Origin of the sequence: Streptomyces sp. NPDC088354, assembly GCF_044753585.1 — a bacterium.
Lineage (GTDB): Bacteria > Actinomycetota > Actinomycetes > Streptomycetales > Streptomycetaceae > Actinacidiphila.
The window spans coordinates 1-57,671 of sequence record NZ_JBIVNJ010000041.1 but is presented as its reverse complement, the minus strand read 5'-3'; the positions used below and the strand labels follow the sequence as shown (position 1 = coordinate 57,671).

The 57,671-nt window shown below is 68.0% G+C and carries 43 protein-coding genes and 1 pseudogene (1 of these 44 running past the window's edge); 28 read left to right on the top strand and 16 right to left on the bottom strand.

From position 1 onward, the window contains the following. Positions 1–945, bottom strand: the start of a protein-coding gene (locus tag ACIP98_RS35655; RefSeq protein WP_401980220.1) for a SpoIIE family protein phosphatase. 1,500 nt of this gene lie to the left of the window's left edge; 945 of the gene's 2,445 nt are visible here — the first part of the coding sequence; its start codon is at positions 943–945; its stop codon lies off the left edge, out of view. A 911-nt stretch (positions 946–1,856) separates the two neighbouring features. Here ACIP98_RS35655 and ACIP98_RS35650 point away from each other — a divergent pair. From ACIP98_RS35650 to ACIP98_RS35620, 7 genes are all read left to right on the top strand, one after another. Further along, a complete protein-coding gene (locus ACIP98_RS35650) occupies positions 1,857–3,467 on the top strand; it encodes a glycosyltransferase family 2 protein (RefSeq protein ID WP_319661773.1) in 1,611 nt (536 codons plus the stop codon). Then, a complete protein-coding gene (locus ACIP98_RS35645; RefSeq protein ID WP_401980217.1) occupies positions 3,464–4,471 on the top strand; it encodes a glycoside hydrolase family 26 protein in 1,008 nt (335 codons plus the stop codon). The genes ACIP98_RS35650 and ACIP98_RS35645 overlap by 4 nt, the downstream gene beginning before the upstream one ends. After that, on the top strand, positions 4,468–6,189 hold the full coding sequence (locus tag ACIP98_RS35640; RefSeq protein ID WP_401980214.1) for a glycosyltransferase family 39 protein: 1,722 nt from the start codon (positions 4,468–4,470) through the stop codon (positions 6,187–6,189). Before ACIP98_RS35645 ends, ACIP98_RS35640 begins: the two co-directional genes overlap by 4 nt. After that, the gene (locus ACIP98_RS35635) at positions 6,186–7,736 is read left to right on the top strand and encodes a glycosyltransferase family 39 protein (protein ID WP_401980211.1); all 1,551 of its coding nucleotides are present in this window, start codon (positions 6,186–6,188) and stop codon (positions 7,734–7,736) included. Before ACIP98_RS35640 ends, ACIP98_RS35635 begins: the two co-directional genes overlap by 4 nt. A 171-nt stretch (positions 7,737–7,907) precedes the next feature. Then, positions 7,908–8,690 carry a polyprenol monophosphomannose synthase gene (locus tag ACIP98_RS35630; RefSeq protein ID WP_319661777.1) on the top strand — a complete coding sequence of 261 codons (783 nt, stop codon included), beginning with the start codon at positions 7,908–7,910 and terminating at the stop codon, positions 8,688–8,690. Positions 8,691–8,752: 62 nt separating this feature from the next. Beyond that, positions 8,753–9,304: a GtrA family protein gene (locus ACIP98_RS35625; RefSeq protein WP_401980209.1), complete on the top strand. Its 552-nt coding sequence runs from the start codon at positions 8,753–8,755 to the stop codon at positions 9,302–9,304. A 73-nt stretch (positions 9,305–9,377) separates the two neighbouring features. Beyond that, positions 9,378–10,469, top strand: a complete 1,092-nt coding sequence (locus ACIP98_RS35620) for a sugar phosphate nucleotidyltransferase (protein ID WP_401980206.1) — start codon at positions 9,378–9,380, stop codon at positions 10,467–10,469. A 362-nt stretch (positions 10,470–10,831) separates the two neighbouring features. Here the strand turns inward: ACIP98_RS35620 and ACIP98_RS35615 are convergent, their stop codons facing one another. Beyond that, positions 10,832–11,680, bottom strand: coding sequence for an alpha/beta hydrolase (locus ACIP98_RS35615; RefSeq protein WP_319661780.1), 849 nt, complete (start codon positions 11,678–11,680; stop codon positions 10,832–10,834). Positions 11,681–11,815: 135 nt separating this feature from the next. Between ACIP98_RS35615 and ACIP98_RS35610 the strand changes: the two genes are divergently transcribed. Continuing rightward, the gene (locus ACIP98_RS35610; RefSeq protein ID WP_401980203.1) at positions 11,816–12,397 is read left to right on the top strand and encodes a TetR/AcrR family transcriptional regulator; all 582 of its coding nucleotides are present in this window, start codon (positions 11,816–11,818) and stop codon (positions 12,395–12,397) included. Between the two features lie 222 nt (positions 12,398–12,619). On the opposite strand, the gene lepB is transcribed toward ACIP98_RS35610, so the two are convergent. Continuing rightward, positions 12,620–13,363: a signal peptidase I gene (gene lepB / locus ACIP98_RS35605; protein WP_401980201.1), complete on the bottom strand. Its 744-nt coding sequence runs from the start codon at positions 13,361–13,363 to the stop codon at positions 12,620–12,622. A gap of 400 nt (positions 13,364–13,763) precedes the next feature. On the opposite strand from lepB, the gene ACIP98_RS35600 reads away from it, so the two are divergent. Beyond that, entirely contained in the window at positions 13,764–14,468 is a 705-nt protein-coding gene (locus ACIP98_RS35600; RefSeq protein ID WP_319661783.1) for an NAD(P)-binding domain-containing protein, read from the top strand. Between the two features lie 81 nt (positions 14,469–14,549). Continuing rightward, a complete protein-coding gene (locus tag ACIP98_RS35595; RefSeq protein WP_401980199.1) occupies positions 14,550–15,242 on the top strand; it encodes an alpha/beta hydrolase in 693 nt (230 codons plus the stop codon). Positions 15,243–15,295: 53 nt separating this feature from the next. On the opposite strand, the gene ACIP98_RS35590 is transcribed toward ACIP98_RS35595, so the two are convergent. Beyond that, positions 15,296–16,288, bottom strand: coding sequence for an aldo/keto reductase (locus tag ACIP98_RS35590; RefSeq protein WP_319661785.1), 993 nt, complete (start codon positions 16,286–16,288; stop codon positions 15,296–15,298). Between the two features lie 169 nt (positions 16,289–16,457). Here ACIP98_RS35590 and ACIP98_RS35585 point away from each other — a divergent pair, with 169 nt between their 5' ends. Then, a complete protein-coding gene (locus ACIP98_RS35585; protein WP_319661786.1) occupies positions 16,458–17,273 on the top strand; it encodes a helix-turn-helix transcriptional regulator in 816 nt (271 codons plus the stop codon). 111 nt (positions 17,274–17,384) lie between these two features. On the opposite strand, the gene ACIP98_RS35580 is transcribed toward ACIP98_RS35585, so the two are convergent. The 3 genes from ACIP98_RS35580 to ACIP98_RS35570 all read right to left on the bottom strand — a co-directional run bounded on the left by ACIP98_RS35580 (position 17,385) and on the right by ACIP98_RS35570 (position 19,260). After that, positions 17,385–18,179: a hypothetical protein gene (locus tag ACIP98_RS35580; protein ID WP_319661787.1), complete on the bottom strand. Its 795-nt coding sequence runs from the start codon at positions 18,177–18,179 to the stop codon at positions 17,385–17,387. Between the two features lie 3 nt (positions 18,180–18,182). Further along, entirely contained in the window at positions 18,183–18,734 is a 552-nt protein-coding gene (locus ACIP98_RS35575; protein ID WP_319661819.1) for an RNA polymerase sigma factor, read from the bottom strand. 121 nt (positions 18,735–18,855) lie between these two features. Beyond that, entirely contained in the window at positions 18,856–19,260 is a 405-nt protein-coding gene (locus tag ACIP98_RS35570; RefSeq protein ID WP_401980196.1) for a hypothetical protein, read from the bottom strand. Between the two features lie 193 nt (positions 19,261–19,453). On the opposite strand from ACIP98_RS35570, the gene ACIP98_RS35565 reads away from it, so the two are divergent. From ACIP98_RS35565 to ACIP98_RS35550, 4 genes and pseudogenes are all read left to right on the top strand, one after another. Then, the gene (locus ACIP98_RS35565) at positions 19,454–20,011 is read left to right on the top strand and encodes a hypothetical protein (protein WP_401980194.1); all 558 of its coding nucleotides are present in this window, start codon (positions 19,454–19,456) and stop codon (positions 20,009–20,011) included. A 37-nt stretch (positions 20,012–20,048) separates the two neighbouring features. Further along, the gene (locus ACIP98_RS35560; protein ID WP_401980191.1) at positions 20,049–22,394 is read left to right on the top strand and encodes a bifunctional polysaccharide deacetylase/glycosyltransferase family 2 protein; all 2,346 of its coding nucleotides are present in this window, start codon (positions 20,049–20,051) and stop codon (positions 22,392–22,394) included. A gap of 74 nt (positions 22,395–22,468) precedes the next feature. Next, positions 22,469–22,969 (top strand): annotated as a pseudogene (locus ACIP98_RS35555) (aquaporin family protein); the annotation flags it as partial. 1,343 nt (positions 22,970–24,312) lie between these two features. Further along, a complete protein-coding gene (locus ACIP98_RS35550; protein ID WP_401980189.1) occupies positions 24,313–28,824 on the top strand; it encodes a hypothetical protein in 4,512 nt (1,503 codons plus the stop codon). Positions 28,825–28,930: 106 nt separating this feature from the next. On the opposite strand, the gene ACIP98_RS35545 is transcribed toward ACIP98_RS35550, so the two are convergent. The 3 genes from ACIP98_RS35545 to ACIP98_RS35535 form a co-directional block, all read right to left on the bottom strand. Continuing rightward, positions 28,931–31,156, bottom strand: a complete 2,226-nt coding sequence (locus ACIP98_RS35545; protein ID WP_401980186.1) for a DUF262 domain-containing protein — start codon at positions 31,154–31,156, stop codon at positions 28,931–28,933. Positions 31,157–31,604: 448 nt separating this feature from the next. Beyond that, positions 31,605–31,772, bottom strand: a complete 168-nt coding sequence (locus ACIP98_RS35540; protein WP_401980183.1) for a hypothetical protein — start codon at positions 31,770–31,772, stop codon at positions 31,605–31,607. Positions 31,773–31,792: 20 nt separating this feature from the next. Further along, positions 31,793–32,488 carry a TetR/AcrR family transcriptional regulator gene (locus tag ACIP98_RS35535; protein WP_401980180.1) on the bottom strand — a complete coding sequence of 232 codons (696 nt, stop codon included), beginning with the start codon at positions 32,486–32,488 and terminating at the stop codon, positions 31,793–31,795. A gap of 186 nt (positions 32,489–32,674) precedes the next feature. Between ACIP98_RS35535 and ACIP98_RS35530 the strand changes: the two genes are divergently transcribed. The 5 genes from ACIP98_RS35530 (at position 32,675) to tatC (ending at position 37,434) form a co-directional block, all read left to right on the top strand. Continuing rightward, positions 32,675–34,111, top strand: a complete 1,437-nt coding sequence (locus ACIP98_RS35530) for an MFS transporter (RefSeq protein WP_401980179.1) — start codon at positions 32,675–32,677, stop codon at positions 34,109–34,111. A gap of 269 nt (positions 34,112–34,380) precedes the next feature. After that, entirely contained in the window at positions 34,381–35,586 is a 1,206-nt protein-coding gene (locus ACIP98_RS35525; RefSeq protein WP_401980177.1) for an epoxide hydrolase family protein, read from the top strand. A 143-nt stretch (positions 35,587–35,729) separates the two neighbouring features. Continuing rightward, the gene (locus tag ACIP98_RS35520) at positions 35,730–36,131 is read left to right on the top strand and encodes a Sec-independent protein translocase subunit TatB (RefSeq protein ID WP_401980174.1); all 402 of its coding nucleotides are present in this window, start codon (positions 35,730–35,732) and stop codon (positions 36,129–36,131) included. A 158-nt stretch (positions 36,132–36,289) separates the two neighbouring features. Further along, complete coding sequence (gene tatA / locus ACIP98_RS35515; protein WP_401980172.1) at positions 36,290–36,544, top strand: Sec-independent protein translocase subunit TatA; 255 nt, start codon at positions 36,290–36,292, stop codon at positions 36,542–36,544. Positions 36,545–36,633: 89 nt separating this feature from the next. Further along, the gene (gene tatC / locus ACIP98_RS35510; RefSeq protein ID WP_401980170.1) at positions 36,634–37,434 is read left to right on the top strand and encodes a twin-arginine translocase subunit TatC; all 801 of its coding nucleotides are present in this window, start codon (positions 36,634–36,636) and stop codon (positions 37,432–37,434) included. A 162-nt stretch (positions 37,435–37,596) separates the two neighbouring features. Here the strand turns inward: tatC and ACIP98_RS35505 are convergent, their stop codons facing one another. Together ACIP98_RS35505 and ACIP98_RS35500 are read right to left on the bottom strand one after the other, a co-directional pair. Next, positions 37,597–37,806, bottom strand: a complete 210-nt coding sequence (locus ACIP98_RS35505) for a hypothetical protein (protein ID WP_401980167.1) — start codon at positions 37,804–37,806, stop codon at positions 37,597–37,599. 351 nt (positions 37,807–38,157) lie between these two features. Then, positions 38,158–40,119, bottom strand: a complete 1,962-nt coding sequence (locus ACIP98_RS35500) for an N-acetylmuramoyl-L-alanine amidase (RefSeq protein WP_401980165.1) — start codon at positions 40,117–40,119, stop codon at positions 38,158–38,160. Positions 40,120–41,002: 883 nt separating this feature from the next. Here ACIP98_RS35500 and ACIP98_RS35495 point away from each other — a divergent pair. From ACIP98_RS35495 to ACIP98_RS35485, 3 genes are all read left to right on the top strand, one after another. Further along, positions 41,003–41,263 carry a hypothetical protein gene (locus tag ACIP98_RS35495; protein ID WP_401980162.1) on the top strand — a complete coding sequence of 87 codons (261 nt, stop codon included), beginning with the start codon at positions 41,003–41,005 and terminating at the stop codon, positions 41,261–41,263. 165 nt (positions 41,264–41,428) lie between these two features. Then, positions 41,429–41,896: a hypothetical protein gene (locus ACIP98_RS35490; RefSeq protein WP_401980160.1), complete on the top strand. Its 468-nt coding sequence runs from the start codon at positions 41,429–41,431 to the stop codon at positions 41,894–41,896. Between the two features lie 54 nt (positions 41,897–41,950). After that, positions 41,951–42,778 (top strand): alpha/beta fold hydrolase, encoded by an 828-nt coding sequence (locus ACIP98_RS35485; protein ID WP_401959002.1) that lies wholly within the window; start codon positions 41,951–41,953, stop codon positions 42,776–42,778. A 648-nt stretch (positions 42,779–43,426) separates the two neighbouring features. Here ACIP98_RS35485 and ACIP98_RS35480 read toward each other — a convergent pair. Then, positions 43,427–43,783: a nuclear transport factor 2 family protein gene (locus ACIP98_RS35480; RefSeq protein WP_401980158.1), complete on the bottom strand. Its 357-nt coding sequence runs from the start codon at positions 43,781–43,783 to the stop codon at positions 43,427–43,429. Positions 43,784–44,109: 326 nt separating this feature from the next. Between ACIP98_RS35480 and ACIP98_RS35475 the strand changes: the two genes are divergently transcribed. The 3 genes from ACIP98_RS35475 to ACIP98_RS35465 all read left to right on the top strand — a co-directional run bounded on the left by ACIP98_RS35475 (position 44,110) and on the right by ACIP98_RS35465 (position 50,855). Further along, on the top strand, positions 44,110–46,389 hold the full coding sequence (locus tag ACIP98_RS35475; RefSeq protein WP_401980155.1) for an AAA family ATPase: 2,280 nt from the start codon (positions 44,110–44,112) through the stop codon (positions 46,387–46,389). Positions 46,390–46,469: 80 nt separating this feature from the next. Beyond that, entirely contained in the window at positions 46,470–47,249 is a 780-nt protein-coding gene (locus ACIP98_RS35470; protein ID WP_401980153.1) for an alpha/beta fold hydrolase, read from the top strand. 597 nt (positions 47,250–47,846) lie between these two features. Then, complete coding sequence (locus tag ACIP98_RS35465; RefSeq protein WP_401980151.1) at positions 47,847–50,855, top strand: AAA family ATPase; 3,009 nt, start codon at positions 47,847–47,849, stop codon at positions 50,853–50,855. Between the two features lie 372 nt (positions 50,856–51,227). Here the strand turns inward: ACIP98_RS35465 and ACIP98_RS35460 are convergent, their stop codons facing one another. The 3 genes from ACIP98_RS35460 to ACIP98_RS35450 form a co-directional block, all read right to left on the bottom strand. Continuing rightward, positions 51,228–52,232, bottom strand: coding sequence for a hypothetical protein (locus ACIP98_RS35460; protein WP_401980148.1), 1,005 nt, complete (start codon positions 52,230–52,232; stop codon positions 51,228–51,230). Between the two features lie 805 nt (positions 52,233–53,037). Next, positions 53,038–53,397, bottom strand: coding sequence for a hypothetical protein (locus ACIP98_RS35455; protein WP_401980147.1), 360 nt, complete (start codon positions 53,395–53,397; stop codon positions 53,038–53,040). Between the two features lie 170 nt (positions 53,398–53,567). Further along, positions 53,568–54,986, bottom strand: coding sequence for an amidohydrolase family protein (locus ACIP98_RS35450; RefSeq protein ID WP_401980144.1), 1,419 nt, complete (start codon positions 54,984–54,986; stop codon positions 53,568–53,570). Between the two features lie 1,295 nt (positions 54,987–56,281). Between ACIP98_RS35450 and ACIP98_RS35445 the strand changes: the two genes are divergently transcribed. Then, a complete protein-coding gene (locus tag ACIP98_RS35445; RefSeq protein WP_401980142.1) occupies positions 56,282–57,232 on the top strand; it encodes an SDR family NAD(P)-dependent oxidoreductase in 951 nt (316 codons plus the stop codon). Positions 57,233–57,487: 255 nt separating this feature from the next. Further along, positions 57,488–57,671: thiamine pyrophosphate-binding protein (locus ACIP98_RS35440; protein WP_401980139.1), on the top strand; the 184-nt coding region annotated here is incomplete at its 3' end.

Here is a 57,671-nt window from a genome sequence, read left to right as displayed (position 1 = left end):
GGGGATCGGGCTGTCCGCCGGCGCCGGGTAGAGCAGGGCGTCCTGACCCAGCCGGACCGGGTCGGCCAGGTCGACGATCGCGAAGTCCGCCAGGAGCGGCACCGCGATGTCGGCCAGTTCCTGCCCCGTCCGCGCGACGTCCAAGGTGGTGCCGACGCGGGCGGCGGCACCGTCGACGATCGCCAGGCGCTCCCGGGCCCGGTCCCTGTCGGCGATGCTCACCCACATGGCGCACAGAGCCGGCGGGCTGCCGTCGGGGCCGTCGAGGCGGAAGTACGAGGCCTCGAAGGGGCCGTACGCGCCGATCGACGAGAGCCATTCGGGATATTCGAGGTCGATGGCCGAGGTCCCGCTCCGCAGGACGTGCCGCATCGCCGTCTCCAGTGCGTCGGACTCCGTGCTGGGCCGTATGTCCGACAGGCGCCGGCCGAGCCGCGTCGCGGAGGGAATGCCGTCGACGAGCTCCGCGGTGCCGCTCACCCAGGTACAGCGGAGCTCGGCGTCGCGGATGCAGATCGCGACCGGTGCGCCGCCCAGGAGGGAGGACGGCCTCAGGCCCCTTGCCGCCGACGAGAGCACGGCGTCCGCCCGGGTCACCGTGACGAGCCAGCGGACGGCTCCATCGGGCCCGGACAGCCGGGAGAGCCGCAGCCCCACTTCGAGGGTGTGCCCGTCCATGTGGCGGAGCGCGACGGGGCCGGACCAGACGTCCGGGCCGGGGGAGCGCTGCACACGGGCGGATGCCGTCGTCCAGTCCGCGGCCGATGCCAGCATGCTTGCGGCCGGACGCCGCATCGCCTGCACCGGCGAGTAGCCGACCAGCCGCCGGGCCGGCTCGGTCCACCCGAACACCGCCCCTTCCTCGTCGATCACCGCCATCGGGGTGCAGACCACCTCGGAGACTTCCAGCAGTGTGGGGGGACGGTGTCCTTCGTTTGTGGTCATCGGAGAGGTCTCTCCTGACTGGGCATGTGCCTCAAAGGAGCCGTCGACGTGGGCCGCGCCGGGCAGCCCCTCCTTCCGTGCCGACGGCCTCGGACTCGGCTTTCGACCGCCTCGAGGTCCGAACGGTGAACGCTCCGTGCCAGTGTCCCCGCCTTCCGCGCCGCGCAGATCGGGATTTACCCGCAGATTCCGGCCGCCCCTGCGAGGCCGCCCCACGGCCCGGTTGCGGGTTTGCCGCAGAAGCGGCACGTGGGCCGGCACACCCTCGGCGGACGCGGGGGCCCACCCGCACGCCCTCCCGCACGGCCCCGCACGGCCTCGCGGCCCGGACCGCGTGACGCGGTCCGGGCGATCCACGGTGCAGCGGATGGCTTGATTCCGCCTCCGCGTGAACGGCACGAAAGGGGTGAAGAGGGGCGGAGTTCCCTCTACCAATTACCAATCAATCGTTAGATGGTCACGACATGAACACAACTCGCATAAAGTAGTTGCGGTAGTAGTACATATTTTGACAGGCTAAGGATGCTGCCGGACGGGCGGGGGCGGTGTGGGGACACCGTGCCGGTCGGCGGTTCAGGGGCTGGGAGGGGATTCCAAGTACCGGCGAGGTGTGCGTTTTGGCATGCCCTGACGGGCGCAGACACGCCTTTTCGGCTCGACATGCGTCATGTTCCGCGCGCGGTAATAACGTTGAGAAGGCCATTTAACGCAATGTCACATGCTGTTGTCGGCGGGCTGCCCGCCCACTCTTGGCGCACGACGAAGTCGGCGCGGCGAACCGCCGCGCAGGGGCGGGGAATTCCAATTTTCCGGAAGTCTTCCTTCCCGTCGGCGGCCTGTAACCCGGCCGTCTCCTTCACGCCAGGCGGATCGCCGGCGGGCTCCGGGGCGCGCCACCTGGGGGAGCCGGCATGAGTTCGCTGCAGCCCGCGTCGACGAGTGGGCACCACCGCGCGCAGCCGGTCGGCAGACGGCGCGCCGCCAAGGCGGGCGCGGCGCCGCTCGGACTCCTGCCGCAGCCGCCCACGGCCCTGGAGAAGTACGCGTTCGCCAGGCGCAACCTGTGGGTGCTGACCGTCAGCTCCGTGATCAGCTTCTGCTGCCTGGGCTACAGCCAGTACAAGCTGGCCCAGTCCAACCCGCTGCTGTGGCTCTACGCGCCCCCGCTGCTGTTCACCGTGGTCTACTACCTGATCTCGTTGCGGGTGAACGGGTTCTCCCGGGGCTTCGATCTCAAGCGCCACAAGCAGCTGGTCCGCGACTGGCGGCCGGAGGTCTACCCGTCCGTCGACGTGTTCCTGCCGGTGTGCGGCGAGCCCATCGAGGTGCTGCACAACACCTGGACGCATGTCCGGGCGCTGGCCGACCGCTACCCGGGTGTGTGTGTCCCGTTCGTGCTCGACGACGGCGCCAGCCCGGAGCTGGAGGCCATGGCCGCCGACTTCGGATTCCGGTACGGCACCCGCCCGAATCGCGGCTGGTTCAAGAAGGCCGGCAACCTGCACTTCGGCTTCGGGCAGTCCGACGGCAAGTACATCCTGATCCTCGACGCCGACTTCACCCCGCGCTCCGATCTCCTGGAGGAGATGCTCCCGTACATGGAGACGGACGAGCGGATCGGCATCGTCCAGTCGCCGCAGTTCTTCCGGGTGCTCGACTCGCAGAACTGGATCGAGCGGGGCGCGGGCGCGGTGCAGGAGCTGTTCTACCGCTCGGTCCAGGTCTCCCGGCAGAGCAGCGACGGCGCGATCTGCGTCGGCAGCTGCGCCATCTACCGGCGTGCGGCCCTGGAGACCAACGGCGGCACGACGCTCATCGAGCACTCCGAGGACGTGCACACCGGCTTCGACCTGCGCGGTCTGGGCTGGGACCTGCGCTACATCCCGATCGCGCTGTCGACCGGGGTGTGCCCGGACAACGCCGGAGCCTTCTTCAACCAGCAGTACCGCTGGTGCTCCGGCTCGATGAGCCTGCTGGGCAGCAAGAAGTTCTGGGACGCCAGGGTCAAGTTCTCCAGCCGGCTCTGCTACCTGTCGGGCTTCTTCTACTACATCCACACCGCGTTGTTCACCTTCGCGGCACCGATCATCCCGATCGTGCTGCTGCTGACCCTGCCGGACAAGCTCGAGGTGGACAACCTGCTCATGGTGCTGCCGAGCATCATCTACACCACCGTCATCTTCCCCATCTGGCACAAGTCCCCCTACCGCCTCGAAGCGTGGTCGGCCCGGCTGATGTACGGCTGGGCGCACTTCTTCGCGATCTGGGACATCCTGCGCAAGCAGCGGATGGGCTGGCAGCCCACCGGTTCCTCGGGGGCGAAGAAGAACAAGACCCGCCGGTTCTGGCTCGGCCTCCGTATCTGGAGCGGCGGCACCGCGGTGATCTGGGTGGGCGCCGCGGTCTGGCGGATGCTGGACGGCTACCCGCCGGACTTCGCCCTCGTCCTGTCCTCCGGCCTCTTCTACGCGCTCGTCGTCGGACGGGTCCTGGTCCAGCCGCGAAACGAGATGTCCGCATGAACCTGTTCCCTGTGTCCCTCCGCCGTGCGGCGGCCGGGGCTCTCCTGGTCTGCCTCACCGGCACCGGTTGCGTATCGGGCGCGACGCACTCCGGGTCGAACCGCGGTGCCGCACCGGAGTCCAGCGCCGTGAGCGAGGTGCCGGAGGTCACGTACGACACCACCGACCTGCTGAAGCCCGACAAGAAGTACTTCGGCGTCGCGGTCGACGGTGCCCCGGACTCCTTGACCCCGGTGGGGAAGTACGCCGATCTGGTCGGCAAGCAGCCCAACGTCGTCGCCTCCTACTCGGCGTGGGGCAACGACTTCAACATCGACGGGGCCCGGCGCGTGCTGGGCGCGGGCGCGATGCTCTACGTCTCCTGGGAGCCGTTCAAGCCGTCGCTCGCGAAGATCGCCGACGGATCGCAGGACGAGTACATCAGGCGTTACGCCTCCGAGGTGCGCAAGGGCAACGCACCGGTGGCGATCAGCTTCGGCCACGAGATGAACGGCCACTGGTACCCGTGGGGCACCAAGAACGCGACCCCCGCCCAGTTCGTGAAGGCGTGGCGGCACATCCACGACATCTTCCAGGACGAGGGCGCCACCAACGTCATCTGGGTGTGGAGTCCGAACGTCGTCAACCCGGTGCCCGACGTCGCGCTGAAGCCGTACTGGCCCGGCGACGCCTACGTCGACTGGGTCGGTGTGGTCGGGTACTGGACGGCCACGGGCGCGTCGACCTTCGACACCCTGTACGGGCCCACGACGAGCCAGGTCCGGAAGTTCACGAAGAAGCCGTTCTTCCTCTCCGAGACCGCCTCCGAACCGGGGCAACGCCGCCGGGCGGACATCCGCAGCCTCTTCGAGGGCATCGAGGCCCACGACGACGTGCTGGGCTTCGTCTGGTTCAACATCACCAAGCGCGCCGACTGGCGGCTCCAGGCGAGCCCGCTGGCCCTGGCGGAGTTCAAGCGGCTGGCCGCCGACGACAGGATCGGTTTCGAGGTGCCCCGCCAGTGAAGGACCAGGAGACCCACCACCACGACCAGTACGGCGACTGGCCGCCGGCCGACGGCCGGCACGAGGACACGGCCTGGCAGGACCCCGCGTCCTACCCGCGGTACCGGCCGCAGCAGTACGCGCAGCAGCCGTACGAACAGCCCTACCCGCAGCCGTACGAGCAGGTGGCGGCGCACGTCGTCACGGGCACGCAGACCCACCCGGCGGACGGGCGGGAGGCCGGGCCCGAGGCGCCGGCCGTCCCGGGCTACGTCGTGCCGGAGGTACCGGTGTCGGCCTGGTCGATCGACACCCGGCGCAGCACCTGGATCGGCCGGAGCCTGGTGCTGTGCGTCCTGCTGGTCCAGGCCGGCCTGTCGTTCCGGCTCGGCGGGCGTGCCTTCGCCGCCGAGGCGTACTACCTGGCCCCCGGTCACCACCGGATCGGCCACTCCGGCGTCTATCCGGTGGTGGCGAAGGCGGCGGACGCGGTGGGCGGCCTGGCCGCCGCCCGCTCGCTCAGCCTGCTGTTCATGCTGGGAGTCACCGCGCTGCTCTACGCGATGACGAGCCGGATGTTCAACGAGCGGGCCGGGCTGGCCGCTGCCGGGCTGTTCGCCGTGGTCGAGTCCACCGAACTCCTCGGGAGCCTCGCCACCGCGGACGCGATGGCGCTCTTCCTGATCGCCGCGGCGGCGTGGGCCCTGGTCCGTACCGGCCGGTCGCACCCCTCCCTGGCGCTGCTTGCCGCACCCTTTGCGGCCCTCGCTCCGGCGACCAAGTCCGTCGCCGTGCTGTACCTGCCGAGCCTGGTGGTGCTCGCCGTGCTGTCGGCCTACCCCTACCGGGGTGCGCGGGCCTTCCTGCGGGGCCTGTTCTTCGGTGCCGGGACGCTGCTCCTCCTCGGGGCGGCCGCGTACCTGTCCGGCGGGCTGGACGGCCTCACCTCCGCCACCACCGGGCGCGCGCACGGCACCGACCCGGCGCTGGACGTGCTGTGGCGCAGCGCGGAGTGGGGCGGCCTGGTGCTGCTGGTCGCGGTCGGCGGCGCCGTCGACTACGTACGCAGGTCGCGCATGGGGGAGATGCCCTGGGCGACGGGCGACACACCGGGGGCGGTCCGCCGCACCGCACTGGGCCTGCTGATGTGCGGCACCGCTCTGCTCGCCCCCGTTTGCCAGGCCTACCTGAACGACGACGTCTCGCTTTTCAAGCACGTCGGATTCGGCCTGCTGTTCGCCGCGCCCATGGCGGGGCTCGGTATCTCCCGGCTCGTGGGGGCGCACTTCCGCTATCCGCAACTCGGCATCATGGTCTGGGTCGGAGTGCTGGTCGTGGGCATGGCGCAGACCCAGACCCTCTACCGTCCGCCGGACTCCGGTCAGATGGTGAACACCCTGAGGAAGGTCGTCGGCAAGGACGGCCGGTACCTCGCCGAGCAGGCAGAGATCCCCGCCTACTACTTGGCCGACTCGACGCGCCGGGATCAGTGGCACGGCACGCGCGACATCGACTTCACCGACAAGAGCGGCGAGCACCACACCGGCCCCGACGGCTTCCGCAGGGCCGTGCGGGCGGGGTGGTTCGACGCGATCGTGCTCAACGGCGACGTCACCCCTGGGACCGACAAGGCGATCACCGACGCGCTGCACGGCAACTCCGGTTACCGGCTGCTGGCCGTCCTGCCGTCCACCGACGCCTATGGGTCGACCACCTACCGGATCTGGGTGAAACGATGACCGTCACCGAACCGACCCACGGACCCGCGCCCGTCGCGGCCGACGAGGAACCGGTCTCCCGGCGGCGCGGCCGGTCGAACGGCGGCGCCGGCCGGGTGGCCACCGCCCTGCTCTTCCTGGTGCCCGCGGCGCTCACCCTCGCCTCCTCCCTGAACGGCATCGGCGACCGGCAGATGTGGCGTGACGAGCACGCCACCTGGTGGGCGGCCACGCTCTCCCTCGGCGACCTGTCCCAGCTGATCCGGAACATCGACGTCGTCTTCGCCCCGTACTACTTCCTGATGCACCTGTGGGTCTCGTCGGCCGGGGACTCGCCGACCGCGCTGCGGGTGCCGGCGGCGTTCGCCATGGCCGCCGCGGCCGGCCTGCTCGCGCTCGTCGGGCGGCGGATGTTCACCACGGGGACCGGGCTGCTGGCCGGCCTGGTCTTCGCGGCGGTGCCCTCGGTCACCGAGTACGGGCAGCAGGCGCGGCCCTACGCCTTCGCGGTCGCGTTCACGCTGCTGTCCACGCTGGTCCTGCTGCGCGCACTCGACCGGCCGAGCCTCAAGGGCTGGACGCTGTACGCCGCGACGATTCCGCTGATCGGGTTCAGCCACCTGGTCTCGCTGTCGGTGCTCGCCGGCCATCTGGGCATGGTGGTCATGGCCAGGCGCAAGGGCGACCGCATCGCCCACTGGGCTTTCGCCGCGGCCGCGCTGACCGGCCTGTCCGTGGTGCTCCCGATGCTGGCGCAGGGCTCGAACCAGAGCGGGCAGATCGCCTGGAACAACCCCACGTTCCAGGACCTGGTCAACCATCCGCAGAAGTTGTTCGGCTCCTGGGTGACCGGCGGGGCGGTGATGGCGCTCGGGGTGGTCGGCCTGCTGGTGGTGCGCAAGTACGCCGTGCTGCTGGCGCCCTGGGTGGTGCTGCCTCCGGTCGTCACCTACCTCACGGCGGCGCAGCTGCACCTGTTCCTGCCGCGGTATCTGCTCTTCACCGTGCCCGCCTGGGTGCTTCTGGCGAGCGCCGCCGTCACCCGGCTGTCCGGGCCGCTGACCGACGCGGTCCGTACCGGCACGGCCCGGCGGGTGTTCGGCGGGGTCCTGGTGGCGGTGGCGGCAGCCGTGTTCGCCTGGCAGGCACAGCCCGGTCTGGCGCTCGCCCGGCAGAACGACCCGGCAGAGCCGGACTACCGGGGCGCGCACCGCCTGGTGGCCCAGGGGTTCGAGCGGGGTGACGGAATCGCCTTCTCGGGGCAGAAATCGGAACGCCGGGCGATGGCCTTCGAATTCCGGCACGCCGGGGCGGCCGACCGGCCCAAGGATGTGCTGATGTGGCGGACGCCGCAGCAGATGGGCAACTTCGGCGCTCTGGAATGTCCGGACCCCGCCAAGTGCCTGGCGAAGACGGACCGGTTGTGGGTGGTCTCCACCTCTGCGCTGGGCACCCCGTTCGCCGACATGCCGCAGAAGACGGCCGTCGTGCTCTCGACCCGGTTCAAGGTGGCGAAGACCAGTTCCCTGCCCAACGTTCGCGTCCTGTTGCTGAAACGCGTCCGGTAGCCACCCGCGACACACCGAAGAGCACCGCGGTCACACGGATCACCTCTTCGAACCCCGTACCCGGACGGTCACCAGGCGCGCCGCGACGCGCGCCGGGTGGCCGCCCGCCCGAAATCCGCGCGCTGGGCCGTCCGGCCCGGCTCCCGCCGGCGCGGCGACCAAGGAGATGCCATGAACCACCCGTTCCCGGAGTCTCTCCCCGTCACCTGGGGGGACGTACCGGTCACGGTTGTCATGCCGACGTACAACGAGGCAGCGAACCTGGAGTGGATGGCCGACATCGTGATGCGGCTGCCGCTTCCCGGCCTTCATCTGAAGATCGTGGACGACTCCAGCCCTGACGGCACGGGCGCACTCGCCGAGCAACTCGCGGACAAATACAACGAGTTCAGTCCGCGTCCGCGCATGAGTGTACTGCACCGGACCACCAAGGACGGCCTGGGCAGGGCCTACACCGCGGGCATGCTGGCCGCGCTGGACGAGGGTGCGCAGTTCGTGGTGCAGATGGACGCGGACGGCAGTCACCCGGCCCATGTCATCCCGCAGATGCTGGGCACCGCGCTGGCCACCGGAGCGGGCTTCGTCGTCGGCAGCAGGTACGTGGACGGCGGCTCCCTGGACGAGGAGTGGGGGAAGCACCGCCAGTTGCTGTCGCGCTTCGCCAACCGCTACGCGCGGACCATCCTCGACACCAAGATCCGCGACATCACCGCCGGCTTCAATCTCTGGCGGGCCGAGACGCTGCGCGACGTCGACCTGCGGACGCTGGACAGCGCGGGCTACAGCTTCCAGGTGGAGCTGAAGTTCCTCGCGGCGCGAAGCGGTCACAGCGGCGTGGAGATCCCGATCCGCTTCGAGGAGCGCACCGAGGGCGTCTCCAAGATGAACCTCGCCACGCAGATCGAGTCGGCGCTGGTTCCGCTGCGTCTGCGGCTGCGCAACCGCCGGGGCTGAACCGCCCCCACGAGCACCACCAGGCATCACGAGACCGCGAACGAAACGGACAGGACTTCACCATGAGCGGACGGCACGCGGTTCCTTCGCGGCTGGGCGGGCTGTACCGCGAGGTGGCGAAGTTCGGAGTGGTGGGCATCTCGGGGTTCGTGGTCAACCTGGCGATCTTCAACCTGATCAGGAACCTCGCGCAGTGGCAGACCGTACGGGCGAGTGTCCTCGCCACGGCCTGCGCCATCATGACCAACTATCTGGGGCTGCGGTACTTCACGTACCGGGACCGCGGCCAGGAGAGCCGCAGCAGCCGGCGGCGGGAGCTCGGCCTCTTCGCCTTCTTCAGCGCGGTCGGCCTGGTGATCGAGAACGCCGTGCTCTACGCGACCACGTACGGCTTCGGCTGGGACGGCACCCTCGCCAACAACGTCTGGAAGTTCGTCGGCATCGGCATCGCGACCCTCTTCCGGTTCTGGTCGTACCGGACATGGGTCTTCGGGACCTCCGGAGGCGAGCCGGTCCCGACCGCCGACGCCCCCGGTGGCGAGGCGCCGGTCCACCACGTCCCGCCGGCCGTGCCCGCCGACCCCTTCCTGACCGTTTCCTGGGAGAAGACATGACCGACCCGGCGCCCCTCGTGAAGGGTCGTCCCGCCGGCGGACCGACGGCCGTACGTGCGGGGGTGTGGACGCCGTGAGCGAAGCCATCCTCCTCGTCGGCGGCAAGGGCACCCGGCTGCACCCGCTCTGCACCTACACCCCCAAACCGCTGCTGCTCGTCGCCGGGGTGCCGTTGCTGACCCATCAGCTGGCCCGCGCCGCGGCGGCGGGGGTGACCCGGGTCGTCTTCGCCACGTCCTACCTGGCCGAGCTCTTCGAGCGGGAGTACGGCGACGGTTCCGGGCTGGGCCTGGAGCTGGTCTACGTCACCGAGACCGAGCCCCTGGGCACCGGCGGTGCGATCCGCAACGCGGCGCGCCACCTGACCTGCGCGCCCGGCGAACCGGTGCTGGTCTTCAACGGCGACATCCTCGGCGGCCTGGACATCGCGGCCCTCAGGGACGGCCACCGCGCGTCCGGCGCGGACGTGACCCTGCACCTGACCCGGGTCGCGGACCCGCGGGCGTACGGGCTGGTCACCACCGACGCCCACGGCCGGGTCGAGGCGTTCCTGGAGAAGCCGGAACGGCCGGAGGACATCGTCACCGACCAGATCAACGCGGGCTGCTACGTCTTCACGCGCTCGGTCATCGACGGCATCCCCGAGGGCCGGGTCGTGTCCGTCGAACGTGAGACGTTTCCCGGTCTGCTGCAGACCGGCGCCCACGTGCGCGGGGTCGTCGACCGCACGTACTGGCTGGACCTCGGGACGCCGTCGGCCTTCGTCACCGGGTCTGCCGACCTGGTCCGCGGGCACGTGGACTCACCCGCGCTGCCCGGCCCGCCGGGCGACGCACTCGTCCTGCCGGGGGCGCGAGTCGACCCGCTGGCGGTGCTCTCGGCAGGCACGACGGTGTGCGAGGGCGCCGTGGTGGACGCCGGGGCCGTCATCGAGGGCAGCGTCGTCCTGCCCGGGGCGCACATCCATGGCACGGCACTGGTCCGGCGGTCGGTCGTGGGACGCGATGCGGTGGTCGGCGAGGGCACCAGCGTCGTCGACGCGGTAATCGGCGACCACGCCCACGTCGGACCGCACAACGAGCTTCCGGCGGGGGTGCGGCTCGACTGCGGCGTCCGTCTGCCCGAGCGGGCGGTCCGCGTCTCCGCGCCCACGTACGCGTTCTGACACCGAGGCGCGACCCGTGTGCGGCGGTCGGCGCCGGACGCCCGCGCCGACCGGAGCGGCGCCGCGGGCGGGTGTCCAGCGGCAACGGGGCCTTCGCGGAGGCCGCGCAGTCGTACGCACATCGCGAACGGACCGTTGTCGTGCGCCGTTCACGGGCGGGCCGGGCCGACCTGAGCCCATGTCCGCCGTGCGGAATCCCCTTCCCGCGCAGGCCGGGACCGCTTCCCTTCGTGGCATGCGCAGACCCTCCCCTTTGGCGCGGTCCCGCGCCCGCGGTGGGCGCGCCTGACGGGCCGTTCCCCGCCGAGGGCCGGAGCCCGGCGGCGGCCGCGAAGAGGGACGAGGGCAGCCCCGGTACGAGGTCAGTTGCGGAGGAAGTCCAGGGCCTGCCGCACGAACACCTCGTGGTACTGGAAGATGCCGCCGTGGCCGGAGTCGGGGTAGACGGCGAGCTTGGCGTCGGGGAGCAGCTGGGCGAGGCGGAGGGTGCCGGACGCCGTGGGCCACATCGTGTCGTTGTCGCCGTTGACGACGAGCGCGGGGTGCTTCACCGCTGCCAGGCCGGCCGGCGAGGTGTTCTGCTCCCACGTGGTGAGCGCGGTGAGCTGGGCGCCGATGGCCTCGTTGGAGATCGGGGTGTCGCGGTCGTCGGCGGTGCGCTGGTCCAGGCGGGCGAGGAAGGCGTCCGCGGCTGCCTGGCCGGCCGTCGACGGCTCGAAGAACAGGAAGTGCTTGGGGTGCTTGCCCTGCTCGGTGGCCTTCTGGATGGCCGCCTGGACGGTGGCGCCGGTGGCAGCCGGGCCTGGGGCGCCGGCGGGCGCGGTGGCGGCCAGGATGATCCGGCGGACGCGGTCGGGGTACTGCTGGGCGACGACCTGGGCGACGATGCCGCCCAGGGAGTAGCCGAACAGGTCGACCGCCTCCAGGCCGAGGGCGTCCAGGAAGGCGACGGTGTCGTCGGCCATCGCCTCGAAGGTGTCGGGGGTGGTCCCGCCGGAGCGGCCGACCCCGCGCAGGTCGACCAGGATGACGCGCCGCTCGGTTGCCAGGCCGTCGACGACGGCGGGGTCCCAGTCGTCCAGCACCGCGGTCACGTGGTGCAGGAGGACCAGCGGCACGCCCTCGTCCGTGCCCACCTCCCGGTAGGCGAACGGGGTCCCTGCGACATCAACGGTCCTGGTCGGAGCAGAAGTTGCGGTTACTGCGGACATGGCGGGGCCCTTCCCTCGTCATCGGTGCCGGCGGGGCTGCCGGGCATCCATAGGATAGCGCTCGTTATATAACGATCGCTACCCTATACATGGGGAAGAGCGAGCCGCACACGGCGGGAGCCGAAGGGAACCGGTATGAGGTACTCCAAAGACCACAAGGCGCACGCCAAGGCGGCCATCCTGCGGGAGGCCTCCGGCACGCTGAAGGAGAAGGGCTTCCACGCCGTCGGGGTCGACACACTGGCCGCCGCGGCCAACGTCACCTCGGGGGCCATCTACTCCAACTTCGCGGGCAAGGAAGGACTGCTCGAAGAGGTCGTCGCCGCCGAACTGGGCCTGCAGTTCGCCGGCATCGCCGACCCCGACCCCGCCGAACGACGCCGCCGGCTCGCCGGCGTACTCCACCTCTACCTCAGCGACGAGCACCGCACCGATCCCGCCACCGGCTGTGTGATGCCGTCCCTGAGCGCCGACGTCGCACGGGCCGGCGACTCCGTCCGCGAGACCTACCGCAGCCACATGGCCGACCTGGTCGCCATCCTGGCTCCCGCCATGCACGGCACGCCCGAAGAACAGGCCAAGCAGGCCTGGACCATGATCGCCTCCATCGTCGGCGCGGTCACCGTGGCCCGTGCGCTCCCCCCAGGCGCGGAGGCCCGGGCCGTCCTGGAGACCACCCTGGACACCCTCATGCGGACCCTCGCCGACGACCACTGAACCCGCTCCCGCGCGACCCGGCCCCGAACGGCACCGAAGACGCCGCCCGAGGCCGGAACGGAGCCCGGAAGCCGACCACGCCCCGTTGCCCCGCCACGGCGCCATCCTCTTGGCAGTACCCCGACGCCCCCGCCCATGACGGGACGTCACCGGCCACCGGTGCGCGGTCGCGCACACCCGCTTCACGGACCTCCACGCACCGACAGGTGCGCGCAGCGGCGATCAGAAATCGCGATGAAAAGTCGCGGGCACCGGCAGCGTTGCCCACCGGGGGATCGGCCAAGCCACGGTGAAAGCACGGCCGACCACATTCTTCACGGGGACGAACCCGCCGGTGGGACCGTTGACGTGAGCGCGGGAATCCCAGGAGTCGTCGCGATGGTCCCCCATCACCCACAGGTGGTCCTTGGGCACCTTGATCGTACCGACGGGATTGTCGTCACATGGGGTGGAACCCGGATAGATGTACGGCTCGTTCAGCGGGATTCCGTTGACTTTGAGCGGTTCCCCCCGATTGCACTCCACGGTGTCACCGCCGACCGCGATCACCCGCTTGATCAGATCTTTTTCTTCGACCGACGGCATGAGACCGATGAAGGTCAATCCCTTCCGCAGCCCTCGCAGGACGACATTGCTCTCCTTCGGAACTCCTTCGTCCAGCCAACCACCGGGATCGCGGAAGACCACCACCTCACCGCGCTGCGGTGTTGCTCCGAACCACGGCGTGAACTTGTCCACCAGGACCCGATCGCCTCTCTGCAGCGTATTCTGCATCGAATCGGAAGGGATCGAGAAGGCTTGCACAAAAAACGTCTTGATGAGGAACGACAGAAGGAGAGCAACGACGACCAGTACGGGTAGCTCCTGCCACCAACGGCGCCTCGCACCAGGCGCCTTGCCGGTGCTCCCAGGGTCCACGCTCTGCGCCGTCCTGCGCTCAGGCGTCACTTCTTCTTCGGCGCTCATGAGGTTTCTTTCCTTCTGAGGATATCCCGCTCGACAGCGAACGGACCCTAGCCGCACCGCAGTAGGGCTGACATAAGCAGAGCGCCGGAGCGCTGCGGCGAAATCACCCTCTGCCGTACACGGGAGCGGGCCGCCGTCATCACGACCGACGGGGTTCCGCACCCGCGGGCCACGACTGGCGGTGCCGAGCCGGGCTTTCATTCAGTGAAAGTTTTTTGCCGCCCCCTGGCCCGGAGGTAGCATACGGACGTTCGTATTCCCATTGCGGGCAGCTCCGGGATTCCCCGCAGGACATCGACGTGGCGGCGCTCCCACCCCGGCTCCGCGCTGCACTCTCCGGCTTGTGCGAGTGATACGTGGCGAGCGGCCAGGCCCGCGACAGACGAAAGAACCCTCCCTGATGAAAGACGGCAAGCGAATATTCGGGTATGTCGGGTGCGGCCACGTCGGTGAGCGCACGCTGCTGGAGATGGTGGCAGCCGCCGGAATCGATGTGGCCTACAGCGTCGTGGGTGATCACGAACCGTTCTCGGATCTGGAGCAGAGCTTTCCTGGTCGCCTCCGGATCGTCACTCCCGAGGAAGCCGCGGAGCAGGGGGACTGGCTGACCCTGCTGATGCCCTTCGAGGAACACCGGTTGCTTCGGGGGGACCTGGGATCCGGGAAGCCGGTCATCGACATGACGAACCTGTATACGCGTCACCTGACAGGCGGCACCGGGACCGAGGGTCCCTCCACGACGAGCAGTGAAATCATCCAGCGGCATTTCCGGGAGGCCAACGTCGTCAAGGCGATCAACAACATCGACTACAAGCACTTCAGGGACCTCGCCCGGCCGCAGGCAGCGGACAGCAGAACTGCCCTCCCCCTCGCCGGGGACGACGAGTCGGCCAAGGCGGACGTCACGTGGCTGCTCGGACGTCTGGGCTTCGACGCAGTCGACGTGGGTCCGCTCAGCGAAGGATGGCGCTTCCAGCCGGGAATGCCGGCCTGCCACCTCCCCTACGGCGCGGGTGGTGCGGACGACGTCCGCCGGCAGCCGGCCGCTCCGGTGTCCGCGGCAGCGCTGAGGCAGATCCTGTGGGCCTCCACCTGCGCCCCCTGACGAAGCGCCCGTGCGTCCGCCCCGGCCGCCCCGGGATCGGCTCGGCGCGTCCGATCTCTCCGCCTACCCGAAAGCTCTCTCATGTCACTTCCGGCTCTGCTCCTCGTCCACGGCGCCTGGCACGACTCCCCCGCTTGGCAGCTCCTTGCCTCGTGTCTCCCCGATGTGGACGTGAGGACCGTCCGCCTGCCCAGTACCGGGGAGGACCCCGCACTCCTCGGGGACCTGTACGCGGATGCGGAACGCATCGAAACCGTCCTGGGGGAAGTCGGAGGACCGGCGGTGGTCCTCGGCCATTCCTACGGGGGAGCGCCCGTGTCGCAGACGCAGGCGGGGCCCGGCATCGTGCGGGTGATCTACCTGGCGGCGATGATGCAGGACGTGGGTGACACGGTGCTGACCCCGACCGGAGGCGTCCATCCCCCGTACTGGGACGTCCACGAAGACGAGGGCGAACGCCCGGGCCACTTCGGCGTGTCCGATCCGGTGGACGTGCTGTACAACGGCGTCGACCCGCAACTGGCCGAGTCCGTCGCGGCTTCTCTGCGCCTGCAGTCCCTCGCCTCGGTCACCCAGCCTCTCACCCGGGCCATCTGGCACGACGTACCGAGCTCCTACATCGTCTGCGAGCAGGATCGCGCGATTCCCGCCGCGTTCCAGCACTCCATGGCCCGGCAGGCCGACCGGGTGCGTCCGATGGACAGCGGCCACTCGCCGTTCCTCTCGCACCCGGCGGAACTGGCCCGCCTGATCCGCGAGGAGATGGCTGTCTGAAGAGGCGATGAGGTGGGCGCAGAGAAGGAGAACACACCGCCGGACACCGTCAGTCACACCTCGATGGCCGTGTCCGCCGGTGACCGGCGGTCGCCCACCACACTGTGCGCGGGCACCAGCGCCGTGAGGGCGTCGCGCAGGCCGGCGTTCCAGTCCTGTGCGGCAGCCCGGACGTTCTCATCGAGATGAGAGCGGTAGCGGGTGCCAGGGATGGCGACGATGTCCTCGCCGGCGGCCAGCACCCAGGCCAGTGACGCCTCGGCCGGCGTGACGCCGCGCTCTTCGGCGAACTCCTCGACCGCCCGCAGGACTCCGAGGTTGCCGCGGATCGCCTCGCCCTGGAAGCGGGGGAAGCCGGTCCTGAGATCGGTCTCCGCGATGTCCTCCCTCGATCGGACCGCCCCGGCGAGGAACCCGCGGCCCAGGGGCGAGGACGCCACGAACCCGATACCCAGCTCACGCGCGACGCTGAGGACCCCGTTCTCCTCGACTTGCCTGCTGAACAGGGAGTACTCGGTCTGGACCGCCGAAAGCGGGGCCGCAGCATGGGCCCGTCGAATGGTCTCGGGCGCTGCCTCGCAGATGCCCAGGTACCGTAGCTTCCCCTGGGCCACCAGCTCACCCAGGGCACCGAACGTCTCCTCCACCGGAACCCGAGGATCGACGCGATGCTGGTAGTAGAGATCGATGTAATCGGTGCCGAGCCTGCGCAGGGCGCGGTCGACACTCCGCCGCACATAGTCGGCCCTGCCATTGGGTCCGCCCAGGGGCTCTCCGTCGTCGCCCAACTCGGCTCCGCCGAACTTGCTGGCTACCACTACCTCCGCGCGCCGGACGCCCAGGGCTCTGCCGAGCAGTTCCTCGCCCAAGTGGGGTCCGTAGACGTCGGCGGTGTCGAACAGGGTGATACCCGCGTCCATCGCCGCGCGGACGGTCGATATGGCCTGCTCGGCATCCACCGCCCCGTAGGCCCCGGTCAGGCCCATGCACCCCAGTCCCAGGGCCGAACACCCAAGTCCCCTTCCTCCGACCGATCTCTGCCGCATCACCGACACTCCGTTCCGCAGTCGTCCTTACCTGTGCAGCACAGTCCAGCAAGCGCGACCGCCCGGCTTCCACAGCCTGGCCAGCCCTGCGGTACCTGGGTACGGCAGGGCCACCCGGCGCCCTTGCGCCCGGCCCCTCATCAAGCCCTCCCCCTGTGAAAGCAATGCCATGAACCGAAACCACGCCCTCGCAGCGTTCCTGCGCGATCGCCGCGGCAAGGTGGAACCCGCAGATGTGGGCCTGCCCCACCAGGACGGCCGACGGGTCCCCGGCCTGCGGCGCGAGGAGGTCGCCCAACTCGCGCGTGTCAGTCCTGACTACTACACGCGCCTCGAACAAGGGCGTCAGCCCACGGCGTCGCCCTCGGTGCTCGGCGCACTCTCCCAGGCGCTGCGCCTGAGCCCCGAGGAGCACGCGCACCTGTGCACCCTGGCCGGCGTGCCTGCCCCCATCGCCCGCACGGACCGCAGCGCCTCACGCGTCGTGGGCCCCGGAGCGCAGCGCTTCATGGACCTGCTGGGCGACACGCCCGCGATCCTCTTCGGCCCCTTCATCGACGTCGTCTCCGTCAACCGGGCCGGGGCCTTCCTGTTCGCCGACTTCAACCGCCTGCCGGCCGCGGAGCGCAACGGCCTGCGCTGGATGTTCCTCTCCCCCACGGCCCGGGAACGCTACCAAGACAGCTGGCAGCAGGCGGCCTCCGAGATGGTGGGTATGTTGCGCTTGGACGCGGGACGCCACCCCGGGCACCCGCGACTCGCGGAGATCGTCGACGATCTCAGCGGACGCAGCGAACTCTTCAGCAGCCTGTGGTCCGCCATCACCGTGTCCGAGTGGAACCTCGACCACAAGGTCCTGCACCATCCGGCTTTCGGCGGCATGCGTTTCCGCAACGAGTTCGTCTCGCTGCACTCCGCGCCAGGGCAGACGCTCGTGGTCGTGATCCCGGACGATCAAACGGCGTTCCACAGGGCATTGGCATGAGATCAGCTCTGCCGGCGTGGTGTTCGCCGAGCCGTCCGGGACACGGAAGGCCTCGCTGTCTGCGTGATTGAGGAGCGCGGAACACCCTCCGACCGTGGCATCTGCGATCGGTCACTTCGGCCCGCCGGGCGGCGGCGTCTTCGGGCCGGCGGGGTGCGACGGCGGGGCAGCGTGGGTGGTTCCGCCGCCGTTGCCCGCGGCAGTGCCGGTCAGCCGGGCACAGTAGGCGGCGACTTCTCCCTTGCCGCCCGCCGCCCACTCGAGCCGCGCCTTGGAGGAGGACTCCTGTGACTTGCCATGGTCTGCCGCCTTGGCGTACGACTCGCACAGCCCCTTCAGTGCCGCGGCCGGAGGTGTGCCGGGAGCGGCCCCCGGGTGCGTGGTGGCCGGCGATGTCCGCCGGGATGTGCGGGGCAAGGCCGTGGCCGGGTCGGGGCCGGAGGTCGCGCGGGGGTGCGCGGTGGCAGTACCGGCTCCGGACGAGGTGGCGGAAGGTACCCGCGTGGGAGTGCCGGGGCCCGGGTGGAGGGGGCCCGGCAGCGTGCCGGTCTGCGCGGCGATCGCCACCCCGCCGAGGACGAAGACCGCGGCGGCGCCGCCGATCACCGCCTTGGCACGTCGTTGCCTGCTGGTCTTCTGCCCGCTCCGGCGACCGCGCCAGGAGGGCCGGGTGCGCCAGGAGGCCGTACGCAGCGCACCCTCTCGGTAGGCGTCCCGGGCCTCACGGAAAGCCGCCAGCGCCGCCCGCTCGTGTTCCGGGTTGCCCGGTGCCGGTCCGGCCGCCGCTGTGAGGACGCGTACCAGAGCGACCACCCGGTCGTCGGACTGCGCGACGTCGGCCCCGTCGAGCAGTCGCTCGACGAGGGCCGCGTCCATCCATTCCTCGTGCTCTCGGCTGTCGTTCATCCGTCATTTCTCCCTGGCGCCGCTCAGGCGGTCCGACAGGCGCTTGAGACCTCGGTGGGCGGCGATCCGTACCGCACCCGGCCGCTTGCCCAGTACCTTCGCTGCGGTGGGCGCGTTGAGCCCGAGAACCACCCGCAGCAGTACGGCCTCGGCTTGGTCCTGGGGCAGGGCGGCGATGAGGGCCAAGGCACGTTCGGTGGAGAGGTTCTCCAGCGCGGCACGCTCCGAATCCTGGCCCGCCACCGGCTCGGCGGTGCTCTCGTCCAGTGCGGTGGTTCGCGGCCTGGCCTTGATCCTGCGCAAGTGGTCCAGCGCGCGATGCCGGGCGATCGTGGCCGCCCATCCCCGGAAGGCCACTCCGTCGCCGCGGAAGCCGCGCAGATCGCGGATGATGTCGTGCCACGTCTCCGAGGCGACGTCATCGGCTTCGTCGCCGACCAGGCCTCGCAGATAGCCCAGGAGCAGCGGATGGACCTCCCGGTACAGGACACCGAACGCCGACTCGTCCCCGCTCCGGGCCCGCTGGACGGCGTCGCCCAGTTCCCCGTCGTCCATCCGCTTGCGCGGACGGACCTCCGCCTTGCCCACTACGCCCTCTTCGTGCTCGCCGACACCGCGCTACGTCTCTGTCTCGCCTCAGGACCCGGCCGGCCTCTGCCCTGCGGTCCGTCCGGCGTCACGTCCGGGCCTGGCCCACCACGGAGAAATAGAAGAGGCGCAAACTGTCCGCCGCTCCGTTCTCGTACCTCTTGAGAGCTTTTCCGAGCGGGTTCCAGACCCGCCCGTCGGGCGTACGGATCCCGAACGACTGCCCGAATGTACCGCGCTGCTCCGCGTCGAAGTCCACCCAGGCCGCTCCCGACCCGCGCACCAGCACCTCGCCGGTGTAGGCGCCGAAGCCCAGGAGCGTGCGGCTGACCGCCTCGGCGGGCGGTCCCTCGTGCCGGATGCCGTCGATGACGCGGTCGACGAGGGTCAGGCTCGCCGGCGAGTAGTCGAGCCGGATTCCGGCCCCCTCCCGCACCATGGCCACGATGTCCGCAGCGAGACGGGGGCCGGATATCACCGGTGGCTTTCTCACGCCGTGCTCCATCGTGCCGCTCCGCTCATCGCAACCGTCCGCGCGGACGGCGCGGCTCCTACGGAAGGCGCAGCGCTTCGCGAAAGTGTTACACCGAGCGCGGCCCAGACGAAAGTCGGCTTTCAGACCGGGGCATATCCGATATATCCTTCGCGTCGCCAACCGGCCACCGTGGCTTGTATGGTGCGCGGCTGTGCACACCACCTCCGGTACCGACACGGCGGCCGACGATCCCCAGGGACGCGTCGTACGTCGGCATGCCGCAGCCCGACCCGTATTCGTCGACGCCTCGGGACGGCGGCAGCTGTGGGTGCGACGCACCGGCTGGTTCCTTGCCGTCCCGGCTGTCGGATACGTCGCGCTGCTGCTGAGCGCGGCCCTCGGCGGGCCGACGGTGTCCTCCCCGTACCTCCCCCTGCCCGAGGCCGGCGACCGACCCCCCGCCGTGTCCGGTCCCGGCACCGGCGGTTCCGCCTGGGGCAAGCCAACACCTACGACCACGGCTCAGCCGATGCCGTCCTCCGGCACGGGCCGCCCGGCCGGAACCCGCTCGCGCGGCGGATCCGCCGTCACCCCCGCGACCGGTGCGACCGGCACGGCCGGTGCGGCCGGTGCGGCCGGAACTCCGAGCCCGGCCCCCTCGCCGAGCGGGTCCGCCACCGGTTCCAGTCCCGCCCCCACGGTGACCCACGGCAAGAGCAAGGCGACGACGCATCCCGTACCCGTCCACACCGGTCACGGCCGCGGATGACCCCGGCAGCCGATTCCGCCGCGCAGGAAGCACTCCGATGACGCACGCCCCCGGTACCGCCCGCTCCCGAAGACGCCGCGGACTCCGGAGCACAGGGCGCAACGTCCCCGTCCGTACCCACTGGCTGCTGCTGACCACCCTGGTCCTCACGCTCTGCTCAGCACTGCTCATCCAGGGCTACACCCAGCACATGTTCGGGATCAGTGAGGACGCGGCCGTCGCGGGCGGCGGCCCCGCCGACCGGGTTCCCACCGCTGTCGCCGGGGGCGGCCCGGCGATCGACAGCTCGGCCGTGCCGGCACGTACCGCCCGTCCCCGGCCGCACACCATCGCGCTCACCTTCGACGACGGGCCCGATCCGACCTGGACGCCGAGGATCCTGGACGTGCTGCGACGCCACCACGTCCACGCCACGTTCTTCGTCGTCGGCACCCAGGTCGCGGCGCATCCCGAACTGGTGCGGCGGATCCTCGCCGAGGGCCACCAGATCGGCATCCACACCTTCACTCACGCCGACCTCGGGAAGATCCCCGACTGGCAGCGCCGCCTGGAACTGCGCGAGGCCCAGCTGGCTTTTGCCGGAGCAACCGGTCGGACCAGCTCGCTGCTGCGCCCGCCCTACTCCTCCGGCAACGACGCCCTGGACAACCAGGACTGGGACGCGATCCGCGCGGCCGGGCAGGCCGGCTACCTGACCGTCCTGAGCACCCAGGACAGCGAGGACTGGCAGCGCCCCGGCACCGACCGCATCGTGGCGGACGCCACTCCGCGCGGCAACGCCGGCCAGATCCTGCTCATGCACGACGCGGGCGGCGACCGCTCCCAGACCGTGGCCGCCCTCGACCGGCTGCTGCCGCAGCTGAGCGCCCGGGGATTCACCGTCACGACGGTCGGCGAGGCCGTGGGCGTCCCACAGGCCGTGACACCCGCCGCCACCAAGGACCACTGGCTGGGCCTCGGCCTCATCGCGGCCCTGGACAGCACCGCGTGGGCCCTGCGGATCCTCGGCTGGCTGCTCTACGCGGCCGGTGCGCTCGCCGTCCTGCGGGCCGCCGCCGTACTGGTGGCCGCCCGACGGCACGTCCGGATGCGCCGCACCACATGGGGGCCGCCGGTCACCGAACCGGTCAGCGTCATCGTCCCGGCGTACAACGAAAGTGCCGGTATCGAGGCCGCCGTTCGCTCGCTGCTTGCCTCCGACCACCCCGTCGAGATCATCGTGGTCGACGACGGCTCCACCGACGGCACCGCCGACCTCGTCGACTCCCTCGGCCTCCCGTCCGTCCGCGTCTTCCGGCAGCCCAACGCGGGTAAGCCCGCCGCGCTCAACACCGGGATCGCAGCGGCCTCCCACGATCTGCTCGTGATGGTCGACGGCGACACCGTGTTCGAACCCGACGCCGTCCGCGCGCTCGTGCAGCCGTTCGCCGACCACCGCGTCGGAGCGGTCTCCGGCAACGCCAAGGTCATCAACCGCGGCGGCCTCCTGGGCCGCTGGCAGCACATCGAGTACGTCGTCGGGTTCAACCTCGATCGCCGCCTGTTCGACCTGGCCGAATGCATGCCCACAGTCCCCGGGGCCGTTGGCGCGTTCCGCCGCGGCGCCCTGTTGCGCGTCGGCGGGGTCAGCGACGCCACCCTCGCCGAGGACACCGACCTGACCATGGCGCTGTGCCGGGACGGCTGGCGGGTGGTCTACCAGGAGGACGCGGTCGCCTGGACCGAGGCGCCTGCCTCGCTCGGCGCGCTGTGGCGGCAGCGCTACCGCTGGTGCTACGGCACCCTGCAGGCCATGTGGAAGCACCGCGGCGCCCTGCTGCAGAGCGGCGCGGCGGGCAAGCTGGGCCGCCGGGGACTGGTCTACCTGCTGCTCTTCCAGGTCCTGCTACCGCTGTTGGCCCCGGTCGTCGACATCTTGGCCGTGTACGGCCTGGTCTTCCTCGACCCGGTCCGGATCCTGGCGCTCTGGCTGGGCTTCCTCGCGCTCCAGGCCGCCATGGGCGTCTACGCCTTCCGGCTCGACGGCGAACCTGCCGGACCGCTGTGGAGCCTGCCCCTACAGCAATTCGTGTACCGGCAGTTGATGTACCTCGTGGTCATCCAGTCGGTGGTGACCGCGGTCGCCGGATCGAGGCTGCGCTGGCAGCGCATGGAGAGATACGGCAGCCTCTCCGTGCCCGGGGCCGGAACGCGACCCCAGCCTGCGCCCGTGCACCTGCCGGATCCCTCAACTCCCCTCGCAACCGACCTGGCCGACACATGGTTGAGGGAAGCACAGGCCGCCACACGCTCCACCGACGTCCGCTACCTCCGCAGCGGCGAGACCTCGGACCTGCTCGAGGAACCTGCCGGCACGCCGCGGAACGGCGAACCGGGCTGGTAACGGGAACGAGCGGCACCGGGCTTGGAAGCCCGGTGCCGCTCGGCGTTGCAACCCGAGCCGGAGACCTCACCCTTCACCCGGTTGTCACCCTCGCCGAGTGGTGGACCTCCCGCCGCGAGGGCGGGGATGGGGACGGGGTCGACACCAGCGAAGCCATTTCCTACCTACCGGCTCAGATCGTCGGGGCGACCACCGGCGCGGTGCCGGCGGACGCCATACTCGGTGAGCCGCTGGTGAAGTGGTCCACGCACGACCGTTCGGCAGGGCATCTGCTGCTCGGCGAGGTCGTCGCCACAGCGGGCCTGGTGCTGCTGATCTTCGGGCCGGCCCGCACGCAGCGGCTGCATTTCGCGCCGGTCGCCGTCGCGTCGTTACATCGGTGCCGCCTACTGGTTCACCTCCTCGACCTCCTTCGCGAACCCCGCGGTCACCAGCGGTCGGGCCTTCTCCGATACCTTCGCGGGCATCGCCCCGGCTCGGTACCGGGCTTCATCGGCCCGCAGATCATCGTCGGCCTCGTCGGCCTGGCCCTGGTCGCGCTGATCCTCACCCGACCCGAGAAGTCATCTCGCTGACGCAGGCAGTCGTCAACGGTGACGAAGCCGCCGTGGAGCCCGGGATATTGGGGCCGACGGCGGTCGCTCGGCCGATCAGCGAAGCCGATACGCGCCACGTCGTGGGAGCGCAGATCACGTACGCCTGGTAGTTGCCGCCACCCACGCCGGCGGTCGCAAACCAGCCGTTGGCCAGATCACCGGTATTCGACCCGCTTCCGTTGGTCGTGGGTACAGACGTCGTCAGCGGGTTGTGCGCCCCCTGCCGGACGGTACGCCCCCACCGCCCAGCGCGACCTGCCCCGACGGGCAACTGACGAAAGCGAAGACGGCGGGCGCCCCGACGACCACACGGGCGTTGGCGACGCCCGACGGACCAGCCGGCCCCGCAGGACCACCAGGACCAGCAGGCCCCTGCACGCCGGTTTCGCCCTGCGGCCCCGCAGGCCCCTGCGGCCCAAGAGGGCCCGGCTGCCCCGGCGGACCGTCGGCTCCGGTGTCACCCTGTGGCCCCGGAGGGCCCGCAGGGCCGGCAGGACCCTGCGGCCCGACCGGACCGGGCGGCCCAGGCGGGCCTGGAGGACCGGGGCGGCCCGGACGACCCAGGCAGTAGCCAGGTGGGTACGGGAAGAAGCGGCACGGGCAGAAGGAACCGTTGTAGGCACGAAGCTCCGTACCCCGTGGCGTGGTGCCACCTTCCGCATGCGCCACACTTGTCACGGCGTTCGAGGCCAAGGCCAGAGCGCTCGCGACCAGTGCCCAAAGACGTAGACCACCTCGGCGACTCCAAAGTGACGCCCGAGGCACGGCTATTCGAGACGACGCGTCACCTCCAAGAAGGGGCTCGCACCACACGACAGCGCGGCCACCAAGAGGGACGAGCTGTCACGGACAGCGGCGAGCCCCCAACCAAGAGTCGCCCCGAGTAGCCGGGTGTGCACATTCAGTGGTTAAGGTGAGTGATGGCCGTACCGGTGCCGAAGCCGCAGTTCGGACGGGCTTCCCGAAGCGGAATCCTCGCCGTACCCGGCCCGGAATACAGAAGATCCCACCCAGACAACCAACCTGGATGGGATCTCGTGAACCGTTCCCGACCTGAGTCGGGAGTAGCCCATTGTTGTGGACCGTTCACTAGTGGTGCTGACCTGCGCCCATGCCCGCCTCACATAGTGCCCTTCCCGCCATCAACAAGATCCCTTCCCATATTGGCATGCACAGGAAAACTCTCATCGAGTGCCGTCGGTCGACGAGCGCGCCCCCGTCGCTGGCACGTGGGCGGCATCCGAGCTGCTGGACACAGCACTCCAGTCCGGGTAGCTCTCGACCTAGCCGCAGCTGTCGGTGAGCGCTGGAAGAATCACGGCATGACCGAGTCTGTATTCAGCTTCCATGTGCCGCGCCTGTGCAAGATCCGCAGCGCGCACGCCACGGAGGATCTGATCCCGCGGGCTACCGAGGCGTTTCGCGCAGGCGACGACGAGGTGGTCGGAGAGGCCGGGCGGCTCGAGGAGGGAGCCCTGACTCGCCCCTCCGTCGTCATGACGGCCGGAGCGATGGTGGTCCTGGGCGAGCCCGGTGCCGGAAAGACATCGGTACTAACACATCTCACCGACGATCTGCCTCGTGTCGCGGACATCTGGGACAGTGAGACCCACGCCTGCTTGTGGATAACAGGCGGGGACCTGACCGAGAGCTCTTACCAGGTGGAATTGGGCCGTCACCTTGAGGCGCTGCCCTTGGAAGGGGACACCGCAGAAACCACTGGAACTCTGTGGGTGGTCCTAGATCAAGCCGACGAAAGTACGTTGCTGCCATACCTGCCGAGGCGGTTGAAGAAATCGCTCGGTGGCCGGGACACCAGCCGAATCCGGTTTCTCATGGCGTGCCGCACGGCCGACTACCCGACAACCACGACCGCCGTGCTCTCTGAAGCGTTCGGATCCTGTCGGTGCGTCGACCTGGCACCGCTGAGCCGGCAAGAGGCTGTGGCACTGGCCGACAGTGCGAACGTCCCAGGGGAAGAGCTCGTAGCCGCGGCCGAGGCGCTTGGCGCCGCTGTCCTTGCCAGCGTTCCGCTGACCTTGGAATTGCTTGTCCTGACTTACCGTGCCGACGGACGGCTGCACGGTGTTCCTGAGGATCTGTTCGCTCGCGGGGTCGAACGCCTTGCCGAAGATCCTGATCCTCACCGACTGGGCAAGGCCGTCACCACCACCGCCACGCAGCGTCTGACGGTGGCCGGACGCGTTGCCGCTTGGATGCTGCTGTCCGGCCACCGCGCAGTGTGGCGTGGTCCTGCGTTCGCGGCTGGTGCCTTCGACCTGCCGGGTGACAAATTGGCGGGCGGTGAGGAACGGACCACTTGGGGCTCGTACGACGTCACCCCTCAGGCCCTGGAGGAAACACTGGCGACGGCACTCTTCACGAGGCCGGACGACAACAGGATTGCGTTCCGCCACTCGTCCGTGGCTGCCTACCTTGCTGCCCGGTATCTCACAGACCGGGAGACGACACATCAGCAGCTCGAGAACCTATTCCTCGTCGGGTCACCAGACGGTGATACAGCCAGCATCCCTGCGCCGCTGAGGGAGACCGCTGCCTGGTTGGTGGCGATGAACCCAACACACACAAGCTGGCTGGCGTATGCCGACCCCGAGAGCCTGGCAGTACACAGTGCGCTCGTGCGTTCCGACGCGGTTCGCGAAATGACGGTGAGGAGGCTCCTGGAACGTGCGGCGCAGGTAGAGCTCGGAGATACTCGCTGGCAACTCTCCCGCTGGGACTTGCGTCACCCCTTGCTAGAAGATCAGCTCGCCGATGTCCTGGAGGCAGCCCCGAGTGGCGGTGCACCGGACTGGGAGACCACAGCTCGGATCCGCCTCGCCATCCAGCTGGCCCAGGACGCCGGCAAGGCGCACCCGCGGCTTGCCGCTGCGCTCCTAGAACTGGTGGGGAATGGCGCCTGGCATCCCACGGAGCGCCTTCTGGCGGCTGACGCGGCCTTCACCTGCGATGCTGTACGTGCAGTGCCAATAATCACAGAGGCTCTCGCATCGATCTCCGACCCCGCCATTGCCACGGAAGCAGATCCCGACCACGCCCTGCGCGGCACCCTGCTTGCTCTTCTGTGGCCGAACCACTTGGACGTGTCGACTGTGCTGGCCGCACTCCGCCCGCCATCGCAGCACGTGTACGGCGCGTATGCCCATTTCCTCAAGACCATGCCCCTTCAGTGCGCCGACGAGGACCTCCCGGAGCTCCTCGCTTGGATGCGGGATGCAGTTCTTCAACCGGATTCACACGGAGATATATTCGTCTTCTCGTCGGACCGCATCGAGACCTCACTGCTCGATGCCACGATTGACCGTGCACTGAGTAACCAGACAGCTCGCCAACACCTAGGCGTTCTGTCCGAGATTGTCCTCGGGATCCTGCAGGACGATCACGAAGTGAGGATCCCGGACTCACTGGAACTCGACGAGCATGGCCAGGAATCGCAGGAGATCCAGGCGCTCCGTCGGCTCTGGGGCCAGGCCCTCGTCAGCGAGGCCGTCCGAGCACAAATGAACCCGCGCGAAGCCTCCTGGCGGATCGTTCACGACTGGACCCACCATCTGCGCTGGAATGGTCCATCGACCCCCACGCCAACCATTCGTCACCAATTGTTGGACAGCACGGACTTTGCGTGGGCATTGGACCAAACGGCCCAGGCAGCAGCATCCGGAAACAACATGCTCGTCGCTGCCTTCGGAGAACTGGCCGCCCGGCTCTTCCCAGGGGACGACCCCGAGGCGTTCGAGCTCGCCTACAACGAGCAGCACCCCGTATGGCCATACCTTGCCACCTACTATGACCCGATTGCCCTGGACAGTCCTCTGGCGAAGGCTCTGCGCAGAAACCACCGCGCCAACGTCGACAGCCGGCCCGAGGTAGATGCGTTCCTCGCCGCGCAATCGCGTCTTCTTACCCAAGCACGGCAAGGAGATAACGACAGTCTCTGGCAGTTTCTTTGGAGGCTGCGGGTGGACCCACGAACCGAACGAGTTGCGGAGCTGTCCGGGACTATGGCCTCCTGGCCAGGTGCTACCGCCCTCAACGACAATCTGTCAGATCTTCCCAAGCTTGGACTGCGTTACCTCGCGGCGGAACACGACCACGCCGATTCCTGGGTTCAAGACAACAAAATCGACCACCGTTCCTGGGCCGGCTACGCCCTCCTGACCGAGCTGCACGGGACCGGGCGCCTCCATGAACTGCCTCCCTCAGCGTGGCGCTCGTGGACCGCCGCGATTCTCACCGAGATCCTCGGCACCTCCACCAGCTACACAGAACCCGTTCGGAAGGATCTGCTGCACCTGGCCGCCCGTCATGCATCAGAATCCTTGGCCCAACGCACGACTCAAATAGCCATGGCCGCGCTCTCACGCGGTCGGCAGCCCGTCGAACTCAACATCGTCGACCCGCGCTGGACCGATGAACTACGGACTGCCATGGAAGACATCGCCACCCGGATCGCGGCCAGCCTAGGGATGTTGCAAGCAGTCGCGACCAGCCCCGAACTCGGCCGACCGACCGGCAACAATGCCGTAGGCGTACCCGACACCGACGAAGCTCACAATGCTGCTCTGCGCACCTGGCAGTCCCTCCTCCGCTCCCTTCTGACCGCCGAAAGCAGCGCCGCGAAGCGCCTCATCGATACGGCACTCAGCATGCCGTTGTCAGATCAGAAGGCCACAGGTGTCGCTGCCGTAACTGTCTGCGCCCTGCTAACTGCCGACCCCGAGGCTCACTGGGACCGAGTCAAGGCCTTCGCGACGCGCGATGTAACTCTCAGCCGCTGCTTGGCCGAGGCCTGCGCTCGAAACGAAACCGAACAAATCCAGGGTTCGCTGAGTGAAGCGAAACTAGCGGACCTATACGTGTGGCTCAGTGACTTGTACCCACCCGAGGAGGACAAACCTCTCCGCGGCGTGCGCTCGCTCAGTGCCGAAGACGAAGCAAGAGAGTGGAGAGGTAGCTTGCTCCGAGAGCTGAGTCGACGGGCCACTGCGGAGTCCGTCCACCAACTTCGACAACTGGCTGGTAGATTCCCCGACCGACTCGATGTCGCGGCGGCCCGGTTCACAACCACAAAGCAGCATGCCGCGGCAATCTGGACTCAGGTGCGCCCGGAAGACGTCATACGGGTTCTTCAAGACCCTGCACGACGCCTCATTCGCACCAGTACGGATCTCCTCGATGTTGTACAGGAGGTCCTGGATGAAATTGCACGGGAGCTTCCCTCGCACTGCGAACTGCTGTGGGACCGAACACCGGGCACACGTCGCCGGAAGAAGGCTGCGCAAGCCGCTGATGATCAGGGCGTTCCGGAAGTTTGGCGTCCCAAACCCGAAGCAGCCGTTTGCGCATACCTCGCCCACGAATTGACTCTTAGGCTGGCTGGCCACCGTGTCGCGGTGAATCGCGAGGTGCTGATCCACCCCACTGATGCTTACGGCACCGGCGATCGCACCGACATCCTCATCGACGCGCTGCCCTCATCCGGGAACCGCCCGGTCAGCACCGAGAACGGACCCGTCAAGCTTGTGATCGAAGTCAAGGGCGCATGGAACACGGGCGTCTCGACGGCACAGGAGGAACAACTGGCGGGCAGATACCTGCCCGAGGCAGGGACGGACGCCGGTATCTACCTCGTCAGCTGGTACCCGATCGACCTGTGGAACGCGACGGGTGACAAACGCAAGACAGAAGCGAAGAAGCTAAATCCCGACACCCTGCTAGCCGACCTCCAGGGCCAAGCGGCACGTCTCTCCGAGGCAGGCTCGGTACACCTCCGGCCCGTAGTGATCACCGTTCCTCGGCCGCACAGACGATAGGTAAGGGACTCGCCGACTTGCGCGTAGTTCTGACGACCCATCATTGGATGGAATCTGTCTGAGGGGAAAGAATCGCACTTGGTGAAGTTGCGGGCAGTCACCCCGATTACAGAGCACCAGACGCAGCGGCGCGATCTCGTACGGTGCGCAGGCTGACGCGTGCTCCGTCCTCGTCCTCGATGTGCCATTCGTTCATACCCTGACAAGTCTTGGTGCCACGGGCAACGGCCCCTGCCTCGTCGACTCGGCCGTAGGGGGTTCCTCCGGTCGCTTGGAGGACGATGCCGCCGTTTTCGTCGATGGTGGCCCAGTGCTCGGTGGCACGGTGGGTGAGCACGATCCTGGTGCCGGCTTTGAGGACCTGGGCGTCGATCATCTTGGCCACGTCGGTGCGCCGGCGAGAGGCGGGTTTGCGCTGAGGAGCGGTTTGACGTGGGCGAGTGGGCGCCGGCATGGGGGCACTCGACGGGGGCTCGGAGTCCGGAGCCGTCTCCGGGGCAGGCAGGCCCAGGCGTTCGGGGTCCCAGATGTGTTCGAACAGGCGGAGGTACAGCTCCTGCCGGGTTTCGATGACTGAGGTCATGGTCTCTCGGGTGCCGAAGGCCCTGAGCAGCTTGTCGAGTTGGTGCGCCTTGATGAAGTCGCGCAGCTCGGGGTTGCGGTGATCGTATTCGGGAGCCATGACGCCCAGCAGGACGTTGTTGCGGGCGTAGAGGCGCTTCTTCTCGTGGAATGGCATGTCGTTGATGCTGGAGTTCTCGCGGCCTCTCAGCAGGCCGAGGCCGCCGAGCTGGTTGCGGCGGCTGCGGAAGACGACCGGGTCGGGGATGTCGGCGGCGACCCGGTCGTGGTGGTTGGCCCACAGGTGTTCGATGTGGAACTGGTCGCGGTCGAGGTAGGTGAGGATGTCTGAGGTCTTCTTGCAGGCCTCGTCGGCGTAGGCGGTGGCCCGGGCGAGGAGATAGCGGATCTGGTGGGCGTTGTTGCCTCGCAGTCCCAGGGTGACCGCTTCCCGTACCGGGTTCCCGCCGTGGTGCGCGAGGTCGCCCAGTGCGGCGGCGACGTCTGCGACCGTGCGGCAGTCGCGTAGGAGGGGGACGAGCTCGGTGTGGACCAGGGCATCGATGTCGGCGGACTGGGCGGGAAGGTCCTGCAGGATCCGCAGGGCGTACCACCGGTCGATAAAGGAGGCGACGAGGCGGCCTTTGTCCTTGGCGTCGGTGGGCTGGTCATCTGGGTCCATGGCGGCGAGGAACGCTACGGACTGAGCGCCGAGGCCGTTGCGTTCGTTGTAGAGCACGGTCTCCAGGCGGTCGCCGTCCTTTTTCAGCGTGCGGGTGGCGGCGAGGATGGGTCGGTACAGGCGGGCCAACTTCAGCAGGTCTTGCACGAACCGGAGGAACTGGTCGGGCCGTCCCGTGATCAGGCCGAGGTAATCGGCATTGTGGCGGACCCACACATTGAGGTTGGTGGTGATCTGACGGCGATCTTCGCCGTTGCCCGCGCGTGCGCAGCGGGCGAGGAGGTAGGCCCTGATGAATCGGGGTGCCGCCTGGGGGTCTTCGCGGTCCGTGGACAGTTCCCGCAGCATCTCCTGCCACTGGGTGTTGAGCCGTTCCTCGCCGGCGCTGACGTTGGACAGCAGGTGGCTCTTGAGGAGGTCGACGGCTGTGAGGCGGGCGCCGCGGTCGTTCATGGTCTCGAACATGCGGTAGCCGTGGTCGCGACCGGCTGCGCGGATGCCGACCAGGACCACCCGCTTCAAGAGCCACTCAGTGAACTGGTGAAGCTGCTCGGCGTCGAGTTCCTCCACGAGCTGAGACTCAATCTGCTGGCTGCGCGCCCACAGATTGCGGCGAGAGAGGGAGTCCCCCGCGCCCGTCTCGTACTTGCGGCCCTCGCTGATAGCCCGCAGGACCGGGTCGTGATCGGTGATGCCGACGCAGAAGTGCTTCCCGTCCGTGGTGATCACGCGGTTGAGCTGGTCGACCGTTTCCGGCTCCCCGTCCTCCTTGGCCCACAGCCTCAATTGCATGAAGAGCAGGTGCAGGGTGACGAACCGCTGCTGGCCATCGACGAGGAAGCGGCAGTTCTCCGACGGCTCGTGATACACGAAGGGACCCAGGAAGTACTGCGGCGCGGTCTGGGGACGGCGCCGATATGCCGAGTCGCCCGACCAGTCACGGAACAGATCGCACAGGTCCCCCAGCAGGGTGCGGACTTCTTCCTCGCCCCAGGTGTAATCCCGCTGGTAGTAGTCGATCTCATAAGTCACATCGCGGAACAGTTCGTTCAGGTTGAAGCCCCGGGACTCGATCTCGTCCGCCCCCACGCAGCCACCCCTTCACGTGCCGGACACATCCCGTCATGCTCCCAACTCGGCGCCGTGCCGTACAGACTGCGCGAGAAGCGAATCGAAGGCGGGCCCGAAAGCGGCGAGTACGCCCACCGCACTCCCGTGGTTGAATCGCACCGGGTTCGGCGCAGAGCGCTGAACCTTGGAGGGACACGCTCGCGTCGGCGCAGAGGAAGTACCCGACGGAGCTGACCGAGCGGGGGCCGTGCGGATGGTCACCGAGAAGCAGAAGCAATTGCCAGAGATGTCGGGGATCATCCGGGAGGTCGGGATCTTCTCGGGATTCCTCCCGAGGCACTGCGGCACCGGGTGAAGAAGACAGAGTCCCGGGCCGATCCACAGGCGGTTGCTGCCCAGCAGGAGCGCGAGCGGATCAGGGAGCTGGGGGAAGACGCCGCCCAGCTGCGGCAGGCCAATGAGATCCTCAAGGCTGCGGCCGTTTTTTCGCCTCGGAACGCGGCCCGAAGCCGCCGCGCCGATCCGATTCATCGATGTCCATCACGAACGGTTCGGCGTTCAGGTGATCTGCCGCACCTTGACCTGGAACGACGACCCGAAACCCTTTGCCTGGACGGCAGATCTTCGCACGCATCGCCGGATACCCGAAACGACTCAAGACACCAGACGTGCCAGCCATTCGCGTAGCAGTGCCCGTTCCGTGTCGCTCAGCACCGCGTCGGCGTCGTCCAGTACGGACAACAGGGCCACCGCTGCAGAAGCTGGTGTCACGCTCTGACCGCCACCTTCGCGAGGGTGCTGAACGGTCACCGCCACGCGGATCGCGTCACGCACACGGGTGGACAGTAGCGGGTCACGTTCCGTTTCAGGCGTGGTGATCAGCGTCATGATCACCCCCGTACTTGCCGCGAGGATCTCGGCAGCGGCAACAGTGGGGGTCACGGTCAGCAGGCCCTGCCGAGCGGCCGGCTCGAGAGCTTTGAGGAGCATCGCCTCCACCTCACTCACGACGCCGCAGCGCGCTCCTGTGCTCACACGGGCATAGATGTAGGCGTAGAACGTCGGATGCTCGACACCGAATCGCACATGGATGTCCCATCCGTCACGGATCGCCTGGAGGGGATCCGGGGATGCGTCCTCTGCCGCGTACGTGGCCAGGAAGTCACGGAAGCCGTGACTGACCACCTCGTCCAAGAGCCGCTGCTTGCTCCCGAAGTGGTGGTAGAGGGTGGGCGCCTGCACGCCTGCCAGCTCGCAAATGGCGCGAGTGGAGACGTCACCGACCTCGGTTTGCTCCAGCAGCTGGGCTCCCGCCAGCAGGAGGCGATCACGGGCAGAGGTTTTTGACATGCAGCTACATTACATGATGTATCAGCGCTCCATTCTCATGGCCGGCGGGCGCCCAGGGGTGTGCCACCCCTGACCAGACCCTGTGTCGCGAGTGCCCGACTCGCCTCCCTCTCGGCGTCGAATGTGACAACGCTCACCCGCTAAACGTTTGTATCGGCTCCATGTATCGACGCTATATTCGGCGACATGAGTACTGCAGAAAAGACTTCAGTGGCAGGAAGCGCAGCCACATCCGCGAAATTGGGCGGCGCTGCCGCGGGGTTGCTGGCCGTCCTGTGTGCCGCGTTTTTCCTTGACGCACTGGACACCTCGATGGTCGCAGTAGCGCTGCCTACGGTGCAGCAGGCGCTGCACATGTCGATCAGCCAGCTCCAGTGGGTGGTTTCCGGCTACGTTCTGGGCTTCGGCGGGTTTCTCCTGCTGGGCGGTCGCGCGGCTGACCTCCTCGGACGCCGCAAGGTGTTCCTGATCGCACTGATCGTGTTCTTTCTGATGTCCGGACTCGGAGGTTTCGCGACCAGCGGCACGATGCTGATCGCCAGCCGCTTCCTGAAGGGTGTATCCGCCGGCTTCACCGCGCCGGCGGGCCTGGCGATCATCTTGACGAGCTTCCCTGAGGGGCCGGTGCGCAACCGGGCTCTGTCCATCTACTCCTCCACCGGGGCGGCCGGCTTCACCTTCGGTCTGATATCCGGTGGCCTGCTCAGTGAGGTCGGCTGGCGATGGGTGTTCATCATGCCCACCATCGTCTCGGGGCTGATCCTGCTGGCCGCGCCCAGGCTCATTCCCGCTGACCACCGTGGTAGCAGTAGCCGCGGCAGCATGGACCTTCCCGGGGCGGCTGCGATCACCCTCGCCATGCTGCTTCTGGTCTTCACACTCACCGAGGCTCCGGGCGTCGGCTGGGGTGCTCCGCGCACCCTGCTCTCATTGCTGGCCGTCGTTGCCCTGCTGGCTGTCTTCGTGGCCATCGAGCGCCGACAGCAGTCACCGCTGCTCCCGCTTGGTCTGCTGGCCTCCTGGCCGCGGGTCCGCGCCAACCTCGGTGTGATGGCGTTCGTCGGAGGCTGGGCAGCAGCACAGTTCATGGCCACCCTCTATATGCAGGAGACCCGCGGCTGGTCCGCCCTGACCACCGCAGCCGCATTCTGGCCCTGCGGCGTTCTCGGCCTGTTCGTCGCTCCCCGGATGGAGAAGCTGATCGGCCGCTTCGGAGTCCCCCGCGTCCTCTCCTTCGGCCTCGTGCTCACCGTCGTGGCTTACGGCCTGCTGCTTCCCCTCGGTCTCACCTCCGGCTACTGGCCGGCTCTCTTCCCCACGTTCGCCCTCATCGGCATCGCCTTTGCCGTGTGCTTCAGCACGCTGAGCATCAGCGCCACAGCCGGTGTCGCACCCGAGCGGCAGGGCGTTGCCAGCGGCCTGTTCCAGTCATCGGCCCAGTTCGGTACTGCCCTGCTGGTGGCTGTCACCACGGCGGTCAACCAGGCCGTTGCCCGCCCCGGCGCCCATGGCGCCATGCATGGCTACCACGCAGCCCTGCTGGTGCCCTTGATCGCTGCTGCCGCCGTCCTGGTGCTGTCCCTGCCCGCGGCTATCCGGAAGCGGCAGCCGGCCCTCGTGTAACGCCGCAGCCGGCGAGAGCAGCCACCGCAATCGACTGCGCTTACCGGCCCACGCACGCGCGGGCCGACGCCGGCAGCGTCCGGCACCCACCACGCGACGAGAGCCCCGTTCGGGCGCGTCGCACCCCCGAGAGAACCTGTGAGATTTCCATGAGTCATGACGCAACGACCAGGCAGTCACCCGAGAGCCGAGGAGGGAAGTTCACCCGTCGCGGCGTGCTGCGAACGGCAGCGGTTGCCGGTGCGGTCGCAGCTCCGCTGCCCTGGACGATGTCGCAGGCGTCGCCCGCGGTGGCGGGCGAGCGAAACCCGGTCGGGCTGGGCAAGCTGCGCCCGGCGACCGAGGCCATCACGCCCTTCCGCCTGCACGTTCCCGAGAGCGCGCTGGAGGACCTGAGGTACAGGCTGCGCAACACCCGTTGGCCCGAGCAGGAGCTTGTCAAGGACTGGTCGCAGGGCGCCCCCCTGCACCGCGTCCAGAGGCTCGTGAAGCACTGGGAGACCCAGTACGACTGGCGCCGCCTGGAGCGGCGCCTCAACAGCCTCGGGCAGTACCGCACGAAGATCGACGGGCTCGGCTTCCACTTCCTGCATGTGCGCTCCCCCCACCCGGACGCAACGCCGATCGTCCTCACCCACGGATGGCCGGGATCGGTGGTGGAGTTCCTCAAGGTCATTGACCCGCTGACCAACCCGACCGCCCACGGCGGCCGTCCCGAGGACGCCTTCCACGTTGTCATCCCCTCCCTCCCCGGCTACGGCTTCTCCGACAAGCCCACCGAAAACGGCTGGGACGTCATGCGGATCGCCAAGGCATGGTTCGAGCTCATGCGCCGCCTCGGCTACGACCGCTACATCGCCCAGGGCGGCGACTGGGGTGCCAGCGTCACCACGGCCATGGGCAAGCTGTGGCCCAAGGAACTCATCGGCGTCCACCTGAACCTGCCGGTCCTGTTCGACGCCCCGCTGGTGGGCACGCCCACCCCTGAGGAGCAGAAGGTCCTCCAGCAGATCGCGGACTTCCAGGCCAACGGCACCGCCTACAGCGCGGTTCAGCGAACCTCGCCCGAGACCATCGGCACCGGACTGACGGACTCCCCCGCCGGCCAAGCCGCCTGGATCTACGAGAAGTTCGGCCTGTGGACCGACAGCAACCACAACCCGGAGAGCATCTGGTCCTACGACGAGATGCTCGACGACATCATGCTCTACTGGCTTCCGGGCACCGCCGCGTCGGCCGGCCGACTGTACGCGGAGAGCTTCGCCTCCGCCTTCATCCGCCACGAACTCGACCTGCCGGTGGGCGTCACCATCTTCCCCAAGGACATCTTCACCGCGCCCAAGATCTGGGGAGAGCGCACGTACCACAACCTCGTCTACTGGAACGAGGCCAAGCACGGCGGCCACTTCGCCGCCTTCGAACAGCCGAAGATCTTCACCGAAGAACTTCGCAAGTTCGCCCGCCTCATTCGCTGACCCCATCACCGGCAACTTGCCCGCCGGGTCCGCCCGGCGGGCAAGGGATCGAGACGAGCAAGGCACCCCGACAGTCACACTCCGGTCTCCCTCGTCGGAGGTCGGGGGGCACCACCCCACAAGCTCCCAGACGGGAACCCCAGGTGTTCTTCGACATCGGACCTCTCGAATTCGTGACCCTGATCGTGCTGGCCATCATCCTGATCGGACCCGACAAACTCCCCAAGATGGTGTCGGACGCCACACGGGCCCTGCGCCGGATACGTGAACTCTCGCAGAGCGCGCAGGCGAGCATCCGGAGCGAACTCCCACCCGAACTGCAGGACCTGCGCATCGAGGACCTCAACCCCAAGACGCTCGTACGCAAGAACCTGCTGACCGTTGAGGCCCTGGACCTCGCCACAGCCCTCTCCGACTTCGACCTCGAAGAGGAACCACCCAGCACCCCTGGGACAGAACCGGCACTCACCTTCCGGACCGAGCAGTCCCGGCCGACCATCGCGACCAGCGGCCCGTCTGCCCGGCAGACGGACGGCACCGCTTGACCAAGCAGCGCCCATGTGTGCCAGGAAGGCCACCACACCTACCTCGCCCCGACCGCCCCCCCAACAGGCCATTTCCTCGCCAGGCGCAGCGCCCCGGTTCCACCGATAACACGGCACCACACCGGCTTTCACCTCACCCTCCAGAGAGGAATCCCTCCATGTTCGGCAGGCTCGGAGCTCCCGAAATCATCCTCGTCCTCGCCGTCGTAGCGCTCCTGTTCGGCGCCAAACGACTCCCCGACGTAGCCCGCTCGTTCGGACAATCGCTCCGCATCCTCAAGAGCGAGACCAAGGCCATGCAACGCGAGACCACCGAAGAACGAACGTCACCCACCCCCACCCTGCAGCCCACGCCCGACCACCACCCGGCCTCCCAGAAGACCCCACCCGAGGACGTCCTTGTCGAGCACTGACCCCGACCACGTACCGATCACGTGCGGCTTGCGCCACGCGTGAGGAACCGAGACCCTCCATGCCCCCCACACCGCATGAAGAAGCCCGGATGCCGCTCCTGGACCACGTGCGCGAACTGAGGAACCGCCTGGTCAAAGGCATCGGAGCGATCCTCCTCGTCACCGCAGGCGCTGCCTTCTTCTACAAGCAACTCATCGGATTCCTCATCGCCCCCCTGCCCGGCTGCACCCCCGGCCAACTGGCCGGGGCGGCGCCGGCAGGGCATTGCGGAGTCATCGCCCTCAACGGCCTGCTCTCCCCCTTCACGCTCGCACTGAAGGTGTCGATCACCGCGGGCGTCATCGCAGCGAGTCCGGTCTGGCTCTACCAACTGTGGGCGTTCATCGCCCCAGGGCTGCACCGCAATGAGAAGAAGTACACCCTGGCCTTCCTGGGCGCCGGCATCCCGCTCTTCCTCTCGGGAGCCGCCCTGGCGTACTGGCTCCTGCCGACCACGGCCCGGGTGCTCATCTCCTTCACACCAGCTCACACCACCAACATGCTCCCGGTCGACGACTTCCTCAACCTCGCCACCCGCTTCATCGTCGTCTTCGGTCTCTCCTTCGAACTCCCCCTCCTCCTCATCCTGCTGAACTTCGGTGGCGTGATCTCCGCACGGCGGATGATCGGCTGGTGGCGCGTCATGATCATGGCGATCACGGTCTTCGCCGCCATCGCCACACCCAGCACAGACCCACTCACCATGCTGCTGCTCGCCGCCCCTCTGAGCCTCCTCTACTTCGCCGCCTGCGCTGTGGCATGGGCTCACGACCGCCGCCGCGTACGCCGCACCCACGACGGCATGGACAACACCGAGTTCGCCTCGCTCGAAGTGGCTTCATCACGGTAGAGCTGGGCTGTTGGTCTCACTTGACCCAGCGTCACCCTTCTGCCGTCGGACGCCAGATCGCCCAATGCCGCTGAATGCCCAGGGCTACGCACTCCGCTCTCACGGAGGTCGTGGAGCAGGCGCTGCTGGGCCTGTGACGTCTCCAGTCGCGTGGGGAAGGGGTCAGGACAGACCGGTGACGGTCACCTTCGCCCGGCCGCTGTCCGAGCGCAGGACGATGTCGAGCAGGAAGAAGTCGCCCGCTCGTGGCCCCATGACCTCCCACGCGCCGGCACGGAGGGTGCGGGAGACGGTCTCGTGGCGTTCGCCGGGCGCCGAACCGCTGATCGCCACGAGCTGCACCGGTGTCCGGCCCGTGTTCTTCAGCGTCACCGAGCGGGTCCGAGGGCAGTGAGTGGTGCGCGTAGCGGGACAGTGCCGACGGACATCTCCGAAACGCGCCAACCCGCACGAGACATCGGCGGCAAAGGCAAAGTCGGACGAGCAGGTGGCACCGACGCGCAGGCCGCTCGCGGTGTCCGCCGGTTCGCCGGCTTCGGATCCGTGCGAACGCGCGACGGCGAAGGCGGCGAGCGCGGTGGCGGCGGCGGTGGCGAGTACGGCGGACAGGAGTGCTTTCCGCACGGGTGTGCTCCCAAGGTCGTGCTGTGGATCGATGGTGCAGGTGCCGGGGGCGGGGCCCGGAAGTCATACCTCGTGGGCCCGCCCCCGGCGGTTACTTCCTCAGCGACCGGAGCCGGAGGCGTTCTGCGACGGACTGGCCGTCGCGGTCACATCGCCGGCGTAGACCAGGGCGGTGCGGTGGTTGTACTGGATCGTGTACATCTTCTTGGCGCCGAAGACGACAGTGCCGGAGGACTTGAAGTAGTCGTCGGTCAGGGCGGGGGCCGAGGTGGCGACGTAGGCCTGGCCCGACGGGATGGTGTACATGCTCAGCGGCGCCTGAGTGGAGGGAGACAGGCCCGCGGGGTACTCGGCGGCATCGGGGTAGCTGGAGCCGTAGACCTTCACCGGCGGCGTGATGGGGGTCTGGCCACTGTGGATGATGGTCACGCCACGCGCGGGGACGGTGTTGACGCCGCCGGGGTTGTGGAACCAGACCTTGGAGCCGCTGTACCAGATCGCGGTCCAGTCACCGTCCTCGCCGGCGACGACGAACTGCTGCCCGGCCTGGGCGGTGCTGCCCCAGTCGTTGATGCGGTCGGTGCCGGCGGCGCCGGAGTGGATCGCCCTGTCGCCGAACAGCGGTGCGGTGTCGCTGGGGGCGGTGCGCAGGTAGACGAAGTTCGACGGCTGGGTGACCTTGGTGCAGGCGGTGGTGGCGCCGGTCGGGTCGTCGGAGGGGCAGATCTGGACGGTCTGCCGGTTGTCCGCGAAGCCGGGAGCGATGGTCACCACGGTGCCCCAGTCGCCGACGCCGTGCTCGCCTGTGACCGGGGCGCCGAGCAGGTCCATGAAGTGCTCCCAGTCCCAGGACGGGCCCGGGTCCCAGTGCATGCCGGAGACCGTCGCGGACGTCGGACCGACAACGTTGTCATGGCCGAGGATGTGCTGCCGGTCCAGCGGGATGCCGAAGCGGCCGGCCAGGTACGTCACGAGATCCGCGGTGGCCTGGTACTGGGCTTCGGTGTACCAGGTCGCGCCGTGGGCCGCGTACCCCTCGTGCTCGATGCCGATGGAGTGCATGTTGGTCGAGTAGTTGCCTGCATGGAAGGCGAGATCCTTGGTCGGCACCATCTGGGTGACCGCGCCGTCAGCCGACCGCATCACGTAGTGCGAGGCGCTGCCGCCGGGGGCCTGGAAGGTGGCTATGGCCGAGGCATAAGAGGACTCGGTGTCGTGGATGACGATCGAGTCGATCCGGATGCCGTTGGCGGGCCGGTTGGACACCTGCCCGTTGGACGGGGCGGCCGGAACGAACGTGCAGTTCACGGTGGCCGGGCACTCGGTGTCCGTCGCCGCTGACGACGCCAGGTGCAGCTTCGCCAACTGGCCGGTGGCGGGCCGGACCTGCGGGCCGGCGGTCAGGCTGATTCGCTGGCCGTCCGCCGTCGTGCGCATGGCGCCCTGGTGCAGGGTGGCGAAGACCCGGTCGGCGAAGGCGCGGGCGCCCTGGCGCTGCGCGGACTGGCTGTAACGGGCCACCGCGCCGTACCAGTCGCCCGGATCGGCTGAGGTGTCCCCGGCCGTGGCCCTCTGGTAAGAGGCCAGCAGGGCGGCGCCGCCGCGGATGTTGGCCGCCGCGTCCGAACGCAGCTGCCACGCTGGCAGGCCCGTCAGCTTCGCGGCCGCCTCCAGCGTGTGGAGCGCGGGATCCGCGGCGAGCTTCGCCACGTCCCTACGCCCGGCCGTCCCCGAGTCACCGCCGGCCAGCATCGAGGGCGTCACGTCCGTCAGATGCATCGGACCGTAGCCGCCACTCACGCTGTGCTGCCCGGCGTGCGTGTCCCATGCCGATTCCTGATATGCCACCGCCAGCAGCACCCGCGCCGGCACATGGAACTCCGCCGCCGCGGCGGCGAAGTCCCCCTGGCGTGCCAAGTCCGCCGGAGCGTGCCCGCCGCTGGCCTGGGCGGTGAAAGGAACGGCGACCGCACCGACAACTGCCAGTAGACCAGCGGCCACCAGCACGCCGGGACTCCGCCGCAAGGCACGTCGTCGGCGTACAGCTATTTCTCTTGTCATGCAAAATCCCCGAGTTAAGTCGGTGGAACAAATAAATGCCCACCGCTCCCATAGATCAGAACTTCCGAAATCGCAAAGTTCGGGCTGTGGAGACAACCAATCTGGTTGCGTAAGCGTCCCAGCTTCCAATCATGGTGTCAGGTACAACCGCTCGCGACATTGGGATAAATCCCTATTCTCCTGTCATCGCGGGTACACCAAAATACCCAGACCCGCAGGCTCTGGGGTCCCAACCGGCCTCCGCGGCCGTCCGTGTTGTTGTGCCCCGTAGCGTCATTCGCCCGGCTGAGCCGCGCGACTACGGCCAGCAGGGATGGAAGGGCAGGTACCGCCCGGTTCGGCCACAGGCGTGCATGGCGTGGTCGGCTTCGTATCCCGGCCACCACCACGCCTGTCCGCGTGCCCGGGCTACGCTCGCGTGATCATGCACGCGAATGGGCGGGTTGATCGAGGGATGGCGGCGGCCGCCCGGTGTTTCTCGCCTCCGTCGGTGGAGTGCCGCCGGCACCGACGTCTCGACAGCCGGGAGCCAGTGAGCGGGCCCCATCACATATTCGGCTTCCTTCCGTCCCGCGACCCCGCTCGCGCCCTATTGACACCTGGACAGATTCCGAATGGGAAAGAATACCCATTGCCTCGCCACCTGCTCACAGGGCATGCTGTCGGTTCCGTCAGCCTGCCCATGGCACGTCGACACTTGCAGGTCACTGAGCCCGTGTGCTGATTCGGTGAGTTCCTTTTCCCCTCAGGGAAAATCCCCTCGGGTTGGGGGCCTTTGTCGGCGATGACGCGAAAGTGCTGAGCGATCACCACCCCCGACGAACTCCTCGCGCATGCTCGGCAGTCCGTTCATGAAGAGGCCGCGGTGCCCAACGCTGTCACCGTGCTCGACGCGCTTCCTCTCACCGATGTAGGTAAGGCCACCAAGGTCCCTCTCAGGATGAACGCCCTACGTGACGCCGTGCTTGCCGAACTTGCCGCGGCCGGCATCCGCGTCGACGCCGGGGACATCGTCTGCGCCAGCGTCGGCGGACGCCCACACGTCACGTTGCTCCATCTCGCCGATGCAGCGGGCCGGGGACACATCATGGAACGCCTGAACCGGTACTCATACGACTGGGAGTTCGCAGTGTCGCCCGAATGACACGCGGTGAGCCTCGGGCTCTCACGAGTGGTGCAGGACGCTTGAGGGCGGGAGGCTGGCGTCTGCCGCTCGCCAGGCACGATGAGCGTCTGGTGAGCGTCAGCTGATCGCGCTCAACGTCTGCTTGCAGGCTCGTTTGTTTCCTCCCCGACCCTCTTCCGCCAGATGGGGTCCTGGCAGGACTTCGTCGTCGGTGTTGAGGCAGGCTTCGACACGACATGGATCTGGGAGTACTACAGCGATCTCGGTTGCCGTGATTGGCTGGACGCGGCCTTGCTCCTCCTCACTCCCGCCCTGCGGGCGCTGTGTCAGACCGTGATCGAGCGATGGGATGCCCGGTACCTCGCGGCGACAGGGCCGATCAAACCGCAGAGCCCTCAGAGCAGCCGGTCCTCGACGCAGGGCATGTGGTGGCACGACCGCTTCCCGCTGCTGATGGACCATGACGAGGAGATCCGGTTGCCGCCGTCCTGGTCACCGGAGCGCCGGCGGCTCGTCTTACCCGATGAAGCCGGTCGACAAAACCGCACCTCCCGCGAGCGGCAGGGGGGCACATCTTCAAGGTGCCACGTCCTGGCCGCCAGACTACCGTTCGAGAGTGGCAGTCTTCCCAACTCTCTGGGTTCGGCCTGACTGGCGACGCTTCGGAACCCCGCCTTCCCACTGGAGCGAGAAAGGCTCAGGATCATGCCGTATACAACAGCCCAGGACGGAACCCAGATCTTCTTCAAGGACTGGGGGACGGGCCAGCCCGTCGTGTTCTCCCACGGGTGGCCGCTCACTGCGGACGCCTGGGACCCCCAGATGAAGTGGATGGTCGACCACGGCTTCCGGGCTGTCGCCCACGACCGTCGTGGCGGCGGGCGTTCCGGCCAGCCATGGGACGGTAACGACCTGGACACCTACGCCGACGACCTGGCGGCCGTGATCGAGGGACTCGACCTGCGCGACGTCATCCTGGTTGGGCATTCGACCGGTGGTGGCGAGGTCGCACGTTACATGGGGCGGCACGGGACGGGACGGGTGGCCAAGGCGGTCCTGCTGGGCGCCATCCCCCCGTTGATGCTGAAGACGCAGGCAAATCCCGAGGGCCTCCCGATCGAGGTCTTCGACGAGATCCGCGAGGGCGTCGCCAAGGACAGATCTCAGTTCTACAAGGACCTCAGTGGCCCGTTCTACGGCGCGAACCGCGAAGGCTCGACCGTCAGCCAAGGCACCCGCGATGAGTTCTGGTTGTGGGGCATGACGGTAGGTATCAAGGGGGCCTACGACTGTGTCAAAGCGTTCTCTGAGACGGACACCACCGAGGACCTCAAGAAGATCGACGTGCCGACACTGATCGTGCACGGTGACGACGATCAGATCGTCCCCATCGTGGCTGCGGGCGCCAAGAGCTCGAAGCTGGTCAGGGAAGCGGTATACAAGGTGTATGAGGGAGCCCCGCATGGGCTGGCGATGGTGCCCAAGTTCGCCGAACGGTTCAACGCCGACCTGCTGAACTTTGCACAAAGCTGAGAACTGTGCATGGCGAGAGCTGTCGCCTTGGAATCCATGGCGGCTGACGACTCACGACCAAGCTGGTGCGGTGGTGGTCCGCCGTCGGCTAGCCGACGCCTCGCGGGTAGCAACGGGGGCGGGTCTGCCACAGGGCTGCCGCTGTCGGTTCCGCCAAGCAGGTCAGACTACGGGACTTGCGCCAGGTGACATCGCTGACGCTGCGTTCGCGCACGCATAGCACGATGAATATCAGGCCGGCGCATCAGCGGCCTTCCTCGGCCAGTGCGTCCTGTCATCATTGGCGAGTCACGCATAGAAGGAGAAGCAGGCCCTCTCCAGCAGCCTCCGCAGCAGAGCAATACTGTGGATCGTCCTCTGCGCTGTCCCGCTTCAGCCGGCTGTACAGATCAGCCCGTTTACCGAAGGGCTTACCCGCTGTGCAGGCCGGCCCCGGACTGCAGGTGCTCCCGGCGAGCCGCCTCCGACAGTGCGCTCAATACTCCACGGTCGGTCGGAGCCGGAGGAGCACCCGGCGTTCCCGCTTGGTCATGCCGCCCCATAGGTCGTCCTCTCCGAAAGCAGGCGTCCGGCCGCCGGGCGTTCACTCGACGAAGCCCCACCACCCCAGCCAGGGGGCCGGGTGTATGTGGGGTGGCGGGCGGCCGGTCAGGGGGCGATGCTCAGTTCGCTGATCAGTCCATGGGCCAGAACGAAACGGCAGCGCAGGTCGGCCTTACCTCCAGGGAAGTTCCCTTCGAGGTGCTGGTGGACGGTGTATCGGTTGTGGGCGTCCTGTTCGGCGCCGGCGAGCGTGACCGTGTAGGTGTACTCGGTGTCGGTCCGCCGGAGCCATAGGTTGATGGCCTCGGCTCCCTCATAGGTGTGTCCGTCGTCTGTGACAAAGGCGTCCGGTGCGAAGCCCTGCGCGGCAGCGGCGGCGTCCTTGGCGGCGCGGCCTGTCAGGTAGCGCGTGATCGGTTCGGGCAGGTCGGCAGGGTCGATCGGCGTCGGGTTCTGGGTCACGGGGTTCTCCTTTGCGCCAGGGGAAACGGTCCGCGGTGCGACTCAGCGGTGGAGGACGAGGCCGATACCCGGCCCGCCATGCGCACGTCACTGCAGCCCCGAAAGTGCTGTACAGAAGCCAGCGGCTTCAATGTTAAGAGTGCCTTCGCATGGGTGCACCAGCCGCTTCCACGCCTTGCGCTGCCTCAACCCTGCGGCACACCGGGGCGAAGGCGTCCCACTACGCAGCCTGCGCGGCTTGACCACAGGCGTGGTCGTCGAGGTCCGCAGACAAAACGCCACATCACCCATCGGACGCCTCACGTCGCGGCCGGTTAAGCTGGCGCATGTCCCTCATTGGTCGTGACCGAGAGCTATCGGCCCTCAGGGTTCTGCTCGACCGGTTGACTGCCGGGCTCAGCGAGCACTTGGTCATCACCGGCCCCTCGGGAGTGGGGAAGACCGCACTGCTGGCGGCCGCCGCTGCATTGGCCGCTGATCGAGGGATCCGGGTCGCGTACGCGGGTGACCGCGCGCACGCCGCGCCCCGTACGTCGCCGGGCCGTCCGGACGAGCCGGTGCTCGTGCTGGCCGACGTAGGCGCAGTCGAGGAGCCCGATCTCATAGGCCTCGGCTCCGAGGTGCCGTTGGCTCCGCGCGCGCTGTTGGTCACTGCGCGGGAGTACTCCGGGAGCGCGGCCGAGCTGAGGCTCGGTGGTCTGTCGGGCGCGGAGTTTGCCGCGCTGGTGCCCGGACTGCCGCGCGACGCCGTCCACGCACTGTGGCTGGTATCCGGCGGGCTGCCCGGTCACGCGCTCCGCCTGTCCGGGCAGCTCTCGGGCCTCGACGGTGACGTCGACCCGGTGGTTCATCTCGCACTGGTGGCCCCCTCGCGGACCCAGTTCCTCGAACTCGACCTCGGGCTCGTCCGGTTGCTGGAGTCGGCCGCAGAACGGCCGCTCACGCCGGGCGACCGCGCCCGGGTACTGGCGCGGCTCGCACGTGAACTGCTCGCCGACACCTCGGCTGCCGCGCGTCGCCGCGACCTGGCGAACACGGCTCTCGGTCTGGCCCGGGCCTCCGGTGACCCGGGCACTCTTGCTGAGGTCCTCGACAGCCGGTTGCACGCGCTGTGGGACCCGGCCGCCACGGCGGAACGCCTGGCCACGGCCGAGGAAATCGTCACGGAGGCCCGGCGGGCGGGTGACGCGGCGGCCGAGTGCCGCGGCCTGTTCTGGCGCTTCGTGGCGCATGCCGAGGCCGGAGACCTGACGGCGGCCGAGGCGGCACTCAGCGTCTATGTGGGCGCCGCGGAACAGGCCGGTCGCACCGATGCCCGCGTGGTTGCACTGGCGCGGCAGGCGATGCTCGCCACGATTCGCGGCCGGTTCGAGGAGGCTGACGCACTGGCACACCAAGTGCTCGTTGCTGGCCGCAAGGCGGGGGTGAGCGACACCGAACGGCTGGCCGGTTCGGTGCGACATCAGCTGGACGTCATGCGAGGCCGTGCCGATACCCGCGTCGAGCCATGGCAGAGGATGGCCCGCAGACTGCCCGGGCACTTCTTCGAGGCGACAGCGGCGCGGTCGATGCTCGAGTCCGGACGCGACGTCGAGGCCGGCCTTGAGCTGGAACGGCTGCTGCCGTCGGTCCTCGCCGGCACCGGCCCGCGATGGATCGGCGCACTGGCAGACCTCGCGGCAGTCGCCTCACGTACCGGGAGCGCGGTGGCCGCCACCGACCTTTACGAGTCGCTGCTCCCCTACCAGGGACGACTCGTTGTGTGGGGCGGAGCCAACACGATCACCGGACCCGTCGACGACTACCTGGGCCGCTTGGCAGCACGCCTCGACCGGCCGGATGATGCCCTCGGCCACTTGGACGAGGCCGCGGACCTCTCCCGTCGCCTCGGAACGCTCCCCTGGCTCGCCTGGACCCTGGCGGCGCGCGCGGAGGTACTCACACGGCGTGGCCGGCCCGGGGACCGGGAACGAGCGGGCGAGGACGTCGACCGGGCCCGGTCGATCGCCACACGGCTGGGCATGGGCGGTCTCCTCTCAGCCCTGCCGCCGGTTCCTGCGCCCGCCGACCAGTGGCGCTGGCTACCCGATGGACACGACTGGCGGCTGGAGGCCGGCGCTGAGACAGCGCGCGTGCCCGACGGGCGCGGACCACGCTACCTGCGTGCGCTGTTGGCGGTGCCCGGCCAGGAGATCCTCGCGCTCGACCTGGTTGCGGGCGGTTCCGGGCTGGCGGTCCCGCCGACCGATCCGTTGCTGGACGATGCGGCCCGCGCCTCCTACCGCCGGCGTCTCGCCGCGCTTGACGATCAGCTTGATGCCGCCGACCGGGCCGGTGATGGCGACGCCGCGGCAGCCGTCCAGGCGGAGCGTGGAGCGCTCCTCGCCGAGCTCCGGCGCGCCGCTGGTCTCGGCGGGCGCCCCCGTGCTCACGGAAACGAGGCCGAACGCGCCCGCGTCAGCGCCACGCGGGCGCTGTGGAGGACCATCGAGCGCATTGAGGCCGCCGCGCCTCTCGCGGGCGCCCACCTGCGGGCGTCCCTGCGGACGGGACGCCTCCTCCGTTACCAGCCGGCTCCCGGCGGACCCGGCGGCTGGCAGGTGTGACGCCCACCACGCACAATTCGTTCGCCGCTGCGTTACGCCTTCTGTTGTGGACAGCACCCGCCACAGGAGGAACACAACACATGATCACGTACGCAGGTCTGCGAGCAGAGCGCCACGGCGAGCCGGACAACAGGCCGCCGCTCGTCCTGCTGCACGGCCTCAGTTACGACCGTCGCCAATGGGGGCCGGTGTTGCGCGCTCTCGAGCTTTCCGACCCCGGTCGGAGCGTGCTCGTCCTCGACCTGCCCGGACACGGGGACTCGCCACTGCGGGAGCGGCACGGACTCGACGACGTCGCCGCGATGGTGCACCAGGCCGTCACCGAAGCCGGCCTGGCAGCACCCGTGGTGGTGGGACACTCCCTCGGCGCAGCCATAGCCACGGCCTACGCCGCGACGTACCGGGTGCGCGGCGTGGTCAACATCGACCAGCCGCTGCGCGTCGGAGGCTTCGCCGACATGCTCCAGCGCAACGAGCACCTCCTGCGCAGCCCGAACTACGGCACTGTCTGGAACGGCCTGCTCAGCCGCATGGGCATCGACACGCTGCCTCCCGAGACCCGGGACATCGCGAGCCCCGACGCGCTTCCGGCGCAGGAACTGCTTCTCAGCTACTGGAACGAACTACTGGCCACCCCGCCGTCTACGCTGCAAGAACGAAACGCCGCCCGTCTGGCCCGTATCGCAGCCCAGGGCACCCCTTACCGCTACGTCACCGGCGCCGCGCCCGACGCGGAATACCAAGCCTGGCTCCGTCAAGCCCTGCCCGATGTCTCCATCGTCGTATTGGACGGCGGCGGCCACTTCCCCCACCTGGCTCATCCTGCCGAGGTCGCCCGCGTTCTGACCGACCAGCAGTGATTTAGGGGCGACCGAAGGTCCGGGATGCTTCTCGAGTCGGCCGGTGCGTTCGCACCGGCCGGCGCACCACCCACGTCCTGCACGGGCCACACTGGCCCCGGGTTCCTGGATCTCACCGTCTCCGCCCCGGTCACGGTGCGTGTGGTGGATCGGGCAGAGGTAGGGGCCGAACAAGGAAATCCCTCATGCCCGGCTTCTCGCTTCTCCATCGGGCAGACCGAACACTCTCCGTCACACGCCAACCACGAGGCGGTCTTCGCGCAGGCCCGACGCGGCGTGATGCTCTCCAAGCGGGACGGCAGCCTGGAGCGGCCTGAAGATCATCTTGAACTACGCTCACTGCGGGACATAAGTTGCCTGAACGAGCGCGGCCAAATCGCCCGACCAGATGCTGCGTACGATCACGAAACACGGTAATGACCTCCTTCCCGTCCGACTGGATCGCGAGAGAAACGCATGGCTCCGGCCAGCCGGCCGTGCCTCGCTCAGTCGAAGGCGGCCCGGTCAGCGGGCGACGGCGGCCACAATGCGTTATCGAACGACCACCCTGGAAACATTGTGTCTTTTGCGGACGTGCAGTCCACTGCGAACATCCCCGTGAGTCCGGTCTTCGTGGGCCGGGAGACCGAGCTGGCCGAGCTGAGGCGAGCGGCCAAGGCCGCGAACGAGGGTGACCCGCAGGCGGTGCTGGTGCGGGGCGAGGCGGGGATCGGCAAGACTCGACTCGTCGAGGAGCTGCTGAGCACCCTGGATCCCGAGGCGTCCGTGGCGGCGGTGGGCGGATGCATCGAGGTCGGCGGCAACGGTCTCCCCCTTGCCCCGTTCTCCGAGGCGCTGCGCACGCTGTGGCAACGGTTCCCCGAGGAAGTACGCGCCGCAAGCACAGGGCAGGAAGAGCTTTTGGCCCGGGTGATACCGGAAATGGGCGCCGGCTCGTCCGCTGATCCGAGAGACGACGACGGGATACGGCTGTTCGCGCTCATCACTCGCGTTCTGGAGACATTGGCGTCCGGACGGCTGGTGGCGCTGGTCATCGAAGACCTGCATTGGGCCGATGCTTCCACTCGTAATTTGATGGGCTTCCTTTTCCGTACCCGGCGCACCGGGCGGCTCATTTTGCTGGGGACGTACCGTTCCGACGACATCCACCGCGGACACCCGCTGCGCCCACTGCTCGCCGAACTGGACCGACTACGGTCCGTGAGCCGCGTCGATCTACCACGCTTGATGCGAGGAGAAGTGAACCGGCAGCTCACCGGCATCTTCGGAGCCATACCGGACCCACGTGTCGTCGATGACATCTACGACCGCTCGGAGGGCAACGCCTTCTTCGTCGAGGAATTGGCCCGCGCGCACCGCGACCACGTACAGACGGGACTCGACAGCCTGCACGACGTGCTGCTGACCCGGCTGGAATCGTTGCCCGAAGCGAGCCAGCAAGTCGTACGCGCAGCTGCCGAGGGTGGCGCCGTCGTCGGCTACCCACTTCTGAGGGCCGTGGCGGGCCTGTCCGAGGTCGACTTGATCGAGGCGCTGCGCGCGGCTGTGCTCGCCCGTGTCCTGGCGCCCGAGCCGAGCGGTGCGCACTATCGGTTCCGGCATGCATTGGTCCGCGAAGCCGTTGGCGACACCCTCCTGCCGGGCGAACGGCACCTGATCAATCGTCAGTACGGACAGGTGCTGGAGGCGGATCCCACACTCGTGCCGCCGGGGGAGCTGGCAGGACGGCTCGCCCAGCACTGGCACGCGGCGCAGGACGGGAGGAAAGCTCTGCGTATGAGCCTTGCGGCGGCCGAGGAGTCCCGCAACCGTTCTGCCCACGCTGAGCAGTTGTGGCATCTGGAGCGGGCGCTCGAATGGTGGAACCGCATGTCGGAGGAGGTCCGGCCGGCGGATCTGCCCGCGATCCGCTGCCCGGAGACCTATCCCTGCAGTGCCTTGCAGGAGGACGGCATGACCCGGGTCGGCCTGCCGGAGCTGCTCGCCACGGCCGCCACCGCTGCGGTGCACAGTGGGAACCTGCACAAGGCGCTGCACCTGACCGACCTTGCACTGGAACACTTCAGCCAGGCCGAGGCAGAACGGCCTCTACCTGCCGCGTGGTTCTGGACGCGACGGTCCCGGATCATCGAGGGCTTGAGCCGCGGAGACGGCTGGCCCGAAGTGCAGACGGCGTGGCGCCTCGTCAAGGCCCTCCCTCCATCCGTCGTGGGAGCCGAAGTGCTGGTGCGCATCGCCATCTGGAACGAGCTGCACCGTCCTTCTAGCAGAAACCGAGCCCCCGCCGTCGAAGCTGCACGGTACGCCGCGCGTGCAGGGGCCGAGACACAGGAACTCCACGCCCGTCTGTGTCAGTGCCTGCTGAACGCGGACACGGATACCGACGGCGGTGTCCTCGCAGAGCTCTACGCCATCCGCCAACGAGCCGAAGAACTGGGCGAACTCGGCATCGCCGGACGGGTGAGCCAAAGCTTGCCAACAATCCTCGAGGGCATGGGCCGCTCCGAGGAAGCCGTCGCCGCGGCCGACCACGGCATTGAACTCTGCCGCTCGCTCGGCCTCACCAACCGCGAAGGGTGGGTCCAGGCCAACCGGGCGATCAGTCTGCTCTCCCTGGGCCGCTGGGACGAGGCCGACTCAGCCCTCGACGAGGCCACCGCCCTCGCACGCGCCCAACTGTCACGCTCGGCATTCGCGACGCTGCGAGCGGCCGGTCTCCTGCTGCGCGGCGACCTCCAATCCGCGATCGTCCATTTGACCGCCGCCGAAAAGCTGCGTGGCACGGAACGGTTGCCGGCGCAGTTCCAAGTGGTGTTCAGCCACTGTTCCCTGGAGGTCGCCCTACGCCAGGGCCGTCTCGACGACGCCCGGAGAGAATTCCTCCATGCGGACACCGCCGGGCTGTGCGACCTCCCGCTCAGTTGGTCACTGCCGCTGCTCTGCACCGCGGCAGCCATGGAGGGCGACGCCATCGACTCCCCTGGTGGCGTTGCAGTGAAGGTCTCCACTGCTCTACGGCGCACCGCGGACCGGCTGAGCACGGTCCTGCCTCTCTCCGCCGCCTACGCACACCTGCTTCGCGCCGAAGTGCGACGCATCGAAGGAGCGGACGATCCGGACCTGTGGTCGACCGCAGTCACCGCTTTCGAAGACGCCGGACGCCCGTACGAGACGGCCCGTGCGCTCTTCGGCGAAGGCCGCGCCTTCCTCACCGCGCCGCGACGGCGATCCGAGGCGAACGACAGGTTCAGCCGCGCCCAAGCCCTCGCGACCAACCTCGGTGCAGGCCTTCTGATCAGCGATATCAGTCGACTCCACACCCGGGACGTCGGCCCTGCGCCGGCTGCCGCAGCCTCCAGCCGCCGGACAGCCATTGGCAAGAGACCCAGCCGGTCCCATGACGGATTCGGTCTGACGCCACGCGAGTGCGAAGTACTGCAGCTGGTGGCGCGCGGTTACAGGAATCACCGAATCGCCAAGGAGCTGTTCATCTCGGAGAAGACCACGGGCGCCCATGTGTCCAATATCCTTGCCAAACTCGGCGCCTCCGGCCGAACCGAAGCAGCAGCCATCGCCTTCCGGCACGGTCTCGCCACACCTTCGTAAAACGTGCCATTTGTCGCGTGATTGCGGGCTCCCGAGGGATTCGAAGGAGCTTCCCCTCATCAGCACAGACCGACAGGGTGGCCGCAAGTACCGCGCTCGTGCGATGAGTTCGGATAGCAGTGGGCTGGGGTGGATAGCGGTACAGGCACGGGCTTCGCGATCATCGCGGTGTCTTAAGCCCGCTGATCACGAGGTGACCCGTGCCTGCCGCTGTATCTTGTCCTGTCCCCGCTGTCCTGCTGAAGCCGGGCCCCCTGAACCCGGACCAGGTCGCTGACCTGCGTCCCTACCGGGTCAAGCCAGAACGGGCACTCTCCATCCTGGGCATCACCAACGACCAGGACGCTCAGCGAACTTGATCAAGCCTTGGGGTCACGGGCCTTCGAACATGTTTCGCTTGTAGACGACGTTGTAGGTGTCCCAGACGGTCAAGAGCAGGAAGATGGTGCTCGCGGCACCATTGGGCCTGTTCTCGACCAAAACAGGCGGAAAGAACGTTCCTGTTCCGCTGGTCTCCCGGCTCCAACCCAAGCCATCGCCGTAGCCGACCCCGTAGTTGTTCAGTTCCTGCGACCAGGTGACGAGATCGGCCCCGAGGATGGCAAGTTCCATGTTGCCGTTGTGAAGCGCGGCCAGGGCAGGCTGGGAGCGCGCGGATCCCCCGTGGTTGTACCACCCGTTCCAGACGCCGTACCCGTATGCCTGCCATGCGGTGTATGTCTGATTGTCACTGCCCACATGGGCTATGACGTACCGCGACGACTGCCAGTTGTAGGCGACCGCCGGCGGGTACATCGACTGCGCGTTGCCGAAGGTGTAGATGCCGCCGAATGCGTAGCCGTTGTAGAACCTGGCGGAGATGTTGTTATTGCCGCGCCCATGCCAGGCAATCATGAAACTTCCCTCGGGACCCGCCGATGCCGAACCCGGCAGCAGATCCTCGGTGGTCGTACCGGAGATGGCCGTCCAACCGCTGTGTGATCCGTCGGCGTACGCGCGCAGCACGTATATCTGACCGCCGCCACCCGTGTGGAACACCCACCAACCGTTGCCCCCCGCGGAGGTTATCCAGGGCTGCGTCGCCGTCGCCGAGCCCGGGACCATCTGCACGGCCGGCTGGTTGTTGATGGAACTCCAGATGGCATTGTTGTCCAGGGCGCGCCACACCGTCATGTGGTTGCCATTGGTGTCATACGCTTCAGCAGCGCCGCGGCCCCGAACGTTCTGCCCCCCAGCCTGCTCGTTATATATCTGCGATTCTTCGTTGGGGAGGGCGGAACTCGCAGCGTACGCTTCAACGGTAGTGAACATAACACTCACTGCCGCGGCGAGGGATGCTACGACGATCCCCCATTTTCTGATGATACGGATTGTCAACTTACTCACTCCTGTTTGGCGAGCCCCCCTAAAGGGGAACTTGAGATGAACTCGCAATGAAAAGCCATGCATTGGGTATGCGTTCGATGACTGCGCCCCCGTTCGGTGTTGCAACCTCGTTCTCTCGTTGCACAGTTCCGTGGTCACAACGCGGGTGCTTTCAGTCGGTTACTGCAATTGGGCCGGAGGGCACGGCATGTGCCGGCCCTCCTGGTCCTTGCCGGCTCATCATCGATTCGACTGTGACCTGATCGGTCTGGCTGGTTCGACGGCTTGCCTTGTTTGTTTTGCTGGTCGATGCGGAGGGCCTTCGCGTCACGCCGAGGTGAGGCGGGCGGGCAGCTGGTACAGCTTTATGCGGGTCGTCTCCGGCTCTGCGGCGGCGAGTTCGGGCTCGTCGTGCAGGAGGACGTTCGTCGCGCCCAGCACGATCGCACAGGCCTGGCGGGACCGGCGCCACGCCCCGGTTCCGCCAGCCCGGCCCGATGCCCTTCGGTAGCAGTGCACTCAGCGCGGTGGCCAGGCCGACGCGGTCGGCGACCCTCCGCAGCAACACCACACCCACGTGGCCGATCAGGTTCTTGCCGTCGGCCCGCATGGCAAGCCGGCGATCCCATTCGGTGGCCTGCACCTGTAGGGTGCCTCTTCCCTGCGACGGTTTTGATCTCAGCAATCAGATCACCGCAGGTGAGAGGCACCCTTCTTCTGTCGGTGCGTCAGGCCACCGTTGTAGCTGTATTCATGAGGTCACGCAGCCGCCATGCGACCTCGTGAACTATCCCGCGCGTGTGCGGAATCGGTCGGGTCAGCTCCAGCCGCCGCAGCCCCAGTACTGGGAGCGGTCGTCCCACCAGCAGTAACGCACGCGCCAGATGTCCCTGTTCGCGTTGACCGACGTCGCGGAATAGGGGTTGACCCACATCGAGTCGATGCCGTTGTCGTAGTACTGGTAGTCGATACGGATCGTGTACGAGTTGTTGTTCCACGCCCAGATCCAGCTCTCGGCGCCGTTGCCCGGATTGTTGTCGAACGACACCTGCGCGTTCGAGTAGTTGATCGTCGTCGCAGCCTCGGCAGCCGTGGAGGTGCCAAGCACGAGACCGATGCCGGCCACCGCCAGCATGACGGCGGTCGAAGACCTCCGCACGAAATTCTTCAGAAACACGATTGCGATATCCCATCTTATAGCGACAGTTATTGCACTGGAGAGACAGTAATCCGTAACGGCAGACCGGTTCGCCAAGCGTGTCACGCTCATAGCACCGGATCGGCAGCTGTACCACGCACGAGGATTTCGCTATGCGAAAGCCTGAGCAGCCTCAAAACGGATTGTGATCACCACGCCTGGCGGGTGACGTACGGTGGCGGAATCATCGCTTCTTCCCATTCGGCGTCGCTGATCCTGGAGCGCAGGTACTCGACCGATTGCGCGACGAGACTTCGAGCCCGGTCGAGATCGACGCCGACCAAGCGGCCTTGGTATTTCAGGACCCGGCCATTGACCATCACGGTGTCCACGTCGCCACGCCCGGCCTGGAAAACAAGGTGGCCCGCAGGGTTGTGCACGGTTGTCATGACCGGGGTGTCGTTGCGTAGCAGGACCAGATCGGCACGTTTACCGGGCGTAATGGACCCGATCTCGTCATCGAGTCCGAGCGCCCGCGCACCACCGAGCGTGGCGTATTCCAGGACGTCCATCGCCCGGGTGTCGTTGTTGACAACGACGTTGCCCTGCTGGTGGGCGATGTGATGCACCATCGCCCGTTCCGCATTGAGGGTGGCCCTCATCGCGGAGAACATGTCACCGCTCCACCATGCGACTGAGTCCATCGACAGGGAGATCGGGACGCCGAACCTCCGTGCCTGGGACACAGGCGGATAGCCTTGCCCGGCGCTGTCCTCGCTCTCCGCCGAGATGGACAGATGCGCACCGCTGTCGGCGATCAGACGGAAGGCGTCATCGCTGAGCGCGCCACCGTGCACGAGCGTGTAGCTCGGCGAGAGTGCCCCGTATGCGTGCAGGAAGCCGATCTGATCGTCTTCGTAGGCTTTGAAGACTCCCGCGTGGGAGATGATCGGGAGTTCGCGTGCCCGGGCGAAGTCCAGGGCTGCCTTGGCCTCGTCGGTGGGACTGATGCGATCGAGGGCCAGCTGCATAGTCACCAACTGGTCGGTGCTGCTGAACCTGCTGTCGAGCATGTCGTCGACCCGACCGTCGACCACCCAACCCAGATCGGATGCCAACGCGTTGCCGTAGGCGAACCTGGCACGGGCAGGCACATCGAATAACGCGTCCACGGCGGCTTCAGCGTGCCCGGGCGTCCGCAGACCGTGGGAGTAGTCGAGCACCGTGGTCACGCCGTCGTACACGGCCTCGACCATGCTCATGTAGTTCGCGGCGTAGATGTCCTCCGGCCGGAACAGGTGACCCCATTTGATCATGATCCACTGGACGTAGTTGCCCAGGGTCCAGTCAGCGCCCACCCCGCGCAAGGCGGACTGCCACATATGCCTATGAGTGTCCACGAAACCTGGAAGCAACAGGGCACCGTATGCCTCGATGACCGCGGCATCCGCAGGAACCTCCAGGTGGCGGCCCACCGCCTCAATGCGGGAGTTGCGGACCAGCACGTCCGTGTCCCGCAGCACGCCGTCATGCGGCTTCATCGTCACTACCGTTGCCCGTCGGAACAAGACGGGTTGCCCCAGCCGGGGTGTCGGTCGAGCCGCGATGTTGCGGTTGTGCATGTCCATCTCCGATTTTTCGTCTCTGGGGCGAGGTGATGCACAACAGCGCATCCGCCCCCCGAAAGATCTACGTCCGCCGGCCTGTAGCGAGGGTGAACTGACACGGCAGCCGCCCTGTCAGTCAAGCGCGCAGCCCCGGCCAGGGCGAGCGCACCACTGTGGTGCCCGGAGCAGCCGTCCGCCTTCGACAGTGGGGCCCATGCCATCGACTCGTGGCTGTGCAGCAGACAGCCGATGGTTCGTTCCGACACTCGTGTCAGAGCTCTTGGCGCCCCCCTGCGTCAGGTGGCGCTCCCCACTTTGCCCGCCCAGGAATCCCCAAGGCATCGGGAAAGTTCCCCGTCTTCGCGGACATAAAAATTCATACCTGGTTGCGCAAATTATCCCAATTGATTCTCGCGTAGCGCCCAATCACTCCGTGGAATGAAGGCAGTAGTCCGCGGATTGCGCGCCGGTGCCCGCGCGGAAATCCTGGGCCATTGGTCAAAAGCCTGCTGCGCAATACCGCGACCGGCATACCATGCTGGGCCGGCAGTCCGACCATCAGCACGCTGAGGAAGTCCTTCTGACGGTGGCGTCCCGCGCGGCCACGCCGCCTGAGGTCCCCACCGGTTCAAGAACATTGGCTTCAGCACGGCCAGGAGGCTCTTCTTTTACACCCCGAAGGTTTCGGAGGGGCTCTTCATAGAGGACGGCGATGACCCGCGGCCCGGCGTACAGGTGCCAACTTGGGGACCGGAGCGGTTCACCGGCCCCATGCTTTGAACTATCCGAAAGGTACGGGTTGGAAACCGCTCCCGAAGCCTGACCACGAGTGCACGTCACCTTGCTGTGACGGCAGGGGAAGAATCCCTACGCTCGCAAGCCGTCGCAGGGGGTGCTGGGCCGGCCGACTGGAGAGATGGGGGTTTCTCCCCATGTCAGCGACAGAAGTTCTTGGGAAGATCGACACACGGAGCTGGGCTGGTCGACCGGATCGGCCTGAACATCGCGTACGGACAAACCGTTCAGGTGCGTGCATCTCTTGGGCTTGACCTCCACGGTGCTATCAGGTTCGTGGAAGCTACCAGCGACCCATCGTCACCCTGGCGGTGCCGCCGAGGGAGTTCCGGATTTTCAGCGCCACGCCTTGGGCCAGCGGTCCACGCGCCGGATGCACTCATGCCCGAGTGAGTGACAAGCCGGTCGTGCCCCGAGAGACCTGCACGCTTGCCCCGGAGCATTCCCTCGGCAGGGGCTGATCGTGTTCGTCGCGGGCAACCACCCGTCCCACCCCCTACGAAGCGTCACGAAGGATCACCATGGACACGTCCCCAGCACGTCTGGCCACTGAGCCGAGGCCCGGCAGGATGAGGCCGCCGAGACGGGACCACGCACTGCGCCTGCATCTCGACCCGATCGAGCAACTGGACCTGACCGGGCGTCGGCTGATCGTGATTGGGGGTACGAATGGGCTGGGACGCGCCATCGCCACCCAGTCCCTAGCCCGTGGTGCGGCGGTCACGGTAGTGGGCCGCACTCTCCGCGATGCTCCATCGGACCAACGGTCATTCGTTCCTGTCGACCTCTCTTCCCTGCGGGAGGCCGAGCGGATCGGCCGTGAACTGTCCGTGGAGGACTGCGATGTCCTCCTGTTCACGACCGGGACCTTCGCCGCCAGAGTTCGTGAGGAGACCCTCGAGGGGGTGGAACGGGACATGGCGGTCAGTTTTCTGAATCGGCTGGCCATCCTGCGGGGACTCACGGGACGACTCGGCTCCGCCCGAGGCGATGACACCTTCCGCCCGCGGGTGTTCGTCATGGGCTCGCCGGGGTGGGGGGAGACCGGCACGCTCGCCGACCTGAACTCCGAGCACCAGTATTCGGCCATGCGGGCGCACGGCAATACCCTCGCCGGAAATGAGGCGCTGGTGACGGCGGCACACTCTCGCTTTCCTGGCCCGGCCTATTTCGGCATGGCGCCGGGAGTCATCAGGACGGACATCCGCGCGAACCTGCTCGGCGAGGGAAGTGCGACGCACCGAGTGGTGGAGGCTCTCATCGGCGTTCTGGCCCCGTCCCCGCAGTCCTACGCCCGCCGCATGGTACCTCTCCTGTTCGCTCCGGAGTTGGAGGGCCGCAGCGGCGACCTGTTCGGCAGAAAGGGCACGCCCATCCTGCCCTCGCGTGGCCTCGACTTGGGATACGCGCGGCGCTTTCTGGACGAGTCGGAAGCGCTGCTCGACAGAGCCCTGGCCGGCTACTCGGAGTAGGAGAGGTGGGCCAGCGCACAGCGACAAAGCACCGATACCCGACACCGATGAGGAACCCTACCGGCGGGAAGCGCGCCAATGGCTGACCTGTACCGGGTTCGCTTGAGCCGCAGGACTGCTCCATTCGTGCCGTTCTGTCACCACTGCATGTGAGGCGAGTTGGTCGGGCTATCTGTTCACGGCCAATTTGCCCTTTACGCACACCGCTCCTACGGTCGTGGGACGGGCTCGATCACTCTGGGCAAGGGGCCGCTCATGGCGACCGTCAGCGATGCCTTCTACCGCGTCCTGCGCCATCACGGCGTGAGCGCCGTCTTCGGCAATCCCGGGTCCAACGAGCTGTCGTTCCTCACCGGCCTGCCCGAGGACATCCCCTACTACCTGGTCCTCCAGGAGGGCGCCGCCATCGCCATGGCGGACGGCTACGCCCAGGCCACGG

What these genes read in the sequence shown, in the direction of transcription:
- ACIP98_RS35650 (WP_319661773.1), top strand. Translation starts at nt 1,857, where the DNA reads ATGAGTTCGCTGCAGCCCGCGTCGACGAGTGGGCACCACCGCGCGCAG.
- ACIP98_RS35645 (WP_401980217.1), top strand. Translation starts at nt 3,464, where the DNA reads ATGAACCTGTTCCCTGTGTCCCTCCGCCGTGCGGCGGCCGGGGCTCTC.
- ACIP98_RS35635 (WP_401980211.1), top strand. Translation starts at nt 6,186, where the DNA reads ATGACCGTCACCGAACCGACCCACGGACCCGCGCCCGTCGCGGCCGAC.
- ACIP98_RS35630 (WP_319661777.1), top strand. Translation starts at nt 7,908, where the DNA reads ATGAACCACCCGTTCCCGGAGTCTCTCCCCGTCACCTGGGGGGACGTA.
- ACIP98_RS35625 (WP_401980209.1), top strand. Translation starts at nt 8,753, where the DNA reads ATGAGCGGACGGCACGCGGTTCCTTCGCGGCTGGGCGGGCTGTACCGC.
- ACIP98_RS35615 (WP_319661780.1), bottom strand. Translation starts at nt 11,680, where the DNA reads ATGTCCGCAGTAACCGCAACTTCTGCTCCGACCAGGACCGTTGATGTC.
- ACIP98_RS35610 (WP_401980203.1), top strand. Translation starts at nt 11,816, where the DNA reads ATGAGGTACTCCAAAGACCACAAGGCGCACGCCAAGGCGGCCATCCTG.
- lepB (WP_401980201.1), bottom strand. Translation starts at nt 13,363, where the DNA reads ATGAGCGCCGAAGAAGAAGTGACGCCTGAGCGCAGGACGGCGCAGAGC.
- ACIP98_RS35600 (WP_319661783.1), top strand. Translation starts at nt 13,764, where the DNA reads ATGAAAGACGGCAAGCGAATATTCGGGTATGTCGGGTGCGGCCACGTC.
- ACIP98_RS35595 (WP_401980199.1), top strand. Translation starts at nt 14,550, where the DNA reads ATGTCACTTCCGGCTCTGCTCCTCGTCCACGGCGCCTGGCACGACTCC.
- ACIP98_RS35590 (WP_319661785.1), bottom strand. Translation starts at nt 16,288, where the DNA reads ATGCGGCAGAGATCGGTCGGAGGAAGGGGACTTGGGTGTTCGGCCCTG.
- ACIP98_RS35585 (WP_319661786.1), top strand. Translation starts at nt 16,458, where the DNA reads ATGAACCGAAACCACGCCCTCGCAGCGTTCCTGCGCGATCGCCGCGGC.
- ACIP98_RS35580 (WP_319661787.1), bottom strand. Translation starts at nt 18,179, where the DNA reads ATGAACGACAGCCGAGAGCACGAGGAATGGATGGACGCGGCCCTCGTC.
- ACIP98_RS35575 (WP_319661819.1), bottom strand. Translation starts at nt 18,734, where the DNA reads ATGGACGACGGGGAACTGGGCGACGCCGTCCAGCGGGCCCGGAGCGGG.
- ACIP98_RS35560 (WP_401980191.1), top strand. Translation starts at nt 20,049, where the DNA reads ATGACGCACGCCCCCGGTACCGCCCGCTCCCGAAGACGCCGCGGACTC.
- ACIP98_RS35550 (WP_401980189.1), top strand. Translation starts at nt 24,313, where the DNA reads ATGACCGAGTCTGTATTCAGCTTCCATGTGCCGCGCCTGTGCAAGATC.
- ACIP98_RS35540 (WP_401980183.1), bottom strand. Translation starts at nt 31,772, where the DNA reads ATGCGTGCGAAGATCTGCCGTCCAGGCAAAGGGTTTCGGGTCGTCGTT.
- ACIP98_RS35535 (WP_401980180.1), bottom strand. Translation starts at nt 32,488, where the DNA reads ATGTCAAAAACCTCTGCCCGTGATCGCCTCCTGCTGGCGGGAGCCCAG.
- ACIP98_RS35530 (WP_401980179.1), top strand. Translation starts at nt 32,675, where the DNA reads ATGAGTACTGCAGAAAAGACTTCAGTGGCAGGAAGCGCAGCCACATCC.
- ACIP98_RS35525 (WP_401980177.1), top strand. Translation starts at nt 34,381, where the DNA reads ATGTCGCAGGCGTCGCCCGCGGTGGCGGGCGAGCGAAACCCGGTCGGG.
- tatA (WP_401980172.1), top strand. Translation starts at nt 36,290, where the DNA reads ATGTTCGGCAGGCTCGGAGCTCCCGAAATCATCCTCGTCCTCGCCGTC.
- tatC (WP_401980170.1), top strand. Translation starts at nt 36,634, where the DNA reads ATGCCGCTCCTGGACCACGTGCGCGAACTGAGGAACCGCCTGGTCAAA.
- ACIP98_RS35500 (WP_401980165.1), bottom strand. Translation starts at nt 40,119, where the DNA reads ATGACAAGAGAAATAGCTGTACGCCGACGACGTGCCTTGCGGCGGAGT.
- ACIP98_RS35490 (WP_401980160.1), top strand. Translation starts at nt 41,429, where the DNA reads ATGGGGTCCTGGCAGGACTTCGTCGTCGGTGTTGAGGCAGGCTTCGAC.
- ACIP98_RS35485 (WP_401959002.1), top strand. Translation starts at nt 41,951, where the DNA reads ATGCCGTATACAACAGCCCAGGACGGAACCCAGATCTTCTTCAAGGAC.
- ACIP98_RS35475 (WP_401980155.1), top strand. Translation starts at nt 44,110, where the DNA reads ATGTCCCTCATTGGTCGTGACCGAGAGCTATCGGCCCTCAGGGTTCTG.
- ACIP98_RS35470 (WP_401980153.1), top strand. Translation starts at nt 46,470, where the DNA reads ATGATCACGTACGCAGGTCTGCGAGCAGAGCGCCACGGCGAGCCGGAC.
- ACIP98_RS35450 (WP_401980144.1), bottom strand. Translation starts at nt 54,986, where the DNA reads ATGGACATGCACAACCGCAACATCGCGGCTCGACCGACACCCCGGCTG.
- ACIP98_RS35445 (WP_401980142.1), top strand. Translation starts at nt 56,282, where the DNA reads ATGGACACGTCCCCAGCACGTCTGGCCACTGAGCCGAGGCCCGGCAGG.